Raw genomic sequence first — 40,478 nt, forward strand, 5'->3', positions numbered from 1 at the left:
AGGAGCGAAGCTTGCTCGCGATGAACGGTAACGCGGTCCGCCAGACATTCCGCGCCGGGGCTATTGCGGGCAAGCCTCCGCAGCCTCGCGCGGCTTGGCAGCGGCTACGGGGCTTTGCGCACAGGCATCCATTGTGTGGGCGCTGCAATCCCGTAGGAGCGAAGCTTGCTCGCGATGAACGGTAACGCGGTCCGCCAGACATTCCGCGTCGGGGCCATCGCAGCCAAGCCTCGCTCTTACACGTTCATACCCACAGATTGGCCGAAATCCTGAAGTGCTTGGCCGGTTGCGCAGGTTTTCGCTCCCTACACTCCCGGCATGCCCAATCGCCGCCGCCCAGGCGCGGCGCACTGCCCGGAGTTCGTCATGCATTACCTCATCTCTCTCGCTATTGGCCTCGGCGTCGGCCTGCTTTATGGCGCCCTGAACTTTCGCTCGCCGGCGCCGCCGGCCATCGCCCTGGTCGGGCTGCTCGGCATGCTCGCCGGCGAACAGCTGTGGCCCATGGGCCGGCAGCTGGTGAGCAACTGGTTGTCCTGAGGCTTTCGATCCTTTTATTTATTCCTGTTCATGGAGGCGCTTATGCACGCCCTGCAATTTTCCAAGACCGGCGATCTGTCGTCGCTGCACTACGTCGAGGTGCCGACCCCGGTGCCGGCCGCCGATCAGGTACTGGTGCAGATCAAGGCCGCCGGCCTCAACCCCAGCGATGTGAAGAACGTGCTCGGGCGTTTTCCCTACACCACCGTGCCGCGCATTCCCGGGCGGGATTTCGCCGGGGTGGTGGTGGACGGGCCCCGGGAGCTGGTGGGGCAGGAGGTCTGGGGCACCGGCAAAGAGCTGGGGTTCTACGCGGACGGCTCCCATGCCCAGTACGTGGCGCTGTCGGCCAAGGGCGTGGCGCACAAGCCGGCGCACCTGAGCTTTGCCCAGGCCGCCAGCCTGGGCGTGCCTTACACCACCGCCTGGGATGCCCTGGAGCGCAGCGGAGTGGGCGCCGGCACCACCTTGCTGGTGATTGGCGGCGGGGCGGTGGGCAGCGCCGCCCTGGCCCTGGCGAAGATTCGCGGAGCCCGGCTGCTGGCCGCCGCACGGCGCCCGGAGCAGGTCAAGGCGTTGCAGGCGCAAGGGTTCGAGACCGTGCAGCTGGACCAGCCGGAAAACCTCGGGGCCCAGGTCAACGGCGTGTTCGCCGGCGGCGCCGAGGTGATCTTCGACACCACCGGCTTCTGGCTGCCAGCCTCGGTCGCGGCCCTGGCGCCGTTCGGCCGCATCGCCATCATCGCCGCGCCGGTGGACGGCCATGTGCAGTTGCCGGCCCTGGGCCTGTACCGCAAGGGCGGCTCGGTGGTCGGGATCAACTCGCTGCTGTACGGCGTGCAGGCCTGCGCGGCCATGCTCGAGCAGTTCGGCCGGTTCTTCGATGAAGGGCTGTTGCCATTGCCGCAGGGGCTGTTCGAATCGCCGCTGGAGCAGGGCGTCGAGCGCTACCACGAGGTCAATCGGGGCAGCGGCGAGAAGGTGATCCTGTTGCCGTAAGGGTGGCCAACCCGCCTGAATCGGCAGGCTGGCCCGGCTTTGTGTAGCCGCTGCCGAAGGCTGCGATCGCCCCGAAGGGGCGCGGCGATCTTGCGTTCGCCACGCCCATTCGGAGCTTATATTGAGCTCCTGCGGACCTATCGCAGCCTGCGGCAGCGGCTACAGGTTGGGGGCTGTGTCGTGTCTGGACCGTGCTTGCGACGGCGTCAGCCCAGACAACCTCATAACCAAAGTCGCAGGCGTTATGCGCTTACGCCTCCGGCACACCTTTCTCCCACGCCGACCAGTTCTTCAGGATGTCCTGCACCAGCGGATTACCGGTGCGATAGAGGTTTTCCAGGGCCGGGACAAAACCGCCCTGGTCGGCGTACTTGAGCAGGTTGTCGACTTCGCTGCCGCCCGGCTCGGGGCGGTCGAAGTCGGAGCCGGCGCGGACCACCGCCAGTCGCTGCACGTCCACCCGGCCTTCGCGGCTGGCGCGCAGCAGGGCTTCGTAGGTCGAGTTGTCTTCCTGCTGGGTGGTGCAGTACTCGCCCTTGTTGTCGGTCAGCAGGCGGGTCCAGACCTCGGCCCGCTCGCTCAGGCGGGTGCCGGAGAACCAGGTGTTGCCCGCCAGGGTGTCGCACTGGGTCACCACCGGCGGCTGGTTGGCCGGCGCCGCCGGGTACTTGAGGCGCCAGGCCGCCGATTCCTTGCTTTCGCTCAGGCTCACCCGACGCGACAGGGCGAAGGCCTTGGCCTGCAGTTTCGGGTTGAGTTCGAAGACCTCGGTCTTGTAGTCCAGCGGCGGTTTCTCGTTCGGGCCCTTGGTGTTGATACCCAGGTAGCCGGTTGGCCAGTCCTTGGGCGCGTCCCGCGAATCCAGTTCCCACTGGGTGCCGAATTCCACCAGGTAATGGGCCCAGGCGGTGGTGCCGATGGTGCCGTATTTGGGGCTGATGCCGGCGATCCCGGCGACCAGGAAATAGCTTTTGCGCAGGTCGAATTTCGGCGACAGCGCCAGAGCCAGGGTCGAGGCCGCGGCGTTGGTCTGGCCCATGCCGGTGACCAGCAGGCAGACGTCCTTGGTATTGCAACGTATCGCCGGGTACTCCGCCGATAGCCCCGGGACGCGCACTTCCTGTTTCAGTTCCAGGCGCTCGATCCAGTGCTGGGCCTCGGGGGCGAACATGGTGATCAGCATCACCTTGGGTTTGATCGGTGCCGCAGCTGTTTCGCTCGCCCAGGCGCCGCAGGACAGCAGAGTGCCGGCAGCCAGACCAACCGACAGGGAAAGACGGGTCATCACATTCATAAAACCTCCATGGCTCTTGACTTGCAGCTTGCCGCTCAAGGCTCGCCGCTGTTCTTAAAACTGGTAACCGATGCCGGCGTAGTAACCCCAGCCATTGGACCGGGCGCGGAAATCGCCATCGCCGAAATTCAGCTCGCTGCCGTCCTGCCAGTTGCCGCCGTTGTGGAAGTAACGGCCGACCAGGGTGAACCGCAGGTGGGTGAAGGAATACAGCAGCACGTTGGTGGACACCGTGGCGTTGGCCGTGCGGGCCGGGTTGTCCTTGTGCAGGTCCGAGCCGAAATCGAAGTTGGTGAAGCCTATATAGGTCAGCGAGGCGCCATTGCTGAACTTGTCGATAGGCACGATGTACTTGAGCTGGGCCCGGTAGCCGTCCCACGAGTATTCATTGCTGGCGCCGTAGTTTTCCCACTGGTAGCGCCCGTAGAAGTTGGCCGACAGGTTGACCCGCGAATGGGTGTCGATGTCGGTGCCCAGGCCGCTGTACAGGGTATTGGCGCGGTTGGCGCTGTTGCTGCCGTGGTCGTAGATCCAGTCGAAGGCTACGTACCACTCCTTGAACGGGCCGATGGCCAGGCTGCGTCCGGCCAGGTAGTCGATGGAGATCCGCGGCTCGTGTTCCATGAACACCGGCGAGCCGTGGTCCCACACGCCTTTGTCATGGCTGTTGCCGATGTTGAAGATCTTCGGGATGTCGATGTAGCCGTACAGTTCGAACGGCCCCTTGCGGCCGAAGTACTCGTATTCCAGGTAGATATCGTCGGCCGGCTGCGGGCCGAAACTGATGTCCTTGCTGCCGATCAGGGTCAGGTCCTGGTTGTACCAGTCCGACAGGTATGCACCTTTTTTGGGCGGATTGGCGTCCGGGCTGAGGGTTTCGCCCTGGGCCGAGTCATCAACGCTTTGTTGGACGTCGACGGTTTTTTCCTGGGCCTGGGCAGCACTACTGAGTACTCCCGTAACGGCAGTCAGTAGCAGGGAAACAGCCAGGGTGCGACAGGAGGCCGAAGGTGTAAGAGGTCGATGCATTGAAAATCCCTGTTCATGCGGTAGGAAAGCCATGGCTGGCCGGGTTGAAGCGAACCTGTACTCATTATCGGTTTAACGGGTTCGCGCAAACGTTTGCATATGCTGTACCAACTTCGATCAGGTGTTTGAAAAAAATGAAAAATCGGTGCAGAAACTGACTGTCTTGTTAGGAAATATCCGGAAAATTAAATCGATACTTCTGAAATCGCTGGGTGGTAAGGAGGGTGGAGCGGAAGGCGGGGCATTTGTGAGGGAAAGTATCTGATCTGACAAAAAAGCTGTTTTTTAACTAATTGATAAATAAGGAGTTGATAAGTTTTTCCGAAGTTTTATCGGTCAATTCTTACCATAGTATTAATGCTATTTAATCCCGCGGTTTCGTCTCTGCCCCCGCGAAGCTCGTCTACGTTTCTGGCACGGAGCAATTTTCGCCACGGTCAGGTATTCGAAGTCAGTGCGTATCGATTCAGGACGTTGCTGAGCGAGCAGTACACGCATTCATGGATGAACGGCTTGGCCCCTTAGCAAGGAGTTGAGCGTGGACAAAGTTCAGGTCAGGGACGCCGTCAATCATCTTTCCCCCCTCTCTTTGGCAGTTCGCCTGGGTCTTACCGGGTTGTTGCTCAGCCTGGTCAGCCCCTCGGCCATGGCCACCTGTTCCACCGTCGGCAGCGTGGTGACCTGTACCGGGGTGCCGGGCCTGCCGCTGTTTCTCAACGACTTTTCCAGCGCCACCGATGGCCTGACGGTCAACGTCAACAGCGGCGCGCAGATGAACGCGACCCTGGGCGGCAAGGTGCTGAACCTGACCGGCAGCACCATCACCCTGAACAACGCCGGGACTATCGACCCGGCGCTGCTGGGGCTGGTCTCGGTGTTGAGCGGCGGGGCCTTTATTGGCAACGGCGCGGCGGGTGTGGTCAACGTCACCAACACCGTCACCGGGATCATGCGCGGTACCGGGCAATTGCTCGGCCTGAACCTGAGCAGCCTGGACGGCGCCGCGCTGAACATCAACAACGGTGCCGGCGGCACCACCACCATCGTCAACGACGGCACCATCACCTCGACCGGCCTGTCGCTGCTCAGCGTGACCCTGGCGGACACGCCGGTGGTGGCGGTGTATGGCGGTTCCCAGGTGAACATGACCAACAACGGCACGCTGCAAGGCGGGGTCGCCTTCGAGAGTTCCAGCGGCGGCAACACCTTCCTCAACACCGGCACCATCCAGGGCGGGGTGTCGATGGGGGTGAACAGCACCAACACCTTCACCGCGGTCACCGGTTCCAGCGTCAGCGTCGGCGATGGGATCAACATCAGCCTCGGCCTCGGTGGCCTGCCGGGGATCGACCTGACATTCGCCCCCACCGGCAAGGTCGACGGCGGCGCGGGCGGTACCAATACCCTGATCCTGCAGAACACCCTCGGCCCGGGCGGCGGCACCAGCGGCAGCGGCACGCTGTCGAGCGACAACTACATCAACTTCAACAACCTCACGCTCAACAGCGGTACCTGGACCCTGCAGGGAGCACTGGTCAGCGGCAGCACCACCCTCAACGGCGGCATCGCCCAGTTCGATAACAGCGGCACCTTCGGCAGCGGGGTGCTGACCAGCAATGGCGGGATCCTGCAGGCCAGTACCGGCGGCCTGACCCTGAGCAACCTGGTGACCCTGGGCGCCAGCGGCCTGACCGTGCAGGGCGGCAACGACTTGAGCCTGGCCGGGGTGATATCCGGCACTGGCGGCCTGACCAAGAGCGGCGCCGGCCAGTTGAGCCTCGACGGGGCCAACACCTACAGCGGCAACACCAGCATCAGCGCCGGCTCCGTGCAACTGGGCAACAACCTGGCCTTCGGCAGCGGCACGCTGAGCATCGATGGCGCGGCCACGCTGTCGACGCCCGGCACCATCACCCTGAACAACCTGGTCAGCCTCAACAACAGCATGATCGCCACCGGCGCCGGCAGCCTGACCCTGGCGGGGCTGATCAGCGGCAGCGGCGGGCTCACCAAGAGCGGCACTGGCAGCCTGGCCCTCAACGGCATCAACAGCGGTTATTCCGGCACCACCACCCTGGCCGCCGGTACCCTCAGCGTGGGCAACGACAATGCCTTGGGCAGCGGCGGACTGACCGTGAGTGGCAGCGCCAGCCTGGACAGCAGCGCCGCGGTGAACCTGAGCAACGCGGTGACCCTGAACGCCAACCTGACCACCCTCGGCAGCAATGCCCTGACCCTGGGCGGGGGGCTGTCCGGCACCGGCGGGTTGATCAAGAACGGTAGCGCGGACCTGACCCTGAGCAGCGCCAACACCTACTCGGGCGGCACCTCGCTCAATGGCGGCAAGCTGCTGGTGGGCTCCGGCACCGCCCTGGGCAGCGGCGCCCTCAACGCCGGCGCGGGCACCACCCTGGATGCCACCACGGCGCTGAGCCTGGGCAACGCCATCAACCTCATCGGCAACCTGACCCTGGGCGGCACCCAGGCCCTGACCCTGGGCGGGGTGATCAACGGCGCCGGCGGGTTGATCAAGGACGGGGCCGCGGCCCTGACCCTGAACGGCGTCAACGGCTACCTGGGCGATACCGCCCTCAACAGCGGCTCGCTGATTCTCGGCTCGAACACCGCGCTGGGCCTCGGCGCCCTGAACGCCGCCGCCGGCACCACCCTGGATGCCAATACCGCGGTGACCCTGGGCAACAGTCTGAACCTGGCCGGCAACCTGAACCTCGGCGGCAGCGCTGACCTGACCCTGAACGGCGTGGTCGGCGGCAGCGGCGGCCTGACCAAGAACGGCACGGCCAGCCTGATCCTCAACGGCGCCAACACCTTCCTCGCCGGCACCACCCTCAATGGCGGCACCCTGACCCTGGGCAACGCCGGCGCGCTGGGCAGCGGCGCCCTGACCGTGGGCGGCGCGGCGACCCTGGACAATACGGCCGGCATCAGCCTGAGCAACGACGTCACGCTCAATGCCGACCTGACCCTGGCCGGCAGCAATGCCCTGACCCTGGACGGTCTGGTCAGCGGCACCAGCGGGCTGATCAAGAACGGTACGGCCGACCTCACGCTCAACGGCGCCAACACCTTCCAGGGTGGTACCACCCTCAATGCCGGGGGGCTGATCCTGGGCAGCGGCACGGCGCTGGGCAGCGGTGCCCTGACCGTAGGCGGCGCCAGTACCTTGAGCGGCAGCGGCGCGCTGACCCTGAACAATGCTGTGCACCTCAACGCCAACCTGACGCTGGACGCCAGCAACCCCCTGGTGCTGGGCGGGGTCATCGACGGTACCAGCGGCCTGATCAAGAACGGCACCTCGAGCCTGACCCTGAGCGGCAACAACAGCTACCAGGGCACTACCGCGCTGAATGCCGGCTCGCTGATCGTCGGTTCCAATACCGCCCTGGGCAGCGGAGCGCTGAATGCCGCCGCCGGCACCACCCTCGATGCCAGTGCCGCGGTCAGCCTCGGCAATAACCTGAACCTGGGCGGTAACCTGACCCTCGGCGGCACTCAGGACCTGACCCTGGGCGGGGTGATCAACGGCGTCGGCGGGCTGATCAAGAACGGTACGGCCGACCTGACCCTCAATGGCGCCAACGGTTATCTGGGCAACACCGCGCTCAATGCCGGCACGCTGATCGTCGGGGCCAACGGCGCCCTTGGCGCTGGCGCACTGAACGCGGCCGCGGGCACCACGCTGGATGCCAATACCGCCGTCACCCTGGGCAACCAGGTGAACCTGGCCGGTGCCTTGAATATTGGTGGCAGCGCCGACCTGACGCTGTCCGGCGCAGTCAACGGCGCCGGCAGCCTGGTCAAGGACGGCAGCGCCAACCTGGTGCTCAATGGCAGCAATGGCTTCCTTGGCGGCACCACGTTGAATGCCGGCACCCTGACGGTCGGCGCCGACGCGGCGCTGGGCCTCGGCGGCTTGACCGTCGGCGGCGCGGCGACGCTGGACAGCAATGCCTCGGTGACCTTGAACAATGGCGTGACGCTGAATGCCAACCTGACCCTCGGCGGCAGCAACGGCCTGACCCTGGACGGCGTGGTCAGCGGCACCGGCGCGCTGATCAAGAACGGCGCAGGTGAGCTTGCGCTCAACGGGGTCAACCTCTTCGCCGGTGGCACCAGCCTGAATGCCGGCACCCTGACCCTGGGCAATGCCGCGGCATTGGGCAGCGGCGCCCTGACCGTGGGCGGCGCGGCCACCCTGGACAACAGCGCGGCCTTGACCCTGGGCAACGACATTGCGCTCAACGCCGACCTGAGCATCGCCGGCAACAACAACCTGACCCTGGGCGGGGTGGTCAGCGGCGGTGGAGCCCTGATCAAGAACGGCCTGGGCGACCTCGCCCTGTCGGGCAACAACAGCTTTACCGGCGCCCTGAACATCAACGCCGGTAGCGTCAGCACCCTGAGCAGCGGCGCCCTGGGCAACACCTCGGGAGCCAACGTCAGCGCCGGGGCCAGCCTCAACCTGGGGGCCGACAGCAGCCTGGCGAACCTGACCGGCAGCGGCGGGGTGCTGATCGGCGCGGGCACCACCCTGAGCGTCGGCGGCGTCAGTTCCAGCAGCACCTTCGACGGCAGCCTGAGCGGCAGCGGCGGCCTGACCAAGGTCGGCAGCGGCACCCTTGACCTCACCGGGATCAACGGCATCACCGGCAATACCCAGGTCAACGGCGGCACCCTGAATGTCAGCGGCTCCCTGGGCAGCGCCAACGTCGGCGTCGCCAGCGGCGCGACCCTGACCGGCAGCGGCTCGTTGCTGGGCACGCTGAGCGTCGCCGATGGCGGTCACCTGGCCTTGAGCTCGGGCACCACCCTTGCGACGGGCGGGCTGGTCCTCGGTGGCAACGCCAACCTCGACGCCAGCCTCGGCGCACCGTCCACCACCTCGCTGCTCGATGTCGGCGGCAACCTGACCCTCGACGGCAAGCTGAATGTCACCGACGCCGGTGGCTTCGGCGTGGGCGTGTACCGCTTGATCAACTACACCGGCAGCCTGGTCGACCTCGGGCTGGACATCAACAGCGTGCCGGTCGGGTTCAGCCTCGGCGACCTGCAGGTGCAGACCTCGGTGGGCAACCAGGTCAACGTGCTGGTGGCCGCGCCTAACGTCAATATCCGCTTCTGGGACGGCAGCCAGACCGTCGCCAACGGCAGCGTCGACGGCGGCAGCGGCACCTGGAACAGCGCCGGCAGCAACTGGACGTCGGCCAACGGCTTGCTCAACCAGGCCTGGGCTGGCGATTTCGGGATCTTCCAGGGCACCGCGGGTACCGTCACCGTCGATGGCGCCCAGACCTTCACCGGCCTGCAATTCACCACCAGTGGCTACAACCTGGTGGCTGGCACCGCCGGCGCGCTGACCGCGGTCAACGGCACCGGTGGCAACACCGCGCTGCGGGTCGACCCGGGCGTTACCGCGACTATCGGCGTGGATATCAACGGCAGCGGCACCCTGGCCAAGCTCGACGCCGGCACCCTGGTGCTCAATGGCGCCAACACCTACAGCGGTGGCACCTCGCTGAATGGCGGGACCCTGGTGGTCGGCAACGACTCGGCACTGGGCAGCGGCCAGTTGACCGCTGCCGCCGGCACGACCCTGGACAGCAACGCCGCGGTCAGCCTGGCCAACGCGGTCACCCTCAACGGTAACCTGACGGTGGCCGGCAGCAACGACCTGGCCCTGAACGGCGCCATCGGCGGCACTGGCGGCCTGATCAAGAGTGGTAGCGCCGACCTGACCCTGGGTGGCAACAACAGCTACCTGGGCCCGACCGCGTTGAACGCCGGCGGCCTGATCCTGGCGTCCAACACGGCGCTGGGCAGTGGCGCGCTGAACGCCGCTGCCGGCACCACCCTGGATGCCAGCAGCCCAGTCAGCGTGAGTAACGCGGTGAACCTGGCCGGCAACCTGGGCATCGGCGGCAGCGCCGACCTGACCCTCGCCGGGTCGATCAACGGCGCCGGCAGCCTGAGCAAGGACGGCAGCGCCAACCTGACCCTCAACGGCGCCAACGGTTTCCTCGGCGGCACCACCCTCAATGCCGGGACCCTGACCCTGGGCAATGCCGCGGCCCTGGGCCTGGGCAACCTGACGGTGGCCGGCGCCTCCACCCTGGACAGCAATACCGGCCTGACCCTGGGCAACAACCTGGCATTGAACGCCGACCTGACCCTTGGCGGCAGCCAGGCCCTGACCCTGGGCGGAGCGGTCAGTGGCAGCGGGGAATTGGTCAAGGACGGCACGGCCAACCTGACCCTCAACGGCGTCAACACCTACCAGGGCGGCACCACCCTGAACGCTGGCGGCCTGACCCTGGGCAATGCGGCGGCCCTGGGCAGCGGGGCCTTGACCGTGGCGGGCAGCGCGACCCTGGACAACAGCGCGCCACTGATCCTGGGCAACGACCTCAACCTGAATGCCGGGCTGACGCTGGCGGGCAGCGCCGACCTGACCCTGGCCGGCACCCTGGCCGGCAGCGGCACCCTGACCAAGAACGGTGCGGCCGACCTGACCCTCAGCGGCAGCAACACCTTTGGCGGCCAGTTCAATGTGGCAGCCGGCAGCCTGAGCACCCTGGGCGGTTCGGCGCTGGGCAACAATGCCGGAGTCAACCTGGCCAGCGGCACCCAGCTCAACCTCGGTGGTTCGGCTAGCCTCGCCAGCCTGACCGGCAGCGGCACGGCGCAGGTGGGCGCGGGCAGCACCCTGAGCATCGGCGGCACTAACCTGAGCAGCACCTTCGACGGCAGCCTGAGTGGCAGCGGCCTGCTGAGCAAACTCGGCAGCGGCACCCTGACCCTGAGCGGCAGCAACGCCCTGACCGGTGACACCAGCGTCAATGCCGGCACCCTGAACGTCAGCGGCTCCCTGGCCAGCGCCAATGTGGCGGTCAACAACAGCGGCACCCTGACCGGCACCGGCAGCCTGAGCGGCGCGGTGACGGTGGCCGACGGCGGCCATCTGAGCCTCAGCAGCGGCAACAGCCTGACGCTGGGTTCGCTGGTGCTGGCGCCGAACGCCAACCTGGATGTCGGCCTGGGTACGCCGGTGGCGGGGGGCGGGACTTCGCTGCTCAACGTCGGCGGCAACCTGACCCTCGACGGCACGCTCAACGTCAGCGATATCGGCGGCTTCGGCAGCGGCGTGTATCGCCTGATCAACTACACCGGCAGCCTGACCGACAACGGCCTGGTGGTCGGCAGCGTGCCGGGCAGCGTGGTGCCGGGCGACCTGCAGGTGCAGACCGCGGTGGGCAGCCAGGTCAACCTGCTGGTGACCGCGCCCAATACTATCGTGCAGTTCTGGGACGGCGGCCAACTGACCGGCAACGGCGCGATCGACGGCGGCAGCGGAACCTGGGCCAGCGGCACCAGCAACTGGACCAATGTCGATGGCACCCTCAATCAGGCCTGGGGCAACAGCTTCGCGGTGTTCCAGGGCGCGGCCGGCAACGTCACACTCAACGGCACGCAAAGCATCACCGGCATGCAGTTCGTCACCGACGGCTACAGCCTGATCGATGGCACATCCGGCACGCTGAACGCGGTCAACGGCGCCACCGGCAATACGGCGATCCGCGTCGACCCGAACGTCACCGCCACCCTCGGTGTGGCCATCAACGGCGCCGGCACCCTGGCCAAGCTCGATAGCGGCACCCTGGTACTCAATGGCAGCAATGGCTACACCGGCGGCACCGCCCTCAACGGCGGCACCCTGGTGGTGGGCAGCAACAGCGCCCTGGGCAGCGGCGTGCTGACCGCGGCCAACGGCACCACCCTGGACAGCAACGGCGCGGTCAGCCTGGGCAACGCGGTAGTGCTGAACGGCGGGTTGAATGTGGCCGGCTCCAACGACCTGACCCTGGCTGGCGTGGTCAGCGGCAGCGGCAGCCTGATCAAGAACGGCGCGGCGAACCTGACCCTCGACGGTAGCAACAGCTATCAGGGCGGCACCCAGCTCAACGGCGGCGAGCTGACCCTGGGCAATAACGCGGCCATCGGCAGCGGCGCCTTGAGCGTCGGCGGCAATGCCCAGCTCGACAGCAGCGGGGCCTTGCAGCTGGCCAACGCCATCAACCTGGGCGCCCAGCTGACCCTGGCCGGCACCCAGGACACTACCCTCAGCGGCGCCATCGGCGGTAGCGGCAGCCTGGTCAAGAATGGCAGCGGCGCCTTGCTGCTCAGTGGCGCCAATAGCTACACCGGCGGCACCACCCTCAATGGCGGCAGCACCACCGGCGATACCTCCAGCCTCAAAGGCGCGATCCTCAACAACGCGGCGCTGACCTTCGCCCAGAACAGCGACGGCACCTACAGCGGCAACCTCAGCGGTAGCGGCACCCTGACCAAAAGCGGCACGGGCGAACTGTTGCTGACCGGCAGCAACAGCCTCACCGGCACCACCAGCGTGCAAGCCGGCTCGCTGCGGGTCGACGGCACCTTGAGCAGCGCCACAGTGAATGTCGCCTCCGGCGCGGCCATTGGTGGCAGTGGGGAAATCGGCGGGACGCTGCAACTGGCCAGTGGCGCCACCCTGAGCGCCGGCGGCGCCGCCACGCCGTTGTCGGTGGGCGCCTTGAACCTGGCCTCCGGGACGACGCTGGACTTCACCCTGGGGCAAGTCGGCAGTTCGACCACGGTGGTCGATGTGGCGGGCAACCTGACCCTCGATGGCACCCTCAATGTCACCAATGGCGGCGGCTTCGGCGTTGGTATCTACCAGTTGTTCCGCTACGGCGGCAGCCTGACCGATAACGGCCTGGTCTACGGCGCGCTGCCAGCGGGCGTGCTGCCTGAGAGCCTGACGTTGCAGACCGCGCTGGCCAATCAGGTCAACCTGCTGGTGCAGGGCACACCGGGTGAAGTGCAGTTCTGGAACGGTGGCAAGACCACCGCCGACGGCAGCATCACCGGCGGCAGCGGTACCTGGGGCCCGGGCACCAACTGGACCGACCCGAACGGCACCCAGAGCCTGGATTCCAACAATCAGTTCGCGGTCTTCGGCGGGCAGGGCGGCACGGTCACCGTGGTCGGCAACCAGGGCTTCACCGGCCTGCAATTCCTCGACGCCGGCTACAGCCTGGTCGCCGGGGAGGGCGGCAGCCTGAGCCCGACCAATGCCGCCGATGGCACCCTGGCCGCGGTGCGGGTCAACGCCGATGTGACGGCGCAGATCGATGCGCCGCTGGTGGGCAGTGGCGGGATCAACAAGCTCGACGCCGGCACCTTGCTGCTGACCGGCGCCAATACCTACACCGGCGGTACCACCGTCAGTGGCGGCACCCTGGCCGGTACTACCAGCAGCCTGCAAGGACGCATCCTCAACAACGCGCGCCTGCTGTTCGTGCAGAACAGAAACGGTCGTTTCAATGGCGTGCTCAGTGGCACCGGCAGCCTGGTCAAGCAGGGCAGCGGCCTGTTGCTGCTCTCCGGCGCCCAGCCGTTCAGCGGCCCAGTCGCGGTGGAGCAGGGCGAGTTGCAGGTCGGTGATCGCAGCACCCCGAGCGTGTTCGCCGGGCAGGTCACGGTGGCCAATGGCGCCGCCCTGAGTGGCAACGGCAGCGTCGGTTCGCTGGACAACCACGGCCTGACCCAGTCCGGTGGCGCCGCCGGGACCCTGAGCGTGGCGGGCAACCTCAGCAACGCCGCGGACGGTGTGCTGGACCTGACCGTGACGTCGCCTACCGGCACCGTGCTCGCCGTGGGCGGGACCGCTACCCTCGGCGGCGGTCTGCAAGTGCGCTCGCTGGCGCCTTACACCGGCAACACTACCTACTCGCTGATCACCGCCGGTGGCGGGGTCAACGGGACCTTCAGCAGCACCCGCCTGCCGTCCCTGGCCTTCCTCGACACCGCGCTGGTGTATGGCCCCAACCAGGTCGGCCTGGCGGTCAGCCGCAACCAGACCACCTTCGCCGAAGTGGCGGCCACCCCCAACCAGCGGGGTGTCGCCAGGGCCCTGGAGAGCTACACCGGCGCCGAAGGCTCGGGCGCTGACGTGCTCAACGATCAGGTCATCAACCTGGATCGTGCCTCGGCCCGCGCGGCGTTCGACAGCCTGTCGGGCGAGATCCACGCCAGTACCGCCAGCTCGCTGCTCGAGGACTCGCGCCATGTGCGCGATGCCCTCAACGACCGCATGCGCCAGCCTGGCTGCGGTACCGAGGAGGATGAGCTGCGGCGCACCCTGGCGCCTGGGGAGAACCGTTTGAGCCGCGAAGGCTGCCAGGGCCAGGACGAGATGGTCGGCTGGCTGCGGGTGCTCGGTTCCTGGGGCGACATGGAAGGCGACAGCAACACCGCCGGCCTGGATCGCAACCTGTCCGGCTTCATGCTCGGCACCGACCGCCAGCTCGGCGACCAGTGGCGCGGTGGCGTGGCAGCCGGCTATACCCACAGCGATATCGATGCGCAGCGGCGCCAGTCCGATGCCACGATCAACAGCACCCACCTGGCGGCCTACCTCAACTCCCAGCATGACGCCCTGGCGGTCCGCCTCGGCGCGGCTTACAGCTGGCACCGGATCAGCACCAAGCGCAACGTCAGCGTCGGCAGCTACAACGATCGCCTGAAAGCCAACTACGACGCGCGCAGTGCCCAGGTGTTCGGTGAGGTCGGCTATGCCCTGGAAGCGGCGGGCGTGGCGCTGGAGCCCTTCGTCGGCCTGGCCTATGTCAACTACGACAGCGATACCGGCCGGGAAAAAGGCGGCGCCGGACGCCTGAGCGCCAAGTCGAGCCAGGACATCACCTTCTCCACGGTGGGCCTGCGGGCCGGCAAGCGCATCACCCTGGGTAACGGTTCGCAGATCACACCGCGCGCCGCCCTGGGCTGGCGCCATGCCTACGGCGATACCAAGCCCGATGCCGACCTGACCTTTATCGAGGGGGGCGGCTCGTTCACCACCCAGGGCGTGCCGATCGCCAAGGACAGCGCCCTGGTCGAGGCCGGCCTGGACTACCAGATCAGCCCCACGGGCAAACTGGGCATCGGTTACTCGGGCCAGCTATCCCACGACAACCGCGACCATGCGATGACCCTCAGCTTCACCCTCGGTTTCTGATCACCACCGAGGTTTCTTGCAACCGCCCGAAAGGGCGGTTTTTTTTGCCGCTAGCTTGCGGGCCGGATCGATTGGAGGGCAGGCAGGCGGCGCCGGTGGTCGATGGCTCAGGACACGCTCAGCGCGCAGGGCTCTCTATTAGCGTCGAGGGCTCAGCGCTGAAGGCTCTGCTAGAATCGCCGCTCCATGACTTTCAGAGGTGCCCCATGAGCGAGCCGATTCGCCTGACCCAGTACAGCCACGGCGCGGGTTGCGGTTGCAAGATTTCTCCCCAGGTCCTGGAGGTGATTCTGGCCGGCAGCGGCGCGCAGAACCTCGACCCGAAACTCTGGGTCGGCAATGCTTCGCGCGACGACGCGGCGGTGTACGCCATCGACGAAGAGCGCGGCGTGGTCTCGACCACCGACTTTTTCATGCCGATCGTCGACGACCCGTTCGACTTCGGCCGCATCGCCGCGACCAATGCCATCAGCGACATCTACGCCATGGGTGGCGATCCGTTGATGGCCATCGCCATCCTCGGCTGGCCGGTGAATGTGCTGGCGCCGGAAGTCGCCCGCGAGGTGATTCGTGGCGGGCGCGCGGTGTGCGACGCGGCCGGCATTCCCCTGGCCGGTGGCCATTCGATCGACGCGCCGGAACCGATCTTCGGCCTGGCCGTCACCGGCCTGGTGGAAAAGCGCCACATGAAGCGCAACGACACCGCCACCGCCGGTTGCCTGCTGTACCTGACCAAACCCCTGGGCATCGGCGTGCTGACCACGGCCGAGAAGAAGGGCAAGCTGCGCAGCGCCGACGTCGGCCTGGCCCGTGACTGGATGTGCACCCTGAACAAGCCCGGCAGCCGTTTCGGCAAGCTCGACGGCGTGACCGCGATGACCGACGTCACCGGTTTCGGCCTGCTCGGGCACCTGGTGGAAATGGCCGACGGCAGCAACCTGACCGCGCGCATTCACTACGACCGCGTGCCGCGCCTGCCTGGGGTCGAGTACTACCTGGACCAGGGCTGCGTGCCAGGCGGCACCCAACGCAATTTCGACAGCTACGCCAACAAGCTCGGGCGTATCCAGGCCCTGCACAAGCTGGTGCTGTGCGACCCGCAGACCAGCGGCGGGCTGTTGATCGCTGTCACTCCCGAGGGCAATGCGGCCTTCCTCGCGCTGGCCGCCGAACTGGGCCTGGAGCTGGCGCCGATCGGTGAGCTGGTGGAACGACAGAGCAACGCGGTCGAGGTGATCTGATGCCCATCGATATCACCGACTACCGCGAAATCTTCCTCAACGACCGGCCGATGATGGATACCCGGGCGCCGATCGAGTTCGCCAAGGGCGCCTTTCCCGGTGTGGTCAACCTGCCGCTGATGACCGACCACGAACGGCAGCGGGTCGGCACCTGCTACAAGCAGCAGGGCCAGCAGGCGGCGATCGTCCTCGGCCATCAACTGGTGTCCGGGGCGATCAAGGCCGAACGCATCCAGGCCTGGGCCGACTTCGCCCGGGCCCATCCCGATGGTTACCTGTACTGCTTTCGCGGCGGCCTGCGTTCGCAGATCGTCCAGCAGTGGCTCAAGGACGAGGCCGGCATCGACTACCCGCGGGTCGGCGGCGGCTACAAGGCCATGCGTACCTTCCTGCTCGACACCCTCGAGGGCGCGGTGGCCGAGTGTGATTTTGTCCTGCTCGGCGGCATGACCGGCATCGGCAAGACCGAGGTGCTCCATCAGTTGGCCAACGGCCTGGACCTGGAAGGCCACGCCAACCATCGCGGCTCCAGTTTCGGCAAGCGCGCCAGCGGCCAGCCGTCGAACATCGACTTCGAGAACCGCCTGGCGGTGGACATCCTGAAAAAGCGCGAGCGCGGCATCGCCGGGTTCGTGCTGGAAGACGAGAACCGCATGATCGGCAGCTGCGCCTTGCCGTTGCCGCTGTACCAGGGCATGCAAAGTTTTCCCATGGTCTGGCTGGAGGACGGCCTGGAGGGGCGGATCGAGCGGATCCTGCGCGACTACGTGATCGACCTGTGCGCGGAGTTCGTCGCGGTGCATGGCGAGGACGGCTTCGCACGGTTTTCCGAGCGCCTGCTGGAAAGCCTGAACAACATCCGCAAACGCCTGGGTGGCGAGCGCCACCAGCGCCTGTACCAGCTGCTGGAGGCCGCCCTGGCCGAGCAGGCCCGCAGCGGCAGCGTGGACCTGCACCGGGCCTGGATCGAAGGGTTGCTCAAGGAATATTACGACCCGATGTATGCCTTCCAGCGCGAAAGCAAGGGCGCGCGCATCGAGTTCGTCGGCGAGCAGGCGGCGGTGCTGGAGTATTTGCGCGAACGGGCTCGCCAGCAGGGTTGAGTCGGTAGAAGGGCGGGGCCTTTGGCCCCATCGCGAGCAAGCTCGCTCCTACAGGGTTCCGCGCCGTCCATGTAGGAGCGAGGCTTGCCCGCGATGACGTCCATGCAGACGCCATCGAACTTCTGGTTACAACAACGCCGCACCAATCAACCCGCACACCACGCCAATCAGCATGGTCAGCCCGGCTACGGTCACCAGCACCCGCGCGTCGAAATCCTTGCGCAGCATCAGCAGCGACGGCAGGCTGATGCTCGGCAGGGTCATCAGCAAGGCCACCGCCGGGCCGGTACCCATGCCCAGGGTCATCATGGTCTGCACGATAGGGATTTCCGCGGCGGTGGGAATCACGAACAGCGTGCCGACAATCGCCAGCGGCACCAGCCACAGCAGGCTGTCGCCAATCGCGCCCTCGACGTGGGGGAACAGCCAGACCCGCGCCGCGCCCAGCACCAGCACCGCCAGCACATAGATCGGAATGGTGCTCCAGAACAGCTGCCACAGGCTGCGCGCCCAGCGGCTGAAGAAGGCGCCGTCGTTAGCCGCGCTGGCCTCGACCACGGCTTCCACCGCCGCCTCCGGCAATTGCTCGGGACGGGCGATGCGCTGGGCCACCAGCGACACACCCAGCACCAGCACGATGCCCGCCACCAGCCGCAGCGCGGTAAAGCCCCAGCCAAGGACAAAACCCATGAACACCAGGGTCGCCGGGTTGAGCACCGGGTTGGCGATCCAGAAGGCCAGCGCCGCACCGACCGAGACATTCTGCCGACGCATGCTCGCCGCCACGGGCGCGGCGCAGCAGGAGCACATCATGCCCGGCAGGGCGAACAGCCCGCCGCGCAGGGTCGAGCCGAAACCGGCGCGGCCGAACAGGCGCAGCAGCCAGTCCCGCGGGATCAGCACTTGCAGCAGCGAACCGAGGATCACCGCCAGCACCGCAGCTTTCCAGATCGCCAGGAAATACACCTGGGCATAGGCCAGGGCGGCGCTCAAAGGCGAGGAGGGCTGATCGTTGATGATCGAGGCGCCGATGCTGTGGCTGTCGGCGGCGATAAAGGCCTTGGCGTAGTAGGGCGACCACTTGACGAAGTAGAGGCCGACGCACGCCACCAGGACGAACAGGGCGGGTTTCCACCAGAACGACCAGCCCCGGACGGGGCTGGCAGGAGCAAGGCTGGACATGAACAATGATTCCGGGCAGTGACGTTAGGCCGCGAATCTTAGCCTACTCGCGCACCTGCGCGCCTCTGTAGCCGCTGCCGCAGGCTGCGATCGATCGCGCAGCGGTCGTAAAACCTCGCAATACGGAGTGCCGGGCCAAATCCCGGAATCCATGCCTGCGACCGCTGCGCTGTCGATCGCCGGCGACTACAAAAGGCTCATGGCCACTCAGAGGGTACGAATCGAGGTGCGAATCGCCCGCGCGCACTCGATCACCGAGGGCGCCAGCTTGCGTTCGGCTTCTTCCAGGGTCCAGCGGCTGCTGGGGATCACCACGTGCACGGCGGCCACCGGCAGGCCCTGGCTGCCGATAATCGGCGCGGCGATGCTCATGTCGCCGAGAAACAGTTCTTCCTGGTTGAGGGCGTAACCGCGCTGGCGGGTGGCGACGATTTCTCCATGGATCGCGTCGATCCCGGTCAGGGTGTGGCGGGTATGGGCCTGGCGGTCGCTGGCCTGGAGCATCGCCAGGGCTTCCTGGTCGGGCAGGGCGCTGAGGTAGGCGCGGCCGGAGCCGGTGCAGTACATCGGAATGCGGCTGCCGATGGGCATGTGGATCGGGATGAACTTGGGCGCCACGAAGCGCGCGACGTAGACCATGTCCAGGCCGTCGGGCTCGGTGAGGTTGGTGGTTTCGCCGGTGACCTGGGCCAGCTCGGCGAGGAACGGGTTGGCCACGTCCACCAGGGTGTCGGCGGCCAGGTAGTTGTAGCCGATCTCCATCACCCGCGGGGTCAGCTGGAAGCGTTTGGTCTGCGGGTGCTTACGCACGTAACCGAGCTGCTCCAGGGTGTGGATCATGCGTTGCGCCGAGCTTTTGTTGATCTCGGCGGCCTCGGCGATTTCCGCCAGGTTCATGGTCCGTTGGGCGGCGTTGAAGGCGCGCAGGACCGCCAGGCCTTTTTCCAGCGACTGATTGAACAGGCTATTGGGGGTGTCGCTCATGGCGGTTCCTTTGGATATTTTGTGTTTTGAATATCGATATTCGATATTTATAAATCTCTTTACGATTTTTGTAAATTGTTTATAGTCGGTTGCATGCCTCCTGCCCCACTTTCAGAGGCCAACCATCACGGACTTCAAACAATAAAATCGTCCAATGGGAGATTCGCCATGCAAAAGCGTTTTCGTGTCCTTGCATTGTGCTGCGCACTCAGCGCCGGCCTCATCGGTTCCGCCAGTGCCGGCGCCGCGCCGGTGTACAAGGTCGGCGCCACCGCCACCGGCATTCCCTTCACCTTTCTCGACGTCAAGAGCCAGAGCATCGAAGGCATGATGATCGACGCCGCCCGGGCGGTGGGTCAGGCCGGCGGCTTCGAGGTGGACATCCAGCAGACCACCTTCGCCGCGCTGATCCCCTCGCTGACCTCGAACAAGATCGACATCATCTCCGCCGCCATGCTGCGCACCCCGGCGCGGGAGAAGGTGGTGCAGTACTCCAACCCGGTGTTCAGCTACGGCGAGGGGCTGATCGTGCGCGCCGACGACAACACCGCCTACACCCGCATGGAAGACTTCAAGGACCAGGTGGTCGGCGCCCAGGTCGGCACGGTGTTCATCGATGAGTTGAACAAGCGCGGGATCTTCAAGGAAGTGCGCGGCTACGACTCGATCCCCGACCTGCTGCGCGACCTGGCGCTGGGACGGATCAAGGCCGGTTTCGCCGACCGGCCGATCGTCGCCTACCAACTGGCCCAGGGCACCCAGAACAAGGTGCAGTTGGTGAAAAGCTACCAGCCGGTGGTGATGGGCGATGTCTGCCTGATCGTGCGCAAGGGCGATGCGCAGACCCTGGACGAGGTCAACCGCGGCATCGCGGCGATCAAGGCCGACGGTTCCCTGGAGCGGATCATCGAGAAGTGGAAGCTCAACTGACCACCCCGCGGCCCGGCCGCCCGGCGGGGTCGCTTCACTCCTGATTGCGCAGGTCCTCCTATGTTTCTCCAGAACGCTCTGGACTTCCTCCCCATTCTGCTGAAAGGGGCGGTGGTCACCTTGCAGGTCACGGCCGGCTCCTTTGTGCTCAGCTCGCTGATCGGCCTGGTATTCGCCTTGATGATGGTGTCCAAGGTGCGCTCGATCTCGCTGTTCGCGATTGGCGTGGTCAACGTCATTCGCGGCCTGCCGATCATCGTGCAGCTGTTCTACATCTACTTCGTGCTGCCGGATTTCGGCATCCAGCTCACGGCCATGCAGGCCGGGGTGATCGGCCTGGGCATCGCCTACTCGGCGTACCAGGCGGAGAACTTCCGCGCCGGCATCCAGGCCATTCACCAGGGGCAGATCGAGGCGGCCGAATCCATCGGCATGCGCGGCGGCATGATCATGCGCCGGGTGGTCCTGCCCCAGGCCTTTCGCATCGCCTTGCCGCCCTACGGCAACACCCTGGTGATGATGCTCAAGGACTCCTCGCTGGTGTCCACCATCACCGTGGCCGAGATGACCCGCGCCGGTCAGCTCATCGCTTCCTCGACCTTCGAGAACATGACCGTCTACACCCTGGTGGCCTTGCTCTACCTGGCCCTGAGCCTGCCGTTGTCCTTTGCCCTGCGTCGCCTGGAGGCGCGCTTCAGCACCCGGAGAAAGTCATGATCGAGATCAAGGGCGTACACAAGAGTTTCGGCAACGTGGCGGTGCTCGAAGGCATCGACCTGAGCGTGCAGAGCGGGGAAGTGGTGTGCCTGATCGGCCCCTCGGGTTCCGGCAAGTCGACCCTGCTGCGTTGCATCAACGGCCTGGAAAGCTACGAGCAGGGCGACATCCTGGTCAGCGGCGAACGGGTCGACCGCCATGGCAAGACCATTCACCAACTGCGCACCCAGGTGGCCATGGTGTTCCAGCGCTTCAACCTGTTCCCCCATCGCACCGCGTTGCAGAACGTCACCGAAGGGCCGATCTACGTGAAGAAGCAGAACCCGCAGCAGGCCCGGGAGCGGGCCGAGGCGCTGCTGGAAAAGGTCGGCCTGGCCCATCGCATGCACGCCTATCCGGACGAGCTGTCCGGCGGCCAGCAGCAGCGGGTGGCGATCGCCCGGGCCCTGGCCATGGACCCGCAGGCGATCCTGTTCGACGAGCCGACCTCGGCGCTGGACCCGGAGCTGGTGGGCGAGGTGCTGGCGGTGATGCGCAAACTCGCCGACGAAGGCATGACCATGATCGTCGTCACCCATGAAATGGGTTTTGCCCAGGACGTGGCGGACAAGGTGTGTTTCCTCCACAGCGGCAAGATCGTCGAGGCCGGGCCGGCGAAGCAGGTGCTGAGCGCGCCGCGCCATCCGCGCACCCAGGACTTCCTCAAGCGCCTGCTTAACCAGGGCGCGGAGGTGCAGGCATGAAGGCCGCCGAAACCTTGCGCCTGCCGCCTTCCTTGTGGGCCGCCACAGCGACGGCGGCGGTCGAGACCCCGGCGCTGGCCGAAGACCTGCGGGCCGACGTGGCCATAGTCGGCGCCGGTTACACCGGGCTGGTGACCGCGCTGCGCCTGGCCGAGGCCGGGGTCAGCGTCTGTGTACTGGATGCCGGGGAACCGGGCTGGGGCGCCTCCGGACGCAACGGCGGGCAGGTGATTCCCGGGCTCAAGTACGACCCGGATCAACTGCTGACCAGGTTCGGCCCGGCCCGCGCCGAGGCCATGCTGGAGGCGGCCGGCTCCGCGGCTGATGAAGTGTTCGCCCTGATCGAGCAGCATCGCATCGCCTGCGACGCGACGCGCAAGGGCTGGATTCAGCCGGCGTTTTCCGCCAGTTCCCTGCAGGCCATCGAACAGCGCGCCGAGCAGTGGCGCCGGCGCGGGGTGGCGGTGGAGTTGCTCGACCGCGCCGCCGTCGGTCGACGCATCGGCAGCCAGAACTACCTCGGCGGCTGGGTCGATCCGCGTGCCGGCAGCCTGCACCCGCTGAACTATGCGCGCGGCCTGGCCAGGGTGGCGCAGCAGCAGGGCGTGCGGATTCACGGGCAGACTCGGGTCGAGGCTTTGCAACGCGAAGGCGGGCAGTGGCAACTGCGCACCGCCCAGGGCCATCGGGTCCAGGCCCAGCGCGTGGTGCTGGCGACCAATGGCTACACCGACGACCTGTGGCCACGGCTGCGGCAGACGGTGATTGCCGCCAACAGTTTCATCATCGCCACCCGCCCGCTGTCGGCCGAGCTGCGCCAGAGCATCTTGCCGAACGGCGAGGTGTGTTCCGACGCCCGGCGTCTGCTGCTGTATTTCAAGCAGGATGCCCAGGGGCGTCTGTTGCTGGGAGGGCGCGGGCCGTTTTCCGAACCGACCCACAGCGGCGACTGGCGTCATCTGGAGCGTTCGCTGCTGGGCTTGTTTCCGCAGTTGGCGGGCACGCCCATCGAGTATCGCTGGAGTGGGCGGGTGGCGTTGAATCAGAGTTTCCTGCCGCAGCTGCATGAGCCGCAGCCGGGGTTGTCGATCCTGCTCGGCTACAACGGCCGTGGCATCGCCTTGTCCACGGCCCTGGGCAAGCACCTGGCGGCGCGGCTGTCGGGGGCGAGCAGTGAATTTCCGTTTCCGGTGACGCCGATCCGGCCGATTCCGCTGCATGGCTTGCAGCGCCTGTACCTGGGGGCGGGGATCGCCTGGTACCGCCTGCTGGACGCCCTGCGCTGAGGGCGGTGCATCAGGTCGGGCAGCTTTCCTCGCCGTTATCCAGGCCTTGCTTGTAGCTGCGGCTGTCGAGGGTGGCCTTGCCGTTGTGCCAGGTCAGGGTCAGCACGTAGAGCGAGTCGAAATCGTTGGAGGCCCAGTCGTCGGTGATGGTGCGTTTTTCGCCGACGGCTTCCCGCGCCACCTTGTTGATCAGTTCCGGCAGGTAGCCGTGGGACCAGGCGGTGTAGATGATCGAGTTGTGGTAGCGGTCATGCAGCAGCTCATCGGCCAGGGCGCTGGTGTCGTTGGCCGAGAATTCGATGTTCACCGGCAGGCCGAGCTTGATGGCGCTGGGGCTGATGGTCATCAGCGGGCGGATGTAGCTGTAGGAGTTGTCGAGTTCGCCTTCCTCGACATTGCGCGTCGGGTTGGCGGCGAACACGTAGTTGGCCTTGCCGAATTTTTCCGGCAGCAGGGACGCCAGGTCGATGGCGCGGTTCAGGCCCTGGCAATTGAGCTGGCCGAGGCCGCCGGCGGGTTTTTCCGCATGGCGCAGGAAGATCAGGGTCTGGGTGCCGTCCACCGGCTGGGCGCGACTTTCACTGGATTCCAGCGACAGCAGCAGCGCACTGGTCAGCATCAGCGCCGGAAAAAACACGTAGGACCGGCGTTGCAGGCGTTGGGTGAAACTCAGCAGATTCTTCATCGAGTGTGGGTACTTCAGCGCAATCGGTTAAGGCTGACAAACCTTTCCACGGCGAGCTCCCGGCTTCGCGTGGTTTTCCCTGTCGTTGAACGAGTGTTTCTGCACGCGGGCAGTGCTCTGAGTCCCAGGACGCCTTTTGGTTCGATCCGGGCGGGGGACTGCGAGCGTGGGCCCGTTACTTTATCCGCACCGCTGTCTGGCTGCCGGGAAGCTTAACCACCGGATGTTTCGAATTTAAGAATGCGCGCCGCGAACCGATGCCTGTAATCTAGCGCCGTCGCCGCCCGGCCCGGGGCCACGGCCTTTCATCTGACTGTCATTGGAAGCCTGTCATGACCGATCTCTCCGCATTCCCCATCACCCAGAAATGGCCTGCGCAGTACGCCGACTGGATTCAGCTGTATTCCTTGCCGACTCCCAACGGCGTCAAGGTCTCGATCATGCTCGAAGAGATCGGGCTGCCCTACGAGCCGCACCGCGTCAGTTTCGAAACCAATGACCAGCTGTCCCCCGAGTTCCTTTCCCTGAACCCGAACAACAAGATCCCGGCGATCCTCGACCCCCATGGCCCGGATGACCGGCCGCTGGCGCTGTTCGAGTCGGGGGCGATCCTGATCTACCTCGCGGACAAGAGCGGGCAACTGCTGGCCCAGGAATCCGCCGCGCGCTACGAGACCATCCAGTGGCTGATGTTCCAGATGGGCGGCATCGGCCCGATGTTCGGCCAGCTGGGCTTCTTCAACAAATTCGCCGGCAAGGACTACGAGGACAAGCGTCCGCGCGACCGTTACGTCGCCGAGTCCCGCCGCCTGCTGAGCGTGCTCGAAGGCCGCCTGCAAGGTCGCGACTGGATCATGGGCGAGCGCTACACCATCGCCGATATCGCCACCTTTCCCTGGGTGCGCAACCTGATCGGCTTCTATGAAGCCGGTGACCTGGTGGGCTTCAAGGACTTCCCCAACGTGCAGCGCGTGCTGGAGCGTTTCCTCGCGCGCCCGGCGGTGATCCGCGGCCTGGAAATTCCCAAGCCGGTCTGACACCCCGTAACCCTGTAGCCGCAGGCTTCGGCAGCGGCTACAGGTTTCCATGCTTGAGGTCAGGCCGCTTTCAGGCCTGACCGCGTTCATTCAGACAAGGACCCGTAATGAGCCGATTCGATTTCAAGCAGGTGGATGTCTTCAGCGACGAGCCGCTCAAGGGCAACCCGCTGGCGGTGGTGTTCGGCGCCGACCCGTTGAGCGACGCGCGCATGGCGGCGTTCGCCAACTGGACCAACCTCAGCGAAACCACCTTTATCCTCGAACCCCGGGACCCGCGGGCCGACTATCGCCTGCGGATTTTCACCACCCTGCAGGAGCTGCCGTTCGCCGGCCATCCGACCCTTGGCAGCTGCCATGCCTGGCTGGAGGCCGGCGGCGTGCCCAAGGGCGAGGAGATCGTCCAGGAGTGCGCGGTGGGCCTGGTGCGCATTCGCCGCAACGGCGCCGAACTGGCGTTTCTCGCACCGCCCTTGCTCAAGTCCGGCCCGGTGGAGGCCGGGTTGCTGGAGCAGGTGCGCCAGGGCCTGAGGCTGGCGCCCGGCGCCATCGTCGACGCGCAATGGGTGGACAACGGCGCCGGCTGGCTGGCGGTGCTGCTGGCCGAACGCGGCCAGGTGCTCGACCTGCAACCTGACTATTCCCAGCTCAAGGACCTCGCGGTGGGGGTGATCGCACCCTGGAACCCCGAGCGCGACGGCGACGCGGCGCAGTTCGAAGTGCGCGCCTTTATCGCCGGCGACGGCATGCCGGAAGACCCGGCCACCGGCAGCCTCAACGCTGGCATCGCCCAATGGCTGCTGGGTGCGGGGTTGGCGCCGGCGTCCTACGTGGTCAGCCAGGGCCTGAGCATGGGCCGGGCCGGGCGCATCCAGGTCGAGCGGATCGGCGATGAAATCTGGATCGGCGGTTCGGCGGTGACCTGTATCGAGGGCAGCCTGACGTTGTAGGCGAGGGCGGCGGGGGCTGGCCTTCCACCCCCTGAGTGTCGGGGAATGGCAGGCCATCAACCCTGGGCGGCAAGGTTTTGCGAGGCTTTTTCCAGGGTTTTCCAAAGCTCCAGCATGGTCGGGTTCTGGTTGGCCCTGGAGCAGTACGAACGTATTTCCAGCTGGGTGCTCCACTCGCTGCCGCCGGCCCGGACCAGGCGCCCGCGCTGCAGCTCCTCGGCCACCGCGCTCTCCGGCAGCCAGGCCACGCCGTAGCCCTCCATGGCCATACGCATCAGCAGCATCGCCATGTCCGCTTCATAACAGCGCGTCAGCACGCACGGCACATGGCTGTCCTTGATCACGATATCGGCCACCCGGCCGAGAAAAGTGGTGGCGGTGTAAGCCAGGTGCGGCACCGGTTTGCCGGCCTTGCCCGGCAGGCGGTGCAGAGGCTCGCCGCGGCGGTTCGGCGCGCACAGCGGGATGAATGAATCCTGGCCCAGGGTCAGGCTGACGAACTTTTCGTGGTCCAGCAGGATCGGCGCCTTGGGATGGTGGTAGACGATCATCAGGTCGCAATTGCCCTCCGCCAGGGCGATCACCGCGTCATGGATATTGGCTGCCACCACCCGGGCATTGAAGGGCTCGTTGTGCTGCTGGAACCGCGCCAGCCATTTGGGCAGGAAGGTCATCGACAGGCTGTGCCCGGCGGTGACCTGGATCGAGCGCCCGGGCATGCGTTCTTCCTGGCGCAGCGACGAACGCAGCTCCAGCAACGAGGACAAGGCTTCGCGCCCCTGTTCGCAAAAGGTCTGGCCGGCCAGGGTCAGTTGAATGGGGTAGGTGCCGCGGTCCACCAACTCCACGCCGACCCAGTCCTCCAGCGAACGGATCCGTCTCGACAGGGCCGATTGGGTCACGCAGCGGATCTCGGCTGCCCTGGAAAAATTCTTGCACTCGGCGATCGCCAACAGATCGTCCACCCACTTGATTTGCATGCCGCATCCTCAACCATGGCTGGAAAAAGTCTACGCCGCCGATCACGGATATTCGCGGCCTTTCGGAAACTATTCCAATAACGCATCAAGCTATGGCGATTACTCATCATCTGCGCCTCACGGGCTCCCTAGAATCGGCCTGACCACGCGCCACCGCCGAGTGGCCGTGCCTTCGATTCCTTCTCCTGCCAAGTAGAAATCCAATAACACCACTTGAGGAACGCACCGTGAAAAAGAACCGACTTCCCCGGCAGATCGCCTACGGCATCGCCTTGGGCGTGCTTGTAGGCTGGCTTTGTCATCGTTTTGCAGCGGATGCCAATGAGGCCAGGGACATCGCCTCGTACTTTTCGATGGTCACCGACATCTTCTTGCGCATGATCAAGATGATCATCGCGCCGCTGGTACTCGCCACGCTGGTGGGCGGCATCGCCAGCATGGGCAGTTCGAGCTCGGTGGGGCGTATCGGCACCCGGGCGATGGCCTGGTTCGTCAGCGCCTCGATGGTGTCGCTGCTGATCGGCATGCTCCTGGTGAACCTGTTCCAGCCCGGGGTCGGGCTCGATCTGCACGCCAGCCAGGCGGGTGCCGCCCCGGTGGCGATCAACACCGGCGATTTCAGCCTCAAGGTGTTTATCGGGCACGTCTTCCCGCGCAGCATCGCCGAGGCGATGGCCAATAACGAGATCCTGCAGATCGTGGTGTTCTCGCTGTTCTTCGGTTTTGCGCTGGCGGCGGTGAAGAGGGCGGGGTTCACCCAGATCCCCGCGCTGGTGGACGACCTGGCCAGGGTGATGTTCAAGATCACCGACTACGTCATGGCCTTCGCCCCCATCGGTGTGTTTGCCGCCATCGCCGCGGCGATCACCACTGGCGGGCTGGGCCTGCTGCTGGACTACAGCAAGCTGATCGCCGAGTTCTACCTGGGCATCGCGATCCTCTGGGCGGTGCTGTTCGGTGCCGGTTATCTGTTCCTCGGGCGCTCGGTGCTGACCCTCGGGAAGTTGATCAAGGAACCCATCCTGCTGGCGTTCTCGACGGCCAGCAGCGAGTCGGCCTACCCGAAAACCATGGAGGCGCTGGAGAAGTTCGGCGCGCCCAAGCGAGTCTCGAGTTTTGTTCTGCCCCTGGGGTACTCGTTCAACCTCGACGGTTCGATGATGTACCAGGCGTTTGCCATCATGTTTATCGCCCAGGCCTACAACGTCGACCTGAGTTTCACCCAGCAGCTGTTGATCCTGCTGACCCTGATGGTGACCAGCAAAGGCATGGCCGGGGTCGCGCGGGCGTCGATCGTGGTGGTGGCGGCCACGCTGCCGATGTTCAACCTGCCCGAAGCCGGCATCTTGCTGATCCTCGGCATCGACCAGTTTCTCGACATGGCGCGTACCGCCACCAATGTGGTGGGCAACAGCATTGCCACGGCGGTGATTGCCAAGGCCGAAGGCAACGAGGAGCCCAGTGCCGGGGCCGTCGAGCCACCGCTTGGCGTGGCGCCGGCCACGCAGAACCCTTCTTCCGTTTCCGCCTGAGAACCCGCGATGAAAAGCCTATCCAAACCGACACGCAAGCCAGCGCCGGCCAGCAGGCTGGGCATCGTAGGGGGGCTGGGCTCTCTGGCCGGCGGCGATCTGTTCTTCAAGCTGGTGAAGTCCCGGGCGGTGCTGGCCGATCAGGGGCGCTATCACTTCCTGTTCGAACAGCACCCGTTCAAGGACCTGCTGTTGCCGCTGGAGCGCGACGCGAACATGACGTCCAGAAAGTTCTATGTCTTCCAGGTCTGCCAGTCGTTTGAGGACAGCGGGGTGGACGCGATCATGCTGCCGTGTTTTGCCAGCCACACCTTCCGCGAAGAGATCCAGCAGGAGTTGGGCATCCCGATCCTGGACATGATGGCGGCCCTGAGCGCGCATATCCGCCATGTGCTGGAACCGGGTACGGTCCTGGGCGTACTCGCCTCGGACTACGTGCGGCACGCCGGGCTCTTCGAGCGATACCTGGGGGCCGACTTCCAGCTGGTCTATCCCGAGCCGCAGGATCAGCAGGCCATGATGGCGGCGATCTACGGGGTGGACGGAATCAAGGACGGGCACCTGGACGGGGTGCCACTGGAAGGGGTGTACCAGGCTTGCCTGTCGTTGCAGGCACAGGGCGCGAACCTGATAGTGCCCGGGATGACCGAGCTGTCGCTGGTGTGCGCCGACCTGCAGCGTCGCGGGGTGACGCTGCTCGACGTCAACGAGATCTACGCCGCGGCGGCGACCCAGGCCGATGGCCAGCCCGCCCGGCCGCCGTTCAAGCTCGGCATAGTCGGCGGCGTGGGGCCGGCGGCCACCGTGGACTTCATGGCCAAGGTGGTCCGACATACGCCGGCCGATCGGGACCAGGACCATATCCGCATGGTGGTCGAGCAGAACCCGCAGATTCCGGACCGGACCGCGAACCTGCTGTTCGACCAGGCCGACCCGACCATGGCCATGTACGCCACTTGCAAGCGGCTCGAAAGTGCCGGGGCCAACGCGATCGCCATACCCTGCAATACCGCCCACGCCTTTGTCGAACGCATCCAGCCTTATCTACAGGTGCCCATCGTCAACATGCTCAACGAAACCATCGAGGCGATCGTCGAGCAATACGGCCCGGGCAAGCCCATCGGCCTGCTGGCCACCTCGGGTACGGTGCAGAGTCGGGTCTACCACGAGGCTGCGCGGCTCGCCGGCCTGTCGTTGCTCACGCCGGGTTTCGATTATCAGGAACTGGTGATGAGCGCGATCTACGGCGAGCGCGGGATCAAGGCGGGTTTCGTCGACGGCATCTGCAAGGCGCAATTGCTGCTCGCCGCCGAGCACCTGTGTGAGCTGGGGGCCGAGGTGCTGATCCTGGGGTGCACCGAGCTGCCGCTGGTCCTCAGCCATTGCGCCGATTTCCAGGTCGGCGCTTACCGGGTGGCGCTGGTGGACCCGACCAGCATCCTGGCGATCCGTTGCGTGCAGCTGGCGACGCGCCCTTGAGCGCGATTCGCGGGCAAAAAAAAGCCGCCGGGTGGGGCAGCTTTAAAGGAGAGCACGCGTTGTAGATGACCCGAGTGTCACCACGGGAAATGACAGGATGATGACAGGGCGTTGACGTTGTCGACGGCCTGGAAAAGGCGGGTGGCTGTCATCTTGGCGTCATCGAAGGAATGGCAAGATCACCGCAAACCGTCTTTAGTTCTCGACAGGCCGCGGCCTGCCGGTCGATGAATCTGCCAGGAATCCTCCATGAAAGGTGACGCCTCTCTGTTCGCGGCCATTGATCTTGGGTCCAATGCGTTTCGCCTGATGATCGGCCAGCCGGTCAGGCGCAGCCAGGGGTTCATGATCCAGGAAGTGAAGACCCTGCGGGAGCCGGTGCGCCTGGCCGAGGGCTTCCAGGAGGGCGCGCTGGACGCGCTGGCGCTGGACCGGGGCTGGCAGGCGCTGGCGCGCTTCGGCAAGAAACTGCGCGGTTTTGAGGCCGGGCGGGTGCGGGCGGTGGCCACCAGCGCCGTGCGCGAAGCCGACAATGCGCCGCTGTTCCTGGCCAGCGCGGAGCGTCACCTGGGGTTTCGCATCGATGTCATCTCCGGGCATGAAGAGGCGCGGCTGGTGTACGCCGGCGTGGCCCATACGGTGCCGGGCAGCGAAAGCATGCGGCTGGTGGTGGACATCGGCGGCGGCTCCACCGAGTTGATCCTGGGGCAGGGCGCCCAGCCCTTGCTGACCGAGAGCATCGCCATTGGCAGCGCGACCTTTGGCGCGCGCTACTTTCCGGGCGGCGCGGTCTCGGCTCACGCCCTGCAGGAAACCGAGCGCCTGGCCAGCCTGAAGTTCGAGAAAGTCGCCCGGCATTATCGCCAGCTGGGTTGGCAGCAGGCCATAGGCTCCTCGGGCACCACCCGGTTCCTGGCCAAGGTGCTCAAGGCCAATGGCCTGAATGACTATGGCCAGGACGGCATCACCTACGGCGGGCTATTGCGCCTGTCGCTGCGCCTGCTGGAGGCCGGGCATGTCAAACGCCTGCGGCTGGCCGGGTTGCAATCCCATCGCCTGAGCATCCTGCCCGGCGGCCTGGCGGTGATGCTGGCGGCGTTCAAGGTGTTTGGCGTCACCCATATGACGCCTTCCGAGCCGGGGCTGCGTTTTGGCGTGCTGCATGGCCTGATATGTAACAACTGATTACCCATCGTTATCTGCAAACCGCTGGCCTTCCTCCGGCCAGCGGTTCCCGCCAGGGTGTTCCGTCGCTCTATTTCAATCCTTTACCGGCCACGCCGGAATCAGCCGACGGGCCACGCGTGCACGCCGTCGCCGCGGCATCCCGCCGTCGAAAAACAGGCTGTCATAAAAAGTGCGATTTCCCGCGGCACTATCCCAGCAGTCTGAAAACAGGGGAATGAACCATGAGTGACAAACGCCGCGTGCTGTTCGTTTGCGCCAGAAACGACGCCCGTTCACTGATGGCCGAAGCGCTGCTGCGCCACGCCGACGCCGAAGATTTCGACGCCTTCAGCGCCGGCCTGGTGGCCAGCGAGATCGACCCGCGCACCCTGGAGTCTCTCGAACATATCGGCATCGATACCGCGGGGCTGCGCAGCAAGGCCCTCGACGAGTTCGCGGGGCAGCAGTTCCACTATGTCATCACCCTGTGCGACAAGTCCTCGGAAGAGGCCGCGCGCATGCCGTCCTCCGGCGAGGTGATCGTCTGGAACTTCGAGGACCCGGTCACCAGCGACAGACATGAACCGTTCCGCCACACCCTTCAGGAAATCCACGATCGGCTGCATATGTTCATCACGGTGAAGACCCGTTCGTGATGGGCAAGGATCGCAAATCCTCTCTTGCTGAATCGCTGATCTTCTCTCGCTGATAAGCACGGCCGGGCTTCTATCCCGGCCAACTGCTTTCCACCCCGAATCAAGACTCCCCAGGCACGCCCTTGGCGGGAGCGTCAGGCCCTGGCCGCATTCTTTACCCGGGGTTCTCTCCTCTGGCGGTCGCCAACCGCCGGCCGTCTACACTTAACCGCAGGCCACACAGGGCGAACGGCCCTGGGCGCATTCAACCGGTATCAACAAAAACAATAGTCTCGGGAGAAACCTGATGTTCACAGCACTGCGTCGATTCAGCCGCGGCATGGCCATTGCCGCCAGCCTCGCCACGCTCACCCTCGCCACCCCGGCGTTCGCCCTGGATACGGTCAAGTTCATGGCCCCGGGCTCCGTGGGCGGCGGTTATGACCAGACCGCGCGGGTCTTGGGCAAGGCCTTGCTCGAGGCCGGCACGGCCAAGTCCGTGACTTTCGAGAACAAGGGCGGAGCCGGCGGCACCCTGGGGCTGGCGCAGTTTGCCAACAGCACCAAGGGCGACCCGAATGCGCTGCTGGTGGTGGGGGCGATCATGGTCACCGCGGTGGAGCAGAACAAGCCGCAGATCAGCCTCAAGGACGTGACGCCGATTGCCCGGTTGTTCACCGAATACAACGTGCTCGCCGTGCGTGAGGAGTCGCCCTACAAGACCCTCGAGGAGCTGCTCAAGGACTTCAAGGCCAATCCGGCCAGCATCAAGTGGGGCGGTGGCTCCAAGGGTTCCATCGACCATATCGGCATCGCCGAGCTGGCGAGCAAGATGGAGGTGCCGGTGAACAAGGTGAACTACGTCGCCTACGCCGGCGGCGGCGAAGTGGTGGCCGCGACCCTGGGCGGGCACATCACGGTGATCACCGGCGGTTATGCCGAGCTGGCCAAGTACGTGCAGTCCAAGCAGTTCCGCCTGCTCGCCATCGGCGCTCCGGAGCGCGTTCCCGGCATCGATGCGCCGACCCTCAAAGAGAAAGGCTACGACGTGATCATCGGCAACTGGCGCGGTGTCTATGGCGCGGCCAACCTCACGGCCGAGCAACGCAAGCAAGTCACCGACGCGGTCCTGTCCGCCACCAACAGCAAGGTCTGGCAGGACAATGTGAAAGCCAACGCCTGGTCGCCGAGCATCCTCACCGGCGATGAGTTCGGCAAATTCGTCGACGAGGAACACCAGCGCCTGCGGGCGATGCTGGTCAAGGTCGGGCTGCTTTGAGATGGCCGGGCGCAGCAGGGTCGTGCTGTCGCAGTTGGCGATTGGCCTGGGGCTGATCGCCATCAGCCTGGTGCTGGTCATCGGCGCCTTGCGCTTTCCGCCCGAGATGGGCTTCGTCATCCTCGGTGCCCATGTCTATCCCTGCGCCGTCGGTGCTTTTCTAGGGGCCGTGGGCCTGCTGTTGAGCTACCAGGCCTGCACCGGTGGTTTGCGCGAGCTGGCCGCATCCGGCGACGACAGCGACGACAGCGCCCAGCCCGGCGGCAGGCTCGGGGCGGCCTGGGTCACCGCGGGCCTGGTGGCGATTGCCGTACTGATCAACCTGATCGGTTTCGTCCTGGCCGCCGGCTTGCTGTTTGCCTGCTCGGCGCGGGGTTTCGGCAGCCGGCGTCCGTTGCGCGACCTGGCCATTGGCATCGCCCTGACCCTGCCGATCTACTGGCTGTTCAGTGCCGGGCTGGGCGTGGCCCTGCCACCCCTGGTCAATGCCTGGATCTGAGCCGGGCCGAAGGAGGTCACACGGTGGACATTCTCTTGAACCTGGCGACAGGTTTCTCCGCGGCGCTGGCGCCGATCAATCTGCTCTGGGGATTTATCGGCTGCCTGCTGGGCACGGCGATCGGCGTATTGCCGGGGATCGGCCCGGCGCTGACGGTGGCCCTGCTGTTGCCGATCACCGCCAAGGTCGATCCCACCGGCGCGCTGATCATGTTCGCCGGCATCTATTACGGCGCGCAGTTCGGTGGCTCGACCACCTCGATCCTGCTCAATACCCCGGGCGAGTCGTCGTCCATGGTCACCGCCCTGGAAGGCAATCTCATGGCCCGTAACGGCCGCGCCGGACCGGCCCTGGCCACCGCGGCGATCGGCTCGTTTTTCGCCGGCACCATCGCCACGGTGCTGCTGACCCTGTTCGCCCCCATCGTCGCCATGCTGGCGCTGAAGTTCGGCCCCGCGGAGTATTTCGCGATCCTGGTGCTGTCCTTCACCACGGTGTCGGCGGTGCTCGGTGCGTCCATGCTGCGCGGTTTCGCCTCGCTGGGGATTGGCCTGGGCATTGGCCTGATCGGCCTCGACTCGACCTCGGGCATTGCCCGCTACACCCTGGGCGTTCCCGAGCTGGTCGATGGCATCGAAGTGGTGCTGGTGGCGGTCGGCCTGTTTGCCGTGGGGGAGGCCTTGTACAGCCTGCTGTATCAGAAGGAGGAAGCGTCCGGCCGGCATCGCCTGACCTCGTTGTGGATGACCCGCGCCGACTGGAAACGCTCGATTCCCGCCTGGCTGCGGGGCACCCTGATCGGCTTTCCGTTCGGCTCGATCCCGGCCGGTGGCGCGGAAATCCCGACCTTCCTGTCCTATTCCACCGAGCGCAAGCTGAGCAAGCACCCGCAAGACTTTGCCGCCAGTAAGGGGCAGGGCGCCATCGAAGGGGTGGCCGGCCCGGAAGCCGCCAACAATGCCAGCGCCACCGGTTCCCTGGTGCCGCTGCTGACCCTCGGCATCCCGACCTCCGCCACCGCGGCGATCCTGCTGGCGGCGTTCCAGAACTACAACCTGCAGCCGGGGCCGCTGCTGTTCCAGACTTCCGGCGACCTGGTCTGGACCCTGGTGGCCTCGCTGTATATCGGTAACGTTATCCTGCTGATATTGAACCTGCCCCTGGTCGGGCTCTGGGTGAAGCTGCTGCAGATCCCCCGGCCGTACCTCAATGCCGGGATCCTGGTGTTCGCTTCCATCGGCGTGTACGGCATGCGCCATTCGTCCTTCGACCTGTTGCTGATGCTGGCGATCGGCTGGGGCGGGGTGCTGATGCGGCGTTTCGATTTTCCCGTCGCGCCGGTGATCGTCGGCATGCTGCTGGGGCCGATGGCGGAAAAACAGCTGCGCAACGCCTTGTCCATCAGCCAGGGCGACTGGTCGATATTCGTCACCCAACCCATAGCCGCGGCCTTCCTCGGCTTGACCCTGCTGGTGCTGGTGGTGCCCCACCTGCTGCACGCCCGGGGCATCAAATTGCACGAGGATGATTGAGCACACGGCGCTGCGTGCCAGCCGGCGTGGCACGACACTTCAGAACGTCATGGCAGGCCCCTAGGATAGGGGCTGCCAGGCGGTTTGCGTCCTGGAGCATTGCCTGCAACAGAGCCGATCCGGGCGCGGTGCCGAGGCACTGACCCGGCGAGCGGTGCTTTCTGCCCTTTCGATACGCGGCAAGTGAAGGCACAATGCGCATCCTTTTTTTGGCTGGCCTGGCCGGAGGCCTCGAAATGATCAAAACGCCGTACTACCTCATCGACAAACAGAAACTGCTCGGCAACATGGAGAAGATCGCTTACGTGCGCGAGCAGTCCGGCGCCAAGGCCCTGCTGGCGCTCAAGTGCTTCGCCACCTGGTCGGTGTTCGACCTGATGCAGCAGTACATGGACGGCACCACCTCGTCGTCGCTGTACGAGCTCAAGCTCGGCCGGCAGAAGTTCGCCGGCGAGACCCACGCCTACAGCGTGGCCTGGGCCGACGACGAAATCGAAGAGATGCTCGACAACTGCGACAAGATCATCTTCAACTCCATCGGCCAGCTGCAGCGCTTCGCCGCGGCGTCCGAGGGCAAGGTCCGCGGTCTGCGGGTCAACCCCCAGGTGAGCAGTTCCGATTACCTGCTGGCCGACCCGGCGCGTCCGTTCAGCCGCCTGGGCGAGTGGGACCCGGTGAAGGTCGAGGCCGTGATCGAGCAGATCACAGGCTTCATGTTCCACAACAACTGCGAGAACAGCGACTTCGGCCTGTTCGACCAGATGCTGGGCACCATCGAGGAACGTTTCGGCCACCTGCTGCACAAGGTCGAATGGGTCAGCCTCGGCGGCGGCATCCACTTCACCGGCGAAGGCTATGCCCTGGATGAGTTCTGCGCGCGCCTCAAGGCGTTCTCCGAGAAGTACGGCGTGCAGGTCTACCTGGAGCCGGGCGAAGCGGCGATCACCCAGAGCGCCTCGCTGGAAGTCACCGTGCTCGACACCCTCTACAACGGCAAGCACCTGGCAGTGGTCGACAGCTCTATCGAAGCGCACATGCTCGATCTGCTGATCTATCGCCTGAACGCCAAGCTGGCGCCCAGCACGGGCGAACACACCTACATGGTGTGCGGCAAGTCTTGCCTGGCCGGAGACATCTTCGGCGAGTATCAATTCGATCGTCCGCTGGCCATCGGCGATCGGCTGTCGTTCGTTGACGCGGCGGGTTACACCATGGTCAAGAAAAACTGGTTCAACGGCCTGAAAATGCCGTCCATCGTAGTGAAACAACTCGACGGTAGTGTCGAGGTGGTTCGTGAATTTGGGTTCGAAGACTACCTGTCCAGCCTCTCGTAAGCTGGCGGAAAGGAGAGATAAAGAAATTGAAGAAGAACGTTCTTATCATTGGTGCAGGAGGTGTCGCCAAGGTGGTGGCCCACAAGTGCGCGCAGCACAACGACGAACTCGGTCGTATTGCTATCGCGTCGCGCAACATCTCCAAATGCCAGGCCATCATCGACAGCGTCAAGGCCAAGGGCAGCCTCAAACAGCCCGCGCAAATCAAGGCCTACGCGCTCAATGCGCTGGACATCGAGGCGACCAAGGCGCTGATCCGCGAGACCGAATCGCAGATCGTCATCAACGTCGGCTCCGCCTTCCTCAACATGTCGGTGCTGCGTGCCTGCATCGATACCGGCGTGGCCTACCTGGACACCGCCATTCACGAAGAACCGGGCAAGATCTGCGAGACGCCGCCCTGGTATGGCAACTACGAGTGGAAGCACCTCGAGGAATGCCAGCAGAAGAACGTCACCGCCATTCTCGGCGTGGGCTTCGACCCGGGTGTGGTCAACGCCTATGCGGCCCTGGCCAAACAACAGTATTTCGACCGCATTGATTCGATCGACATTCTCGACGTCAATGCCGGTTCCCATGGCAAATATTTCGCCACCAATTTCGATCCGGAAATCAATTTCCGCGAATTCACCGGACAGGTGTGGAGCTGGCAGGACAGCCAGTGGACCAGCAACACCATGTTCGAAGTCAAGCGCACCGACGACCTGCCAGTGGTCGGTTCGCAGAACCTGTACCTGACCGGCCACGATGAAGTGCACTCGCTGTCGAAGAACCTCGACGTGCCCAACGTGCGCTTCTGGATGAGCTTCGGCGAGCACTACATCAACGTCTTCACCGTGCTCAGGAACCTCGGCCTGCTCTCCGAGCAACCGGTCAAGACCGCCGAAGGCCTGGAAGTGGTGCCGCTGAAAGTGGTCAAGGCCGTACTGCCCGATCCTGCCTCGCTGGCGCCGGGCTACACCGGCAAGACCTGCATCGGCGACCTGGTCAAGGGCACCAAGGACGGCCAGCCGCGCGAAGTCTTCATCTACAACGTGGCCTGCCACGAAGAAGCCTTTGCCGAAACCGACAGCCAGGGCATTTCCTACACCGCGGGCGTGCCGCCGGTGGCCGCGGCCCTGCTGGTGGCCCGTGGCGAATGGGACGTGCAGCGCATGGTCAACGTCGAGGAACTGCCGGCCGAGCCGTTCCTCAAGGCGCTGGACGTGATGGGCCTGCCGACCCGCGTCAAGGACGAGAACGGCGACCGTCCCTGGAACTGATTCACCTCCCGCTGTAAAGAAACCAGGTGCGCATGGATGGCGTGCCTGGCTCTCGATTCCCGCTACTCCCTCCTGCCAACACAGCGACCTCCTGCCTCTCAGGGGCGCCACCGTATCCGAGCGACGCCAGAAGCAAGCCTGCATCGAGGCTGGGTGGGTGGCCTATCGGCAGTTCCAGATCAAGCACCTGGCCCGGATCAAGGGCGTGCAGCGCCTGAAGACGGAAGTCCCCGTGCAGAAAATCAAACTGAGCACCGAACTGCCGGTGTGACGCTCGTCGGTTACCTGGAGGGAAATGGCCCGTCAGCGATACTCAAGGGTCGGGACGACAACCCCTCCAGAGGATGACCAGGATGAAAAAACACACCAGCGATGCCAAGCCAGCGGAGGAGAGCAGTGCGGCCTCCCGGCTGATAGACGGGCGCATCGAGGAACTGGGCGATTGGCGCGGCGAGATGCTGGCCCGGGTCCGGAGGCTGATCAGGCAGGCCGACCCGCAGGTGGTCGAGGAGTGGAAGTGGCGCGGGGTGCCGGTGTGGTCCCACGGCGGCATTCTTTGCACCGGCGAGACCTACAAGAGCGTCGTCAAGCTGACCTTCGCCAAGGGCGCCGCGCTGGACGACCCGGCAGGGCTGTTCAACGCCAGCCTCGAGGGCAATACCCGACGGGCGATCGATCTGCATGAGGGTGACAGCCTGGACGAGGCCGCCTTGCAGGCGCTGATCCTGGCGGCCGTGGCGCTCAACCGCTCGCGCTGAGCGGGGCATTCGTGTCTGGTTGTCATGCGCCTTGCCGGCACGATGATTCACGGTCCTTATTGTTGGCCGGCAAAAAAAGCCCCTTGCCGATTTCCCGGCAAGGGGCTGGCTGGCCTGGGTCATTCGCCCTTGATCTGCACGACCTTGTCCGCATTCAGGGCGGCAGGTTTTTTCGGCAGCGAGATGCTCAGCACGCCTTTGCTGAAGCTCGCCTCGATCTTCTCGGCATCGACCCCTTTGGGCAGGTTGAACACCCGCTCGAAGGAACCGTAATGACGTTCGTTCAGGTGATAGCCTTTTCTGTTTTCTTGCGTTTCCTCTCTCTTTTCACCCTTGATGACCAGGCTGCCGTCAGAGAGTTTGATCTCGATATTCTTCTGATCCATGCCGGGCAATTCGGCAGTGATTTCGAAGCTTTCGTCTTTCTCGGTAATATCGACGGCAGGCATGCCACGGCCGATCAGTTCGCGCCGCCAGAACGGATCCACATCGAACAGCCCACGGCTGAAGGGAGACAGGCCGGGGCCGCGATTGAAGTCATCGAACAGGTGATCGACCTGTTGCCGCAGTTTTTCCAGAGGTTGCCACAGGTCGCTCATGCTCGAACGCCGGGTGGCCTTGTCTTCAGTCTGGATCGGCATTTTTTTCACGGAGTTGGCCATTTTCGCTTCTCCTCCCGGGTTGAGGGCGGGCCGCGAGCCATCCCTGGGGCGACCCGCCACGACAGAACGGCAACCGGGCCCGCAGGCCTGCAAGCCCGGTCTTTCCGCCCACGACAGCCATCCCGCGAAACGCGCTGCCAAGGGCTCGATCTGAGTGCTCGAGGATGCCCGGCAGGCGATCCGCCAGGGGCCGCCTCCATGGGGCGGGCGGTCCTGCACACGCGAGCAATACCTGCCGCAGGCACTGGCCTTCAAGGCTCGCGCGAACGGCTCGGGCGTGTATTAGTTAGATCGAAAATCGGCCCGACAGTTTCGTCTCGGGCTGTTTGTCTGACAGGCGTAACCACTCGCATTCATGGGCATTGTTACCAAAGCGGCAACGCAGTCTTGGCGACGCGGTGTTTGTGCCGGTCGCGGCTTCGGGCATAAGCTTCGCTCTTTTTAGCTGCGGTCGTTATCGCACCCAGCCTTGTCTCACGTGGCCTGCCCTGAGGAAATCCCATGTCCAGCCAGTTCCCCCAAGCCCGTCCCCGTCGCCTGCGCCGTTCTGAACAGATGCGCAGCCTGTTCCAGGAAACCGAGTTCACCCTCAACGACCTGGTGCTGCCGATTTTCGTCGAGGAAGAGATCGACGATTTTGTGCCGATCAAGAGCATGCCGGGGGTGATGCGCATTCCGGAATCGATGCTGGCCGGGGAGATCGAGCGTTACGCCCGCGCCGGGATCAAGTCGGTGATGACCTTCGGCGTGTCTCACCACCTGGACAGCAACGGTAGCGACACCTGGAACGACAACGGCCTGGTGTCGCGCATGTCGCGGATCGCCAAGGATGCGGTGCCGGAGATGATCGTGATGTCCGACACCTGTTTCTGCGAGTACACCGACCACGGCCACTGCGGCGTGCTGCACGGCCATGAAGTGGACAACGACCAGACCCTGGTCAACCTCGGCAAGCAGGCGGTGGCCGCGGCCCGTGCCGGCGCCGATGTGATCGCGCCGTCGGCGGCCATGGACGGGCAAGTCCAGGCCATCCGCCGCGCCCTGGACGAAGCCGGTTTCACCCAGACTGCGATCATGGCTTATTCCACCAAGTTCGCCTCGGCGCTCTACGGTCCGTTCCGCGAGGCCGGCGGCAGCGCGTTGAAGGGCGATCGCAAGAGCTACCAGATGAACCCGATGAACCGCCGCGAAGCGGTGCGTGAATCGCTGCTGGACGAGCAGGAAGGCGCGGACTCGCTGATGGTCAAGCCGGCCGGCGCTTACCTGGACATCATCCGCGACATCCGCGAAGCCTCGCGCCTGCCGGTGACGGCGTACCAGGTCAGCGGCGAGTACGCGATGATCAAGTTCGGCGCCCTGGCCGGGGCCATCGACGAGGCGCGGGTGGTGCGCGAAAGCCTGGGATCGATCAAGCGTGCCGGGGCGGATCTGATCTTCACCTACTTCGCGATGGACCTGGCGTTGAGCGGGATCTGAAGCGCTCCAGCGGTGTTACAGATGTAAATGTATAGCCCTCAAGGGCCCCATCGCGGGCAAGCCTCGCTCCTACAGAAGCACAC

29 protein-coding genes are annotated in these 40,478 nt (G+C 65.3%); 22 read left to right on the plus strand and 7 right to left on the minus strand.

Translation table 11 applies throughout. The features are described from left to right. The first annotated feature begins 366 nt into the window (after positions 1 to 366). Complete coding sequence (locus tag PVZ78_RS06610) at positions 367 to 540, plus strand: DUF1427 family protein (RefSeq protein WP_007930748.1); 174 nt, start codon at positions 367 to 369, stop codon at positions 538 to 540. A gap of 42 nt (positions 541 to 582) precedes the next feature. Continuing rightward, positions 583 to 1,539, plus strand: a complete 957-nt coding sequence (locus tag PVZ78_RS06615; RefSeq protein ID WP_273828411.1) for a quinone oxidoreductase family protein — start codon at positions 583 to 585, stop codon at positions 1,537 to 1,539. A 250-nt stretch (positions 1,540 to 1,789) separates the two neighbouring features. Here the strand turns inward: PVZ78_RS06615 and PVZ78_RS06620 are convergent, their stop codons facing one another. After that, complete coding sequence (locus PVZ78_RS06620) at positions 1,790 to 2,833, minus strand: purine-nucleoside phosphorylase (protein ID WP_009048212.1); 1,044 nt, start codon at positions 2,831 to 2,833, stop codon at positions 1,790 to 1,792. Positions 2,834 to 2,887: 54 nt separating this feature from the next. Next, entirely contained in the window at positions 2,888 to 3,862 is a 975-nt protein-coding gene (locus tag PVZ78_RS06625; RefSeq protein WP_009048213.1) for a nucleoside-specific channel-forming protein Tsx, read from the minus strand. A 538-nt stretch (positions 3,863 to 4,400) separates the two neighbouring features. Between PVZ78_RS06625 and PVZ78_RS06630 the strand changes: the two genes are divergently transcribed. The 3 genes from PVZ78_RS06630 (at position 4,401) to mnmH (ending at position 17,286) form a co-directional block, all read left to right on the plus strand. Continuing rightward, positions 4,401 to 14,942, plus strand: coding sequence for an autotransporter-associated beta strand repeat-containing protein (locus PVZ78_RS06630; RefSeq protein ID WP_273828412.1), 10,542 nt, complete (start codon positions 4,401 to 4,403; stop codon positions 14,940 to 14,942). Positions 14,943 to 15,148: 206 nt separating this feature from the next. Next, positions 15,149 to 16,183, plus strand: coding sequence for a selenide, water dikinase SelD (gene selD / locus PVZ78_RS06635; protein WP_038631406.1), 1,035 nt, complete (start codon positions 15,149 to 15,151; stop codon positions 16,181 to 16,183). Continuing rightward, entirely contained in the window at positions 16,183 to 17,286 is a 1,104-nt protein-coding gene (gene mnmH, locus PVZ78_RS06640; RefSeq protein WP_009048216.1) for a tRNA 2-selenouridine(34) synthase MnmH, read from the plus strand. The genes selD and mnmH overlap by 1 nt, the downstream gene beginning before the upstream one ends. Before the next feature lie 126 nt (positions 17,287 to 17,412). Here mnmH and PVZ78_RS06645 read toward each other — a convergent pair whose 3' ends face one another. Both PVZ78_RS06645 and PVZ78_RS06650 read right to left on the minus strand, forming a co-directional pair. Then, complete coding sequence (locus PVZ78_RS06645; RefSeq protein WP_009048217.1) at positions 17,413 to 18,468, minus strand: permease; 1,056 nt, start codon at positions 18,466 to 18,468, stop codon at positions 17,413 to 17,415. 207 nt (positions 18,469 to 18,675) lie between these two features. After that, positions 18,676 to 19,452: an IclR family transcriptional regulator gene (locus PVZ78_RS06650; protein ID WP_009043140.1), complete on the minus strand. Its 777-nt coding sequence runs from the start codon at positions 19,450 to 19,452 to the stop codon at positions 18,676 to 18,678. A 168-nt stretch (positions 19,453 to 19,620) separates the two neighbouring features. On the opposite strand from PVZ78_RS06650, the gene PVZ78_RS06655 reads away from it, so the two are divergent. Genes PVZ78_RS06655 through PVZ78_RS06670 form a run of 4 tightly spaced genes read left to right on the plus strand, consistent with a single transcriptional unit; the run spans position 19,621 to position 23,128 of the window. Next, positions 19,621 to 20,382, plus strand: coding sequence for an ABC transporter substrate-binding protein (locus PVZ78_RS06655; protein WP_041989152.1), 762 nt, complete (start codon positions 19,621 to 19,623; stop codon positions 20,380 to 20,382). A gap of 60 nt (positions 20,383 to 20,442) precedes the next feature. Continuing rightward, on the plus strand, positions 20,443 to 21,099 hold the full coding sequence (locus PVZ78_RS06660; RefSeq protein WP_009043142.1) for an amino acid ABC transporter permease: 657 nt from the start codon (positions 20,443 to 20,445) through the stop codon (positions 21,097 to 21,099). Beyond that, positions 21,096 to 21,842, plus strand: a complete 747-nt coding sequence (locus tag PVZ78_RS06665; protein ID WP_009048220.1) for an amino acid ABC transporter ATP-binding protein — start codon at positions 21,096 to 21,098, stop codon at positions 21,840 to 21,842. Before PVZ78_RS06660 ends, PVZ78_RS06665 begins: the two co-directional genes overlap by 4 nt. Continuing rightward, complete coding sequence (locus tag PVZ78_RS06670; RefSeq protein WP_198920026.1) at positions 21,839 to 23,128, plus strand: NAD(P)/FAD-dependent oxidoreductase; 1,290 nt, start codon at positions 21,839 to 21,841, stop codon at positions 23,126 to 23,128. The genes PVZ78_RS06665 and PVZ78_RS06670 overlap by 4 nt, the downstream gene beginning before the upstream one ends. 10 nt (positions 23,129 to 23,138) lie before the next feature. Here the strand turns inward: PVZ78_RS06670 and PVZ78_RS06675 are convergent, their stop codons facing one another. Then, positions 23,139 to 23,813 carry a hypothetical protein gene (locus PVZ78_RS06675; RefSeq protein ID WP_025804059.1) on the minus strand — a complete coding sequence of 225 codons (675 nt, stop codon included), beginning with the start codon at positions 23,811 to 23,813 and terminating at the stop codon, positions 23,139 to 23,141. 332 nt (positions 23,814 to 24,145) lie between these two features. Between PVZ78_RS06675 and PVZ78_RS06680 the strand changes: the two genes are divergently transcribed. Together PVZ78_RS06680 and PVZ78_RS06685 are read left to right on the plus strand one after the other, a co-directional pair. Next, positions 24,146 to 24,850: a glutathione S-transferase family protein gene (locus tag PVZ78_RS06680; protein WP_009048223.1), complete on the plus strand. Its 705-nt coding sequence runs from the start codon at positions 24,146 to 24,148 to the stop codon at positions 24,848 to 24,850. 107 nt (positions 24,851 to 24,957) lie between these two features. After that, a complete protein-coding gene (locus tag PVZ78_RS06685; protein WP_009048224.1) occupies positions 24,958 to 25,800 on the plus strand; it encodes a PhzF family phenazine biosynthesis protein in 843 nt (280 codons plus the stop codon). A 56-nt stretch (positions 25,801 to 25,856) separates the two neighbouring features. Here the strand turns inward: PVZ78_RS06685 and PVZ78_RS06690 are convergent, their stop codons facing one another. Continuing rightward, positions 25,857 to 26,780, minus strand: a complete 924-nt coding sequence (locus tag PVZ78_RS06690; protein WP_009048225.1) for a LysR substrate-binding domain-containing protein — start codon at positions 26,778 to 26,780, stop codon at positions 25,857 to 25,859. 227 nt (positions 26,781 to 27,007) lie between these two features. On the opposite strand from PVZ78_RS06690, the gene PVZ78_RS06695 reads away from it, so the two are divergent. The 10 genes from PVZ78_RS06695 to PVZ78_RS06740 all read left to right on the plus strand — a co-directional run bounded on the left by PVZ78_RS06695 (position 27,008) and on the right by PVZ78_RS06740 (position 38,257). Continuing rightward, on the plus strand, positions 27,008 to 28,312 hold the full coding sequence (locus PVZ78_RS06695) for a dicarboxylate/amino acid:cation symporter (protein ID WP_028682937.1): 1,305 nt from the start codon (positions 27,008 to 27,010) through the stop codon (positions 28,310 to 28,312). A 9-nt stretch (positions 28,313 to 28,321) separates the two neighbouring features. After that, positions 28,322 to 29,791, plus strand: a complete 1,470-nt coding sequence (locus PVZ78_RS06700) for an aspartate/glutamate racemase family protein (RefSeq protein WP_009048227.1) — start codon at positions 28,322 to 28,324, stop codon at positions 29,789 to 29,791. Between the two features lie 249 nt (positions 29,792 to 30,040). Further along, positions 30,041 to 30,976, plus strand: a complete 936-nt coding sequence (locus PVZ78_RS06705) for a Ppx/GppA family phosphatase (RefSeq protein ID WP_273828413.1) — start codon at positions 30,041 to 30,043, stop codon at positions 30,974 to 30,976. Between the two features lie 224 nt (positions 30,977 to 31,200). After that, positions 31,201 to 31,614: an arsenate reductase ArsC gene (locus tag PVZ78_RS06710; protein ID WP_038631413.1), complete on the plus strand. Its 414-nt coding sequence runs from the start codon at positions 31,201 to 31,203 to the stop codon at positions 31,612 to 31,614. A gap of 286 nt (positions 31,615 to 31,900) precedes the next feature. Further along, positions 31,901 to 32,872, plus strand: a complete 972-nt coding sequence (locus PVZ78_RS06715) for a Bug family tripartite tricarboxylate transporter substrate binding protein (RefSeq protein WP_273828414.1) — start codon at positions 31,901 to 31,903, stop codon at positions 32,870 to 32,872. Position 32,873: 1 nt separating this feature from the next. Then, positions 32,874 to 33,371: a tripartite tricarboxylate transporter TctB family protein gene (locus PVZ78_RS06720; protein ID WP_124313210.1), complete on the plus strand. Its 498-nt coding sequence runs from the start codon at positions 32,874 to 32,876 to the stop codon at positions 33,369 to 33,371. A 23-nt stretch (positions 33,372 to 33,394) separates the two neighbouring features. Further along, a complete protein-coding gene (locus PVZ78_RS06725) occupies positions 33,395 to 34,903 on the plus strand; it encodes a tripartite tricarboxylate transporter permease (RefSeq protein WP_016703306.1) in 1,509 nt (502 codons plus the stop codon). Positions 34,904 to 35,139: 236 nt separating this feature from the next. Further along, positions 35,140 to 36,237 (plus strand): carboxynorspermidine decarboxylase, encoded by a 1,098-nt coding sequence (gene nspC, locus PVZ78_RS06730; RefSeq protein ID WP_038636514.1) that lies wholly within the window; start codon positions 35,140 to 35,142, stop codon positions 36,235 to 36,237. 26 nt (positions 36,238 to 36,263) lie between these two features. After that, a complete protein-coding gene (locus PVZ78_RS06735) occupies positions 36,264 to 37,499 on the plus strand; it encodes a saccharopine dehydrogenase family protein (protein ID WP_016703308.1) in 1,236 nt (411 codons plus the stop codon). Between the two features lie 353 nt (positions 37,500 to 37,852). Beyond that, entirely contained in the window at positions 37,853 to 38,257 is a 405-nt protein-coding gene (locus PVZ78_RS06740; protein ID WP_016703310.1) for a DUF1801 domain-containing protein, read from the plus strand. A 119-nt stretch (positions 38,258 to 38,376) separates the two neighbouring features. Here PVZ78_RS06740 and PVZ78_RS06745 read toward each other — a convergent pair whose 3' ends face one another. Then, complete coding sequence (locus tag PVZ78_RS06745; protein ID WP_009048236.1) at positions 38,377 to 38,919, minus strand: Hsp20/alpha crystallin family protein; 543 nt, start codon at positions 38,917 to 38,919, stop codon at positions 38,377 to 38,379. Positions 38,920 to 39,420: 501 nt separating this feature from the next. On the opposite strand from PVZ78_RS06745, the gene hemB reads away from it, so the two are divergent. Next, positions 39,421 to 40,395, plus strand: coding sequence for a porphobilinogen synthase (gene hemB / locus PVZ78_RS06750; RefSeq protein ID WP_273828415.1), 975 nt, complete (start codon positions 39,421 to 39,423; stop codon positions 40,393 to 40,395). Positions 40,396 to 40,478 lie beyond the last annotated feature (83 nt).

The sequence above is a fragment of the Pseudomonas sp. SBT1-2 genome (genome assembly GCF_028640875.1).
Classification (GTDB): Bacteria; Pseudomonadota; Gammaproteobacteria; order Pseudomonadales; family Pseudomonadaceae; genus Aquipseudomonas; species Aquipseudomonas chlororaphis_I.

Bases quoted from the DNA above. Each gene is read 5' to 3' on its own strand.
- PVZ78_RS06720 (WP_124313210.1), top strand. From the start codon at position 32,874: ATGGCCGGGCGCAGCAGGGTCGTGCTGTCGCAGTTGGCGATTGGCCTG.
- PVZ78_RS06715 (WP_273828414.1), top strand. From the start codon at position 31,901: ATGTTCACAGCACTGCGTCGATTCAGCCGCGGCATGGCCATTGCCGCC.
- PVZ78_RS06745 (WP_009048236.1), bottom strand. From the start codon at position 38,919: ATGGCCAACTCCGTGAAAAAAATGCCGATCCAGACTGAAGACAAGGCC.
- PVZ78_RS06615 (WP_273828411.1), top strand. From the start codon at position 583: ATGCACGCCCTGCAATTTTCCAAGACCGGCGATCTGTCGTCGCTGCAC.
- PVZ78_RS06740 (WP_016703310.1), top strand. From the start codon at position 37,853: ATGAAAAAACACACCAGCGATGCCAAGCCAGCGGAGGAGAGCAGTGCG.
- selD (WP_038631406.1), top strand. From the start codon at position 15,149: ATGAGCGAGCCGATTCGCCTGACCCAGTACAGCCACGGCGCGGGTTGC.
- PVZ78_RS06690 (WP_009048225.1), bottom strand. From the start codon at position 26,780: ATGCAAATCAAGTGGGTGGACGATCTGTTGGCGATCGCCGAGTGCAAG.
- PVZ78_RS06710 (WP_038631413.1), top strand. From the start codon at position 31,201: ATGAGTGACAAACGCCGCGTGCTGTTCGTTTGCGCCAGAAACGACGCC.
- PVZ78_RS06700 (WP_009048227.1), top strand. From the start codon at position 28,322: ATGAAAAGCCTATCCAAACCGACACGCAAGCCAGCGCCGGCCAGCAGG.
- PVZ78_RS06655 (WP_041989152.1), top strand. From the start codon at position 19,621: ATGCAAAAGCGTTTTCGTGTCCTTGCATTGTGCTGCGCACTCAGCGCC.
- mnmH (WP_009048216.1), top strand. From the start codon at position 16,183: ATGCCCATCGATATCACCGACTACCGCGAAATCTTCCTCAACGACCGG.
- PVZ78_RS06660 (WP_009043142.1), top strand. From the start codon at position 20,443: ATGTTTCTCCAGAACGCTCTGGACTTCCTCCCCATTCTGCTGAAAGGG.
- PVZ78_RS06620 (WP_009048212.1), bottom strand. From the start codon at position 2,833: ATGAATGTGATGACCCGTCTTTCCCTGTCGGTTGGTCTGGCTGCCGGC.
- PVZ78_RS06625 (WP_009048213.1), bottom strand. From the start codon at position 3,862: ATGCATCGACCTCTTACACCTTCGGCCTCCTGTCGCACCCTGGCTGTT.
- nspC (WP_038636514.1), top strand. From the start codon at position 35,140: ATGATCAAAACGCCGTACTACCTCATCGACAAACAGAAACTGCTCGGC.
- PVZ78_RS06665 (WP_009048220.1), top strand. From the start codon at position 21,096: ATGATCGAGATCAAGGGCGTACACAAGAGTTTCGGCAACGTGGCGGTG.
- PVZ78_RS06610 (WP_007930748.1), top strand. From the start codon at position 367: ATGCATTACCTCATCTCTCTCGCTATTGGCCTCGGCGTCGGCCTGCTT.
- hemB (WP_273828415.1), top strand. From the start codon at position 39,421: ATGTCCAGCCAGTTCCCCCAAGCCCGTCCCCGTCGCCTGCGCCGTTCT.
- PVZ78_RS06705 (WP_273828413.1), top strand. From the start codon at position 30,041: ATGAAAGGTGACGCCTCTCTGTTCGCGGCCATTGATCTTGGGTCCAAT.
- PVZ78_RS06680 (WP_009048223.1), top strand. From the start codon at position 24,146: ATGACCGATCTCTCCGCATTCCCCATCACCCAGAAATGGCCTGCGCAG.
- PVZ78_RS06675 (WP_025804059.1), bottom strand. From the start codon at position 23,813: ATGAAGAATCTGCTGAGTTTCACCCAACGCCTGCAACGCCGGTCCTAC.
- PVZ78_RS06670 (WP_198920026.1), top strand. From the start codon at position 21,839: ATGAAGGCCGCCGAAACCTTGCGCCTGCCGCCTTCCTTGTGGGCCGCC.
- PVZ78_RS06685 (WP_009048224.1), top strand. From the start codon at position 24,958: ATGAGCCGATTCGATTTCAAGCAGGTGGATGTCTTCAGCGACGAGCCG.
- PVZ78_RS06645 (WP_009048217.1), bottom strand. From the start codon at position 18,468: ATGTCCAGCCTTGCTCCTGCCAGCCCCGTCCGGGGCTGGTCGTTCTGG.
- PVZ78_RS06650 (WP_009043140.1), bottom strand. From the start codon at position 19,452: ATGAGCGACACCCCCAATAGCCTGTTCAATCAGTCGCTGGAAAAAGGC.